Source organism: Vibrio sp. 10N.261.55.F4 (assembly GCF_041470465.1).
Lineage (GTDB): Bacteria > Pseudomonadota > Gammaproteobacteria > Enterobacterales > Vibrionaceae > Vibrio > Vibrio crassostreae_C.
Genome location: NZ_JBFRMM010000022.1, coordinates 30190 through 80683 on the forward strand (window position 1 = coordinate 30190; position 50494 = coordinate 80683).

The window sequence follows — 50494 nt, forward strand, 5'->3', positions numbered from 1 at the left end:
GTAAGCCAGTAAGCCAGTAATATTGAGACCAAAGATGCTGAAAGAAAAAGCTCTTTTTACTGGTGAGGATAATTAAGCTTGTGCTTCAAGTAAAACAGCACGCAGTACTTCCGCCGTTTTCTCAATTTCGTTCTGCGTTAAGGTTGGGTGCACTAAAAACATTAAGCTAGTTTCACCTAGCGCAACCGCATTCTTTAACGGTGTTTCTGGCCTGAAGCTTGTGCCATCAAATGCTTTTTCCAGATACACTTCAGAACAACTGCCTTGGTATGCAGGCACACCGTGTTCAACAATCGCATCGACAATTTTATCGCGAGTCCAACCCGGTTTTAGATGTTCAGGGCGAATAAACATATAATGCTTATATTCAGCATGTTCAATGTATTCAGGAATATCCACACTGCGAACAATGGGAAGATCAGCAATAGCGGCTTCAATCACAGCGGCGTTTGCTTGACGCTTTTGCGTCCAATCAGCCATGCGTTGAATTTGAATACGACCAATAACCGCTTGCATTTCTGTCATGCGCCAGTTGGTACCAAAGCTTTCATGGAGCCAACGGAAGCCCGGTGGGTGCTCGCGGTTGTAAATAGCATCATAGCTTTTCCCATGGTCTTTATAAGACCACATAAACGACCATAGATCTTTGTCGTTAGTGGTGACCATCCCACCTTCACCACCTGTGGTCATGATCTTGTCTTGGCAGAAAGACCAAGCACCAATATGACCAATCGTACCGACACTGCGGCCTTTGTATTTCGCACCGTGCGCCTGAGCACAATCTTCAATTACCTTAAAGCCATGCTTTTCGGAAAGCGCCATAATTGCATCCATCTCGGCTGGCATGCCCGCAAGGTGAACCACGATCACAACTTTGGTTTTTGGCGTAAGTACCGCTTGTATCGATTCAGCAGTAATGTTTTGGCTGTTCAGATCAACATCTGCAAAAACAGGCGTCGCACCTGCAGTGACAATTGAGGAAGCCGATGCTAAGAAAGTACGAGATGTGGTAATCACTTCATCACCTTGACCAACCCCAAATGCTTTCAGTGCAACATCTAACGCTAGCGTACCGTTACCCAGAGCCACTGCATATTCACAGCCAACCCAAGCCGCAAACTCTTTTTCGAATTCACGACCTTCTTGACCCGTCCAATAATTAACTTTATTCGAAAGTACAACCTTACTTACGGCGTCCGCTTCTTCTTGAGTAAACGAAGGCCATGGAGAAAAAGGAGTATTTAACATTTTATATCTCTCTAAGGAACATAAAGCTCTGCAACACCGTCGATAACGGTCTTACTTTTCACTTTACAAACAGTATCAAAAAAGACTCGACGTTTTTTATCGTCAATTTTCGTAACCGTTGCTGTTGCTGTAACAGTATCACCTAAATAAACAGCGCGTTTAAAATTAAAAGACTGAGCAACATACACACAACCAGGACCAGGAAGTTTAGTACCAAATAACGCAGAAAAAAAACTACCTGAAATCAATCCATGGGCAATTCTCTTTTTAAATCGTGAGCCTTCTGCAAATTGCTCATCCACATGAACAGGATTATGATCCCCAGATAAGCCGGCAAACCCTTTTACATCAGCATCTGTTATTGTTTGTGAATAACTAACAAACATACCTACTTCAATATCTTCAAATAGGACACCAGAAACAACTTCTTTCACGACTTTCCCCTTTTTAAAGATTTAGCAGGGTTACCAAATACGATATCACCCGCCTTAACACTCTTGGTTACAACAGCACCCATACCGACTACTGCACCTTCACCAATAACAATTGGGCGTTTAGGTGTACCTTGTTTGATAACTGCACCAGTTCCAATGTATGCAAAATCCTCGACGACGACATTCCCATTACATTTAACAGACGGCGCAAAAGTAACATAATCACCAATGACACAATCATGCGCAACATAACTGTACAAATTAGCATGGAAGAAATCACCAATTTGAACATTTGAAGTAATAGTTGTAAAAGGACATAAAATACTCCCTTTACCGATTTTGTTACTGTCTAAAAGCACTGAATTTTTAGAGTGGATATCTAAATGTTCAATTCCATCTGAAGTTAATTTTTCTGCTAATGCTTTTCTAACATTAGCATCTGCAATAGCTATAACTGCATACTTTTTGCAATGATTAGTATTTATGAACTCTTCATACTTAAAGACTTTATAATCATTTAAATTGAGGCCATCAAAATTATCGTCAATAAACACCAAATCATAATCAGAACCATATACAGATTTCACTAATGGAATCACTTCCTTTCCAAAACCACTAGCTCCATAGACTGCAATAACATTTTCATTTTTCATTAGAGTTACCTTTAAAAGCTGGCATAGTAGCTTCACCTTCAGCTGAAATACCTTCTTTAATAAAAACCTTTTTAACAGTTAAAAATAGTATTTTCATATCTAATAAGAAGGTTTGATTATCAACATACCAGACATCTAGTGCGAATTTATCTTCCCAACTGATCGCATTGCGCCCGTTAATTTGCGCCCACCCCGTGATTCCAGGACGAACATCATGGCGACGAGATTGCTCTTTGTTATAAAGGGGAAGATATTGCACTAATAAAGGACGAGGGCCGACTAAACTCATGTCGCCCCTCAAAACGTTCCAGAGGCCTAGTAACTCATCTAAGCTACTTGAACGTAACTTGTCACTAAATGGAGTCATACGCTCATCGTCTGGCAATGGGTGACCATTGGCATCAACCGCATCTTTCATACTGCGAAACTTCACCATTTCAAATGGCTTTCCATTCAATCCAGGGCGAGTTTGACGAAACAGAACTGGAGAGCCAAGGTTTTTACGAATCTTCCAAGCCACTAAAGCAATAACAGGAGCTAACAAGATAAGTGCAATAAGAGATGCGAGAAAATCAAACAGTCTTTTCATCGGAAAGCCCCATAATTTTTAGGATTTCAGCATTCACTTTATGAACATCGAATTTCCCATTGGCCATAGCGTGACTTTTCTCACCCATCACTGACCATTGCTCTTGGTTTTCTATAAACCAAATCATGCGCTCAGCAAGTTGCTCTACGTTTGCCTTTTCGACTAGCCAACCATTTTCTCCATTGACAATAGTTTCCCGACAGCCAGGAACATCCGTAGTTAGAATTGGTCGCCCCATAGCCATTGCCTCTAATACTGTACGAGGCATTCCTTCATGGTAAGAAGGCAAAACGTAAATCGAACAGTTTTCAATAAAGGGGCGAACATCTGTTGTTGAGCCGCTATATTCGATAGCACCAGAAGAAACCCATTTGTTTACCTCATCTAGCTTAATCCCATCAGGAGAAGGGTCTTCCGGCCCCACGAGTTCGAAGACAGCTTCAGGGTATTGTTGTTTAACTATCTCCGCGGCTTTTGCATATTCACGAATGCCTTTATCACCAAGTAGACGCGCGATAAGTAAAAAGTGAGGCTTTGATCGTAAAGGAGATATTTGGTAATGGCTGAGATCGACGCCTGAGCCATTGACGAGAAAACACTTCTCTTGAGGTACGATTCCTTCGTCGATAAACACTTGCATGTTATCTCGGTTTTGAAAGATGACACCTTTTGATTTTTTTAAGGCAAAGCGATACAAAAATTTGACTAAAGTATTCAGGAAATACTTTGTAGTACTTCCTTTATGAAAAGCATAACCTAGGCCGGTTACCATTGCATAAAAACATTTCACGTTGGAAAACCTAGCGGCAATTCCTCCCCATATAATTGGTTTTATGGTGTATGCTAAAAAAAAAACAGGCTTATTTTTTATGAACACATTGATGAAATCTAAAAGCGTTTTAATATCATCGATAGGGTTCATTCCATTTCTTCGAATATGAACGTCAATATATTTTGATGGGAGCGATTCAATTATCTCAACTTCTTTCTCGCTAGCTCCAGAAGCAACTGAAATTACTTGTAACCCTGAACAACTAATAGATTTTATCAATTCACCCCTGAAGTTATAAAGTGATGAGGGCAACGCTCCAATTAACATAAAACTCATAATTTATTCTCTAATACTTCTTCGATACGACTCCAATATGATGCAATGTCTCTTGAAGTGCTATAACTCTCATATGTTATTGAATTATCAACCGGGGTTGAAAATTTCTCATTTATAATTTTAACCATTTCCTCAACACCAAATCCTGTTGTGATAGTTATAGCTGGGATTAACTCTAAATCCCCTGTACAAGGAGTGATGATAATATCTTTTGTTCCCGCTGCCATCATTTCAATCAAAACATTAGGAAAGCCTTCAGAGAAAGAAGATATAATACCTAAATCTGCGCCTTTCATAAATTTATATGGATTGCTAACATTACCAACAAACTCAAATTTAGTTTTTGAATTTAAGCCTTCTGCCAATTCATATAAATCTTTTTTTAGAGGGCCATCACCTACAATCACTAAATTCAAATCTAACTTAGTTCTAGACAACGCTTCTATAACTAACTTATGATTTTTAATTTCGACCAATCTACCTACCATAACCACATTGAAACGCTTGGAGTCTAATTCATAGTAAGACACTTTCGAATTACTCTGTATTTTTTCCAAATCAATTGGGTTTGATATAACAATACTATTTTTGGATATTCTTCGACCTCTATGTTCTATTAATTTTTGTTTCATCAACTGTGTTTGACAAATTAATAAATCTTGAACTCCATAAGGTAAATAGCAAATGTTTATTAACCATTTCTTTATTCCACCAAACCTTGTGCTTAAAATTGAGGACTCTCTCAAAATCAAGTTTTCACACTGTAAAGTTTTGACACGTCGAAGAATACATAACACCATATTCACATGAGTGTGTGTCGAATATATATAATTTATATTTCCATCAATTTTATGTAACACTTTCAAGAAATTAATGAAGCCGACTTTAACCGAAGATGCAAAGCTATATGTAATATGCACCGTTGGTTTATTCTTAAATTCATGCCAACATTTACTATCATCCATTGATAAAAAATGAACATAAATTAGGTTTTTCTCATTTTTTGCTAGAAACCTCACTAGATTCATAGCAACTCTCTCTGCACCACCAAGACGATCTGTAGGTAAAACCAATAGAAATACCATTTCATAATCCAAATAAATAAAAACAGTTGTAGAACAATAGTTCTATATATTAAGCCAGGGAATAGTTAATATATTCTGCAAAAAACACGATAATACTGGATATTAATCCTTTGTAGTATTACGCATTATATTGCTATCCTTAGTTAATAAACCATGCATCTTAACTAAGATATAAGCTCTAAATGATAAAATATAAGGATCTACTTTATAACTCTTTTGAATCTCGTTCTTCTTAATGACAGTCTTCAATTTGTTAGGCATGCTTTTTTTGATCAAATCTATAATATTTGATTTATATACCGATGTTTTACTTCTTCCGACAATATTAGAAACTATATCTAATCGAAATTTTTTTGGCAGTACTTCTTCCGGAAAGTCATTCATTAAAGTCGTTCTAATTTCACTTACCACATCAGAACGGGAAAATATATTAGCTAAGCCTGCATTTGCACCAAATTTTGCATATTCTATATCAGGACTAATGTCGTCAACAATTTTTCTAAATAAAAATTTTTCCTCGCGAAGATTATCCGGCATGGATCTAACTATATTTATAATATTGTCATAAAGTAGGGGGTTAGATTGCTCTACATAAGAAAGTTTTATATCTGAGAGTGCAGCTAGTACGGTAGGTATTCTAAAGCCGTGATAAATGCGATCACGCCAAACTTCTAATGATTCACTCTCACTTTTTTTTAAACTACACGGTATATTTTGAGGCTCTAAGTTATAAATTTCGTGCAGATTCTTTAGGTTTTCATAATCACTGCATAGGCCTATTCCATTAAATATGCGAACTTGTTTTTCAGAACTAACAGACACCCAGCCAAACCCTTCATCGCCACGAATTATACCTTTTATACCAGAAGCATGTAAATCACTCCATATTTTCATACCATCAGCATAACCACTAAAATGGTCGATTCGTCCTTCAGAACAATGCAAATAACGTTCTAAAACCTTTTCAATAGATTCATCACCAGTATTTGTTAACACATACTTGTGTTTTACGCCCAAATTGTCGGCAAGTCTTTTTGCTATATCTGCATCCCCATACTTTCTATTTTCCTCTTCTTGAACCCCCCAAGTTATTGTATCTATGGAGTCATCTTGATTGAGTAGCATATGGCAAAGTATCCCACGGCTATCATAACCACCGGATAATGGTAAAACCCATCCATTAATAGATTTACCTTGTACGTTAATTGCATTTTTTATTTCATCACGTAGGCACTTTTCGATATCATCCCCATCATCAGCAACATTGAATAAACATTCATTGTTCTCAATAATTTCTTCCCATAGCTTTATATTTAATAGAACAGATGAGGAAGGTTGGAGTCTTTTTATTCGTGAATCCCAGGAATCGCTAGGACCAATTGTACCTGTAGATAAAACCCAAGGTATAACTTTTTTATTAAATTTGAACTCACCAATGTACATGATGATAGCGCGTTGAGAAGTCGATGCTATAAAGTAATCATGATCTTTGAAGTACCATACAGTTCTCGAACCAACAGTGTTTGCAGATAATTCAAAAAAGTCATTGTTAATACGGAAAACTGCATAGTCACCAGGAGGTAAATCGCTACCGACGCTATCCCACCCTTCACTTAAAATTGCAGTTCCACACAGTACTCCATTATCTGTAGTAGGAAAGACACCTGAATCATTAATCACTGTATATGCAAAGTTTCCATCTACGTAAAGTCTATTCTTGACATCATTTGACGATATATTATCTGGAATCAAATTCTCTGAAATTAGATCCAATTTCCTAATGTCTAGCTCATTTATAGCTGCATTATTTTTCAAAACATATAATATTTTTGACATTTAAATATTCGACCATATGGGACTAAATAATTAATAAACATTTAAACACTATTAGCTAACTTCAAAAACTAGCATTTAATTAAAATTTATTTACTTGACTCTTCTTTATATCTCAACCCAAAGAGTAATACTACAAACAAATAAGAAACTACAATAGTATGCTTATGAAAGAACGGCTCTTTTGCTTCAACAAAAAACAAACAAAACATCAAACCAACCAATAAAAATTTAGATAATTTACTATTGTTCATAATTGAAGTTATAAACAAAACAAATAGAGAACTGTAATATAGTATAAACCCTACCAAGCCAAAATCATTTAAAACTCTCAAATAACCAATATCGGTGTGTTTATCATAACTCGAAAGAAAGTCAGGGTTACCTATTAGAAAATCGGGCCAAATTGTATTTATAAGCAAATGATTTTCTAATAGGAAATTTATGGTTGACGTATCGGAATCAGACTCCTCTAAAACCCACTTAGTAACAACAGATAGCTTATCTTCTCCCCAAACAGTTGTTGCACCTCCGGAGAAAACAATTCCATAAGTTACATAAAACAAATAAAATACTAGTGGTAAGACGATAATCAAAACGAACATTCGCTTTATGAAATCTCTATTAATCAGAGTAAAACCATTTTCTATTAGAAAAAATATGAAAAAGGTAATAACCAACACTAAAAAAACCAAAAACCCAGTCCTACCACTTAAGAACATGGCAATCAACAATAATCCGATACCAATAAAGCTATAGGAAATTAAATTTCTACTTTTTGCCGTACCTATCAAATATAGAAAATAAAAGAAACCAAAAGACAAATAAACGGATACTGTTGCCCCACTAGCGCTAATTCCTCTAGATCTAAAACTGATCAGAAAATCAATATTTGAAGCATCAACAAAGTTATTTAAGATAAAATCTTTAAACAAAGGGCTTAAAAAAAACAAGATCACTGTAATTGCCTGTGCAAAATATACAGTACTCATCATAATAACAATACTTTGAAAAGAAAATTTGTTTAGTAAAAATTTAACAACAAAAAAAGCAGATATGTATATAATAATCAATGTGATGTATGAAAATGACTCATCTAATGATACGCCACTGCGGAGGTAAGCAAACAATATCCATAATAAAAATACCGCATACAGTGATAAAAATGTGACATATCCTTTATTTAAACGAATAGTAAAATTATTCCTAGTCAAGAATATAGATACAGAAAATATCGCGATTAAAAACCAAATATATCTTGAAATTGTACCTATACCAATAACATTCAAATTTGAAATAAAAATAAACAAAAAAATAGCAGTGGGAAAATAACGTATCATTGTTAAGACTAGCCGTTATATATTAAGATTAACAAATCAGTGACTTAAAAATTTCATTTGCTCAAAATTATCGATTAATAAGATGTCTTAAAAAAAACTTTAAACCTAAGGCAATCAAAATTATACGTATATCAAACCTAGCAATTTTTGCAAAAAATGTATTAATATATGGCTTATATGAATCAAAGAATTTTTTATAATCATTATTAAACTCCATAACATTTGATTTATCTACAAATTTAAACAAACTAACAAAATACCATTCCAATAACTTACTTCCTTCATTATTTAATTTATCTTCATATAATGGGTTTAGTTTTGATAGTTCAAAAACTCTTTTAACCAAGAGAAGTCTATTCTCTATTTTTACCTTCGTTATTGGACTACGAGACAACGAGTTATCGACTAAATATTGGCTGTGCAATAGATTACCAATAAAAACTTGTTTATTAGAATGCATCATTACGGTGTACATGAACAACATATCTTCATTATAATTCATGTCTTCCGAGAACGAGATATTATTATTAACTATTAAATCTCGACTAATTAAGTGTAACCATACGCACAACGCTCCAATTTGTGAATTGTCTATAAATTCATTAAAGCCATCTGTAACTCTGGTTCTACCATGTTCTAGAGTTTGTCTATACGAAATCACTTCTTGATATTGGATTCGCCTAGAGGCAAATTGAATTACATCTACTCCTAAATTAAAGCAATTAGAGCATTCCTTTAAAGCATTATTATCTAACGTGTCATCGCTGTCTAGAAAGTACACCCAATGTCCCGTAGCTCGTTTTAATCCCTTGTTTCTAGCAGAGCTAACGCCTTTATTACTTTGTGTTAAAACTAATACTCTATCATCACTTTTAGCAAAGTTTTCACAGATTTCCAAAGATGAATCAATTGAACCATCATCAACTAAAATAAGTTCAAAATTTTCATATGATTGTGACAGCACACTTTTAATAGTTCGTTCCAAATACTCTTTAGCATTATAAATTGGAATAATTACTGATACTTTAGTCATATTTAATCTCGTATTTATATTGTAAGTTTAGTTAGTATTTATTGTTTCTCACTCTTAATGACTTTAATATCACCCATAATTCTTTATGGAGAAAAAACACCACAGAAAAGTATACCAAATTCAACAGTGTAAAAAAAAACAATAATACCAACAAGTCAGAGTAGATATAAACGTCGATAGATTTTTTCAGGTAGAAAAAAAACACGTAAACCAAAATGCCAATAAGAAATAAACTTTTGATGTCTGAAACTTGCTCCTGTACCGAGTAAGAAATCAACTTTCCGCTATAATGCATGTCTATTACAACTGTAATTAAAAAGTGAATAACTGATGCGACCACCAGTCCTTTTATTCCGAAGTAAATACCTATACCTATAGCTATCACACCTAGAATTTTTTTCACGATTTCTAATTTTAAAAATAAATCACTTCTTCCTTTGGCTCTTACAATATTCAAGTTATACGTACTAATTGGACGAAATATAGATGCTATCGCCAATACTTGGAAAAATGGTACCGCTGGAGCCCAGTGTTCACCAAAAACAACTTTAAAACCCTCTTCTGCCACCAATATTAAAGACAACATCAGAGGGATTACAATAATCAAGACAAGCCTGACAGATGTCAAATAAGCATCTTTAAGTCTACTATCATTATCTCTCATAGTTGCAAATAAGGGATATGAAACCTTCCCAACTACATAATTAATTTGATGTACGGGAAAGAGCCTCATGGTTTCAGCAAGATTGTAGAACCCTAACATTGCTGGTGAATACAATTTACCAATAATAATTCTGTATGAATTATCATAAACTGTATTAATAATACTAGATAACGTTAACTTGTACCCAAAATTAAAATGTTCTTGAAAACTATTCTTTGAAAATCGAACCTTGGGATTCCAACCACCAAAGGTCCAATTGAAAATAGCTGAAAATGTGGCTTGCGAGAGAGTTAGCCATACAAGACTCCAAACCCCAAACCCCATATAGGCCAAATATACAGCAAGGAAACCCGATAAAATTGTTGAAGGTAACTGTAGCCTCATTTGAAGTTTAAAGTTCATTTCCTTCGTCAATTTAGCTATATGAACTGCAAACAATGACCTAATTATAAAAGACAATGACAGCAATCTTATAATATTAGTCAAAACGTCTTGGTTATAGAATTCTGCAATCACCGGGGCAATAGAATATACAGTCACATATATTACTGTACTGATAAAAAAATTAGTTACAAATACTGTCGAGTAATCTACTTCGGTTGGAGATTTGCTCCGTATTAATGAACTAGTCATTCCGCTTTCGCTTAGTGTTTGCCCAATTGAAGTAAATATAACAACCATAGCAATAAGGCCAAACTCTTCTGGCACCAAAACTCTGGCCAAGATAATTTGTACAACGAAGTTGATTAATTGAACACTTACCTGTTGAAGGAATGTCCACTTGACTCCGGCTATAGCTTGCTTCTTTAAGGTCATTGTTATTTTTTATCAGCTAAAAATAGCTTGTACCAAGGCATTGCTTTAATGATACCGTCTTTAATTCTAAATTTCGGACCGTAGCCCAATTTAGTTTTCGCTTTGGATATATCCGCTTGAGAGTGTCTTACGTCGCCTGGTCGAAAATCACGATAAATAGGGTTGGCATTAACCACAATATCATGGTCATTCAACGTATTTTTAATCGCATAGTATAGGTCATTCAAAGTCGTTCTATCACCTACTGCTACATTGTAAACCTCGTCTTTTGCTTCAGGTTTTGCCGTAGCTGCTAATAAGTTTATTTGCACCACGTTATCGATATAACAAAAATCACGACTTGTTTCACCGTCTCCATTAATGAATATGTCTTCACCATTGATCATGGCCGCTGTCCATTTTGGAATTACAGCAGCATAAGCGCCATTTGGGTCTTGTCTTCGGCCGAACACGTTGAAATAACGTAAGCCAATGGTCTTGAATCCGTAAGTGCGCGCAAATACATTCGCGTAAAGCTCATTTACGTACTTAGTTACTGCGTAAGGCGAAAGTGGGTTGCCGATGTTCTCTTCCACTTTTGGCAATGCAGGATGGTCACCGTATGTAGAGCTGCTCGCTGCATAAGTAAAGCTGCTTACCCCTTCTTCTTTTGCAGCGTCTAGCATGTTTAGAAAACCGGTGATGTTCGCAGCATTCGTGGTCAGTGGATCTGCGATAGAACGAGGTACAGAACCGAGGGCTGCTTGGTGCAACACATAGTCAACGCCTTGAACGGCTTGCTGGCAGGCTTTGGGTTCACGGATGTCCCCTTCCATAAAATTAAAGCGAGACCATTGCTCTTCTGATACTAAGCTTTTTACTTCATCTAAATTGTGTTGGTGACCAGTTGCAAAGTTGTCTAACCCCACCACGGTTTGATTGAGTTTGAGTAGCTTCTCTAATAGGTTTGAGCCGATGAAGCCAGCGACACCAGTTACTAACCACGTTTTTGGTGATTCCAGTAACTCTTGTTGGATTTGTTCGTATTTGGTCATTGCATTTTCCGTTTGGGGAAGTCGTTAAGGTTGGGGAGAGGGGGCTGTAAGATTCTGAATCACGCTCATTCCTCACTGTTAAGAATAACGAGACTTAAGCTTTACAATTGTGAGGTAACTTTCACTACTCATGAAAAAATCAGGAGCCCTCATATCAGACTCCTGAATTTTAAGTTTGAGGCTAGAGACGCATGTCCACGCTTTCTTTGTCTAGAACGTATTTCAAATCGTATAGCACATGCTCTGGCTTACCAAACTCACGAATCTTCTCTACGCCCATTACTTTAAACTCGTCGTGAGATACAGCCATGATGATTGCATCGTAATCACCTTGTTTTGGCTCTTCACATAAAGTCAAACCATACTCATGTTGAGCTTCATCATTCGAACACCATGGATCCACAATGTCTACGTTGATGTTGTACTCTTTAAGTTCAGCAACAATATCAACCACTTTAGTATTACGTAAGTCTGGGCAGTTCTCTTTAAAAGTAAGGCCCATCACGAGTACGTTTGCACCCTCAACGTGGATGCGTTTCTTCATCATAGTCTTCACAAGCTGAGACACAACATATTGGCCCATACCGTCGTTGAGTCGACGACCCGCTAAGATCATCTCCGGATGGTAACCGACTGTTTGAGCTTTGTGCGTTAGGTAGTATGGGTCTACGCCGATACAGTGACCACCAACCAAACCCGGGCGGAATGGAAGGAAGTTCCACTTGGTGCCAGCAGCTTCAAGAACTTCGAGAGTATCAATACCCAATTTATTGAAGATGATTGAAAGCTCGTTGATCAGTGCAATATTGACGTCACGCTGTGTGTTTTCAATCACTTTAGCCGCTTCTGCTACTTTAATTGACGATGCTTTGTGTGTACCAGCTGTGATGATACTCTTGTAAAGTTGGTCTACGTATTCCGCTACTTCTGCAGTAGAACCACTGGTTACTTTTAAGATATTAGTAACGCGGTGTTCTTTATCACCTGGGTTAATACGTTCTGGTGAGTAGCCAGCGAAGAAATCTTGGTTAAACTTAAGGCCAGAAACGCGCTCGACTACTGGGATACAATCTTCTTCCGTTGCACCTGGGTATACTGTTGATTCGTAAATGATCACATCACCTTCAGAGACCACTGTGCCCAATGCCTCAGAAGCTTTGATCAGCGGTGTTAGATCCGGCTGTTTATGCTCATCAATCGGTGTTGGAACCGTTACAATATAAACATTACACTCTTTCAAGTCTTGAAGAGAGGTGGTGTAAGAAAGGTGAGCTGCTTCCGCAAGTTCATTGTCACTGCACTCTAGTGTGCTATCACGGCCCTTCGCCAGTTCATCAATACGTACTTGATTGATATCAAAGCCAATCGTTGGCGACTTTTTACCGAACTCTACAGCCAAAGGTAACCCAACGTAACCTAAGCCAATGATTGCAATTCTTGCATTTTCTACTGACATATTCATAAGTAATAAAACCTAATTATTAATAATTATTTTATCGAGGCTCCGGCCTAACACTTGGTTCCGTTTAACCTAGTGTTAGGAAAGCCTCAAAATGCCTCAGCACGCTTTTGGTTACTCAGGCATGTTTAATTTCGTTTAAGAAGATATATTTGACGCGCAGACTAAGCTGGTCACTCGCATTTGAGTACGCTACCGCCCTTAGGTTTGGCTCCTACAGGCAATGAATCACAAATTTTCACTGTGTTTCAGGTTTATGCGTTTTTCATACGGTTTTAATTTGCTGCGTATTCTAGCAAATCAAATGCATATTGACCAGTTTGCAATTTACCTCATTCTGACAAGTGCCTCACAAAGCATTGACCCAGCGAGAGCATTGTACGTCTTGCAGATACTGAGTCCCTATGTGGTAGCGGTTTTCTTGTGCTGCGTCGCAGTAGCGTTTTTCTATATCAATAAAAATATTGCCGTTGCGGTACAGCGAGACGAAGCTTGGGTTATTGTTTACCGCCAATAACGCTTTAATTTCAGTGCGTGTTAACCCTTGTGGGTAGTAGCTAACCAGCAGTTTCAAGAACTCGCCAATGCGCCCTTCCACTCGCGCTATCTCTTTTTCTAAAATGGTGACTTTTTCTTCCGTTGTCAGTTTTTTTAGGCTGATATCGTCCATTTGCCCTCTCCCTAATTCTACTTTTGTTTCTTGACGTTTTTTGTCTGTATTCGCGCTTGGTCTGCCCTAGCCTTTGGTTTTCCTAAGCTTTTCGCTTCCTAAATTATTGGTTTTCAATAGCTTTGGCTGTGTGAACAAGCGCTTCGTCTGTGAATAATCGAATGGTCACTTTTTAGAATCCGTGCAGGGCGATTTGGATTGAACGAGGGCCTTGATACGTGCTTCGAACGGATTGGTGGTGCTTTTGGCTTGGTAATCCGCTAGGGCCTGAGAGACGGGCGTGGGTTGTTTGTGAACCATGGGCTTGGCCGCCGGTTGGGTTTTAGCTTCCTTGGTCGATGTAGAAGCAGAAGCCCTTGCTGGTTTAGCCGTTCTTGTTTGCTTAGCCGCTCTAGCCTGCTTAAAGACTGGCGATGAGTCTCGCTTCGCTTTGGCTTGGGCGCTTCTTCTTAGCCAGCCATTCACAAAGTGACCAATGTGCTCAAAGGGTTTGCGCTTATCGGGGTTGATGTACAGCCAGGCTTGCATGGCATGCAGTTCTTGCAATACATCTAACTTGGGGTAGGTGCGTTCTAATATGGTGGTGAACTCATGATAAATCGGTGCGCTGCCCTCTTTGGTGAGCAGGTGAATTACAGCTTCATTCTGTTGGCTTATTGATTTGGTGGTGGCTTGAGGTATCGATATCTCATGTTGTTCAGAACCGCTTGGGGGATCAAGAACATCGGTGTCATCCAAGATGCCATTTTCCAAGCTCAACTCTGTTTTATGTTCTTTATGAAAGATTATGTGTGCCGGATGATCACTCTCCGTGTTGGATCTTGAGTCACCCAGGGGAGTGTCTGAATGGTCGGTTTTCTGCGCATGTTCTGTCTTCTGGGGATATTCCGACGAAGCTGACGGTAAACCGGTTTGTTCTGCATTGGCGTTCTCTTGATTCGCTTGGCCTAGATCGGTCTGCTGAATGTGGCTGTCGCTGGGAAGGCGCAGCTGATAGATGTTGCTGCGCTGGCGTCCTGAATCATCAAAGCGCTTTATCCGCTTCACAAAGCCTTGTTTTTCGAGCTCGTTAACGTGTCGTTTCACGGTTCTTACCGACACTTCGCAATATTGCGCCAAGTAATTGAGGGAAGGAAAACACACGCCGCGCGCGTCTGCGTTATCGGCTAATTTCAATAGCACTAACTTGCTTATTGGCGAGCCAGTTTTTAATGGGATGAAAGAAAGAATTAGAGAAACACACATGGTTAACGCTCCTTGTTAATTAGTCATTCGTATAGAAATCCATTGATATACAGAGCATTAACAACACTTTTTGGCGCTTTAGGGGCAAAAGGCCTATGAGATAAGTTGTAAGAAAAGATGTTTGGTTAATCACCTCGGATAGATATGCAACACCAACCTTATAAGGCAGTAACTTTTCGAAGCACCTCTCACTTTTTTGCGTTCCTCTGTTTTCGTGTTATTCCCGCCAACCCCAATCAAGAATGTTGAAGTACATTGCCCTCCCCATGCAGCAATAAGGTGCTTAATGAAGGCGATAGTTTCTCTTTTTATTTCAGCGTATCAACCCGGAATGGCGAGCATCGAGTGCCGTGCTAACTCCCTCACTCAATCACGTCAGCCGTTATTTTTTAGTGATAGTGATGGGTTTGGCCAAGTACTGAGCTATGAAGTTAACGGTTATAAAGAAAGCCATTTAGAAGGTTGTTATTTTAATGAGGATGAATGCGGTGCCCCCCCCCAGCTATGACGATATTTGTTGGATGATCAGCCGAGCACGGCGTAAGCAGCCTCTGGGTTATTACGTGATGTATTTACGTTATGTCAGCCACCACCCCGGCTATGAAAAAACCGTAGCCACCAGTCTGCGACAACACATCGCATTGCACCCTGATTTAAAAGAATCGCTATCAACGTCTTTAATCGTCTATTTACAACAACACGAGGATTTATTTTGTCAAACACTCCACCAGCAACTGATCGAGTTCCAAATCAGCCGTTAGAAGCGTCTGTTTTACAAGAGCGGGCTGACACCAAAGAACGAATTGATTCGGAAGAGCAGGCTAGCAAGATGGAGCTTATCCCTTCGTTAGAGCCTTGTTTACCTTCAGCATCCTATTCATTCAGCCTGGTTTCGGTTTTACTCCGCTTACCTCATTGCCCGCCATATTCCTTTATTACTGTGCATTGCAGCGCCACGCCGCCACAGCAAGATGTAGGCGTAGCCGAGATTCGCCAATGGCATAAAAAGAGAGGCTGGCGCGATGTGGGGTATCACTTTGTTATTCGTCGCAATGGGGATGTCCAATTGGGCAGGCCGCTGTCGCAAACTGGCGCGCATGTGAAAGGACACAACAAGGGCAATATTGGGGTTTGTTTGGTTGGCGGTTGTAATGCCGAGCTGCAACCAGAAGACAACTTCACACTTGCGCAGCGCAAGGCACTGTTTGGTTTGATGGCTGCACTGCAAGAGCAGTTCTTGATTTCAGATGAGAATGTTAAGGGGCATAAAGATTGGGGCGTGAATAAGGCGTGTCCTGTTTTGAAGATAAAAGCTTAAGAGCAGATGCGGGATTCGAGTATCGAGATGCGAAGAACTTGAAGAGCGGATGCGGGTAGCGAGTAACGGGATGCGAAAGGCTCAAGAGCGGATGCGAGTGACGGGTAAACGGGATGCGAAAAGCTAGAGGAGCAGATGAGGGTGGCGCGAGAACGAGTAGCGAAGAGACTAAAAGCAGATTCCTGATACTTCGTTCCTCGCCTCTAAAGCAACAGAATGGCGGAATGACGAGAAAGGCGAGAAAGGCGGTATATAACCATCAATCAACCAAGGAGCAGTATGACATTGTTCGGAAGAATATTCGGGAGCCAGTCTTCGATTAGCAAGGGGTTAGATGCACTCACCAACACAGGAGATGCGATGTTTTTTACTGATGAAGAAAAAGCGAAGCACAAGCTGGCACTGCTTAAAGCGTATGAACCTTTTAAGTTGGTACAACGCTACATTGTGTTGTTGTTCACCATTCCTTATGTGGCACTGCATGTGATGGTGATTCTGGGCTGCATGCACGGCTACGATTGGAAACCGTTGGGGGAAATGACCAATGAAGCGTTTGGCTATCCAGTGTTAGCGGCGATTGGATTGTACTTAACGGGAGGAGTTATAAAGAAGTAGATTCGGGTGACGGGTAAACGGGATGAGAAGAGCTTAAAAAGCAGATGCAGGATTCGAGTAAGCGAGATGCGAAGAGCGGAAAAGCAGAGATGGATACTAGATAACGTCTGAACTCGCCCCTATGAGACTCCGTCATTCCAGAATTGAGGGACGAAATATCTGGAATCTCTATGTCACGCTCAATTTACATGTTTAGTACCCACGACGAAAAGAGATTCCCTATCACGCTCGTGCCTCGCTGTAGGGAATGACGCCGTTATTTTTTACTATTAGGTGAAGAGATAAGATACAAGTAAACGGGATGCGAAAGGCTTAAGAGCAGATGCGGGTGACTGGTAAACGAGTAACAAAGAGATGAATAGATGAAGAGCAGATTCGAGTGGCGCTTTTCGTATCTCGCCACTCGAATCTCGTTACTGCTCTTTACTTCTTGTCGCTCGAATATGCGTAGTTGTAATAACCGTAGCCGTATGAGCTTGATGCTTTCTTCTCGATGGCGTTGAAGATAACGCCTTTCACTTCGATACCTGATTGTTCGAAACGGTTACGAGCCACTTCTATCTCTTTAATGGTGTTTTGACCGTAACGCGCGACCATTAATGTGGTGCCAGCGAAGGCGCCGACAATGCTTGGGTCGGTTACCGCAAGTACGGGCGGGGTATCAACAATCACCAAATCATACTCTTTCGATGCCCATTCCATTAGTTCTGCAAAGCGTGGGTGCATCAGCAGCTCTGATGGGTTCGGTGGCACTTGGCCGCGAGTAATAATATCTAGGTTCTCTACCGGTGTGGTTTTCACTGATTGAGCGAACTCTTGCTTGCCGCTCAGCACATCAGAAAGGCCGTTGTCCCATTTCACACCAAAGCTTTGTTGTAGGTAACCTTTACGCATATCGGCATCAATCAACAATACTTTCTGGCCTGTTTTTGCGGCTACTGCGGCAAAGTTAGTCGAGATGAATGATTTACCAATGCCTGGCGCAGGGCCAGAAATCATCAAGATGTTGTTTTTCGCTTCTAGCATTGCGAAGTGTAAGCTGGTACGAAGGCCACGCAGTGCTTCAACCGAAAGATCGGCAGGGTTCGATTCAGCAAGTAGTGCTTGGGTACCCTTGGTTTGCTGTTTTTTCGATTTAAAGCGGTTGGTTAGCTCAATCTGTAAATCAGATTTTGGTACCGCTGCGTAAACAGGCAGGCCGATTTGTTCAATTTGGTCTGGGCTTTCCACACCACGGTGGAACGCTGCTTTTACTAACACAAACGCGACACTTAGCATGCCACCCAATAGCGTTGCTAACACAACAATCAGCGGCTTCTTCGGTTTAACGGCGCGAGCATACGCTTGCGCGTCATCTAAGATACGAACGTTACCGACCGTACCGGCTTTAATAATGCTCAGTTCTTGAACCTTGTTTAAAAGCTGAATGTAGATTTGTTGGTTTACTTCAACATCCCGTGTCATACGTAGTACTTCACGTTGTGTTTTCGGCAGCTTTTGCACTTGCTTGTTCAGGCGCTCTCGCTCGCCCAACAACGTTTTACGCTTATCAATCAGTGACTTATATGCCGGGTGATCTTTAGTGAAACGCTGACTGATATCACTCTCTTTAAACGTCAGTTCATTCAATTGCGCTTCAAGCTCGACCATTACCTTCAAGGTTGATTGTGCTTCTAAGCCCAAGTCGATCGATTCGTTCTTTTGGCGATAATTGTTCAGTACGTCTTCATAGCCAGTTAGCTCAGATTTAATGCCCGGAAGGTGGCTTTCTAAGAACTCTAGGCTCTTCTCTGCTTCTGCTGAATTGCGCTTCACGTTTTGTAAGAAGTAGATCTGGCTAATGTGATTGAGGATTTCAGAAATCTGCTGTTTGTTTTCGCCTTCAAAGCTTAGCTTCAGAATACCGGTTTGCTTACCTTGCTCAGACAAAGACAAAGAAGCTTTCAACCATTCGATCGCTTCTAGTCGGCTACGTTGACTAATAGAGAATTCAAAATCGTTATGTGATTCAAAACCTGCCACAAACAAGCTGTAGTCGTCTGCTGTTGCTAGCTCACCCACTTTGCCTTTTAGGATAACGCGCTCATCGTCGCGAACTAATTGGTAAGTGCCCTGCTCGGCATCTAGGATCTGGATCGTGTGCCCGTAGTCGCTCGCATAGCTTGGCATGTTGAAACGGCTAACCGCAATGTGGTTGATGTCGCCAGTTAAGCGTGCAAAGCCTTTGCCGACGATTGGCGCATAGTTAGGTGAGGTCACAGTCGTTAAGTTAAACTTATCAACCGTTTCACCCAAAATCATACGAGATTTGATGATCTCGACTTCGGTGGTTGCCGATGACTCTTGAGAGAACAATTCACCCATATCACCAACCATAGAAGAGATGCCACCAGAGCTTTTCTCTTCAATTTGAATCAGTGCATCCGCTTTGTATATCGGCGTCGAAAGCAAAGCAAACGCAATACCAAACACAGCAAAAACGAATGTGGTGAGCATGATTAGCCATTTAGCATCTAATAAGATGCCAAGCAGTTTTCCTAAATCTATCTCATCAGAGTTATCTGTATGCGATTGCTGAGAGGGTTGTGTTGTCATTTGTTTGCTACTTCCTAAAGTATTGCTATTTAAGAGACTATATACGCTCCGCGTACTTCTCTTTTATATTATTCCGTTGGTGGCTTTGCCATGCCTACATTTAGAGCATGACATTTAAAAAGCTGTCTATTTAAAACCTACTGCATCTAAAATCTATTGCATTTAAACCTACAGTTTTTTTGCCCAAGCTTGCGCCGCTTCGTCAATCAGCTTATAAGCGTGTTCAAACGCCTCACGACTTTGACGATAAGGGTCAGGAATGTCTTTCTGGCCAATCCACTGACCAAACAGCATCGTTTTTCCGCGAGCCTCCGGCGATATTTGAGTAAGCGCTTCTAAATGGCCCTTCTCCATCACCAAGATCAAGTCATACTGAGCACAAAGCTGTGGCGTAACTTGCTGAGACTGATGGTTTTCAACATCAACCCCATTTTCAGCGGCGATTAAAATGGCAGTGTCGTCTGCAGGCTTGCCAATTAAACGGCTTTTCTCAGCAGCGATACCGGCAGAGGCCACTTCTTTGTTGGGCAGCAAGTTTTGTAAAACTCGCTCTCCAGTCGGGGAACGACAAATGTTGCCCACGCATACGACTAAAATTTTATTAAACATAATGGTCTCTAATTGTATTGGGCTTATAAGCTGGGTTTACTTTTAGATGTAAAAATCAGGTTACACGTACAATGCAACCTGATGATTAATTAGGGTTTATTACAAACCAGGGCTTATTACCAATTACGAACGCGCAACATACCTTCGGTTAGGTCGTTGAAGCCTGAAATGGTTGGTACAAGCTGACCGATTACACGGTTCCAGCGGCTGATTGGCGCTGCCGTTACGTAAACAATATCATAAGGCTTTAAATCAAACTCGGTGCCAATCACTAAAGCTGATGCATCTTCCATATTGAGTTGGTAGATGTCTGCCATGCGTTCTGATTTATCATCAGAAGTTCGGATCACAAACACACCCGTTGCATCTGCCGTCAGCTGGTTAATACCACCTACGTTGCTGAGTGCTTCGGTTAGGCTCATCCCAACGCGATCAATCTTAAGTAGTTGAGGATCGTTCACTTCACCCATCACGAACACTTTCTGGTTGTCATTACGCGGTACGTGAACAATATCACCGGCTTGCAGTAAGCGGTTTTGGGTTAGGTCACCACGTTGCATTAAACCGTAAAGTGAAAGGTTCTCTTCCACGCCATTGCGGGTTAATGAAACATTACGCCAATCAGCATCTTCAGACAAACCGCCAGAACGGTTCACGGCATCCAGTAACGTTAAAGGGATATTAGTGATTGGCTGCTGGCCAGGTTTAGATACTTCACCGGTAATGTAGGTTTTCTTAGATCGGAAAGCCGCTACGTTTACATCAACTTGAGGGCTTTCGATGTATTTCGCCAAACGTTCCGCTATATCAGAACGAATTTCACGAACCGTTTTTCCTGCAACTTCTACTGTACCAATGTACGGGTAGAAGATGGTGCCGTCAGCATGAACCCAGTTACCGGCTTCGGTACTACTACGGTAAGAACCGGCAGGAATCGTCAGTTCAGGGTGATCCCAGATCGTGATATTTAAGATATCGCCCACACCGACTTTGTATTCATACTTTGCGATATCGACATCCAGTTCAGGGTTGGCTTGTGACACCGACAATGTACCCGTTTGGTAAGTCGATACTAGCTGCGCCGTCAGCGGATACACATTCACTACTTCAGAAATATCAGACTCTTGCTGTTCCTCAGAAGGCTGAATCACATTCTTACCACCGGTAGACAGGTGAGTACCTGGAGTCGTACACCCTACAAGCAATGCAGGTATAAGCGCGAAAAGGAGACGATTTTTATTGATCTTCATGTTAACCAAGTAATAGAGGTGGAATGTGTTGTGATACCCAAAAGGACACCAAAGGAAGTTAAGCGCGTAATTTTATCAGCTATGCAGCTTAAAATAGTGCTTACGTGAACAAATAATAAGATCTAACTCTCATTTATCATCGAAAAATCAAGATGCTACCGCCCCTTGATAGTCCGCGACACCACACTGCGTAGTTGATACCAAACGCAGCAAAAACGATGCCTGCATCCGGTCATTTTAATCCGTAAACATTATCCACAATTTGTGTTTATTATCAACCTAGTTGAATGGTTTAGGAGCAGATACGGGATACGGGTAAACGAGATGCGAAGAGCTAAAGAGCAAGAGCAAGAGCAAGAGCAAAAAAAGAGCCAACACATGAGGTGTTGGCTCTTTATTTTAGATGTTACGCTGAATTATTTTACTGCCTCTAAGTATTTTAGGTAAGCATTGCGTAAGCGCTGTCGGTTTTCATAGTAGTAACTTGCGCCGATGCGGTTACGGTTGAAGTACTGCCTTTCAATATTGTGTTGTAAGCCTGTATCAACACCTGAGCCTTCACCTAAACTGTTGCGACTTTCACCAACACGGGTTTGAAGCGCGTATACAAACTGGTCGATACCACGTAATTGAACGTAGTCAGGGCTCATATCACGCCATAGTGTCAGCGGAATCGCGATAGAAAGCGTCACAAAATCTTCGGCTTCACTGCTGCCTACTGCTTTTGTGGTCTGGTATGACGCATCAACTCTTACATCACCCAACCAGTGGCTGGTTGTCACACGTACCCCTTCATCGCCTTTCCAAAATTGACCTGCTTGCACTTTACCTTGCCAGTTCCAGTCCGGTCTTGAATAGGTGTAGTGACCAATCATAGGTGTCGCATCTAAGATAGCTTTCCCTCTTGAGTCATACTTATCTTGAGCAGAAAAGTTGGCGTATTCAGCTCCTAGAATGTGACGACCACTATTGCTCGCATACTGCGTTTCATTCAAAAAGCCCAAAAAGTTTCCGTAAACTTGTCCGAATGAGAATTGAGTGGTGAGGTTGTAAGGCAGTTGGAATGCTTGGTGGAAAAGAACCCTATCGACTTCATTTTCAAAGGCATTATCACCCCAAATTTCGCCCTCTTCAAAGTCGTCACTCTCTGCCAGTGGCATTACGTGTCGAACATCCAACGCGGCGCCCTTCCAAAGAGGCGTATATAAGTTAGTGGCAAGTGCTAAAGAGTAGTCAAATACACCGTATTCTGTCGCAGTATTGTGATACAAAGCTGGAGAAACAATCACCTGCGTACGGCCAAAGCCTGAACGCGCCACCTCTTTATCAAAGTTTGCTTTTGCATAACTCTTTTTCACATCTGAGGTGCGAACAAGAAGGGTTTTGCAAGGTTCACCCGTTTTTACAAATTCACGGTAACATGGTGCGCTCGTGATCACTTCCATCATCGGAATGTCATTCACCAAGTTAAACAGGCGAATGTTTTGTTGTTGGTAGTTTTTAACCCCGAGGTCTTGAAGCATACCTTCTCCGACATAGGAAGAGATAATACCCAAGGCAACACCAACACCATCGACTTGGTTACGGTTATAACGTCGGTTTTCCAGTGCTACGTTTAAACCAATATCATCAGCCGAAATTCTAACGTTAAGAAAGCCTTCATCAACCAGTGCTTTTTTAAGTTGAACCATACCGGCAAATTTATGATGTGCTTGTTCTACTGCGATCTTATCTTCTAGGGTTAACTCATTCACTCGGCGAGACTCAGAGAAGCCCATTAAAGGAGTCGATGCAGCTACCGACCAAATATCGATATCGGCATTACCACTGGTATAAAATTGGTATTGAAAAGATAATTGCGTATCCAGTGGCAGGTAGTGTTCAGGTGTAAACACCTTAAGGCCAGCGTTAAATTGGTGAGAGTCGTGCTCTGCAATAAGCTGAACAAAATCCAACGGCTGATATTCTAAGCTGGCAAAAGGCCCGTTCAGAACGCCATGGCTCACTTCTGATTTACCATAACCGGCACTAAACCTTGCAGGGACAAAGTCAGGCTCAAAATCGGCTACTGCATAGTAGGTTTCAAAGTTGCTGGCCGCGCCACCAAAGTCTTGAACACCTATGGCTAAATCGAATCCTGTCCAATCTTTAACGAAAGGAAGTTGGTATTTAAACGATGCCGACAAATCACGAATACCGTTACCACAATTAGGATTGTAGTTCGGTACATTTGGATAAAGGTGGCAATCGTACGTTTTTGTGACAATTCGACCCGCCGCTTCAAAACCATCGAATAAACCAACGCTGAATAATATGTTATCTAGCTCACTGGTTTTCCCTCTATATGGTACGCCTTGACCATAGAGGTAAGAGATGTCGCCAGTGTCCATCACTTGAGCATTGGGCACAATGATTGCGCCGGTATAACTTTGAGACGACATCAAGTTATCGACGGCGTAAGCATTGGAAGCGATCGCTAATGCGCTAAGAGATGCTATGAAAGATGCGTTTTTAGAATAACTGAGTATTTTCATTGGGATACAATAGGTTTTAACCGTATGTGACAGTGACTATGTTAGATAGTGGCCGTGTTTATTAGTAACAGTGCTTGAAAGTGACTATGTTTAATAGCGACAGAGTTTAATGGTGACAGTGCTCGATATTAATAGCATGCAAAAAAGGCACCGAGTGGTGCCTTTTATTAATGATGCTTAAATTAGCCGCCAGTACCACCGCCGTTACCGCCACCGCCAGTACCGCCAGTACCGCCAGTACCACCAGTACCACCAGTACCGCCAGTTGGTGGCTTAGTGCCTTCATCTGGGTCTGGTACAGGTTCTGAATCTTTTGGCGGTGGAAGAGTACCTACATCATTAGGGTCTTTCACTGCATCTTCAATTAACGTTGGGTCTTCAGTCAGATCTAGATAAATCTCACCACCACCCGGCGCTATAGGGTAATCAGGGTAGCTTATAAGAACTTTTTCAGTGATTGCAACCGCTGCGTCAGACAACTCTGTTGCTGATGCATTCGGGCTTACTACAAGTACGTCTGATAGTACCGCTGCTGTTGCCGAAACTAGGCTTGCTTCAGATGCAGGAAGGTCTTCAATAATTTCTTGTGTACGACGTAGGAAGTCAGCCACACTAGTAGCACGACCATTGTTTACTAGGTAGCCCAAGCCAAGATCGTTAAGAATCTGTTCACCAATCGACTCATCATAAGATTGACCATCTAGCTCTTTCTCAATCAGTGTTGAGATTGGAGAAGATGTCACAAGGTCGTCGTAGTTCGCTAGGCCTTTAGGGAACTTGTAGCTCACCTTACTCATGTCTTTGCCGTTAGACACATCAACCGCACCAGCCGTTGCATTGTAAGCAAACGAACAAGTTTCAGGGTAGTTAAGAACCGTAAGCTCTGTGACTTCAGAAACACCGTAGTAGTTTGTTTCCTCTAGAGAACCCTTTGTGCCATCATCACAGCTGAATGTACCTTTCATACCCATTACTGCAGGGTCGAATGCCATAATATTACGGTACGCTTGCTCAGGCGGCACGCTGTTGTTGTTGTCACTGCCACAACCACCAAGGATTGCACCAACGACTGATAACGCTAAAATTTTATATTTCACAATTTATCCCTACAAATGATTAAAAGCTATGAGACAAGGCAACATTAAACGAGTCGATATCGACACCACCAATATCTTGATATAGCTGGTATTCAATACCAACCTTCATCGCTGATGTAATCGAGTATTCAGTACCAAAAGCAATCGTTGGAGTCACACCAGAATCGTCAGACTCAACACCTGGACCGTTTGCTTTCCAGTCATAAATGGCGATGCCACCTTTTGCGTATAACGCTAAGCTGTCCGTTACATTTCCAGAGGCTTTAAGAACCACATCAAAGCTGCTTGCTTCGTAGCTGCCACCTGCAATGTCTTTAAGATCATACTCGCCAAGGTAGTTATAACCACCTTCGATGGCCAGTGTATCTACGATATGATAACCAACAAACAGACCGTAAGATGTGTCTGAGTCATCAATAGCCGTGCGGCTTTCGACTAATGGTGCAAAGTTATCGGCCGTTACATTACCAACTTTAGCGCCCACGTATAAATTTTCAGATCCAACAGCTGTTGCTGATAGCAACAACAAAGGAGAAACCCTAGCTAACCACTGCATTTTCATATAATTATATCTTCCATATTTCAAACTGAACTGAGGCTGATTTTCCTAGCAAATCTAAGCGATAGTCTAATCAGTTTTTGTATGAAAGCCCCAAAAGCAGACACTCATACACGCCATTCCATACCAAAGCTACTGACACAATTGAACAATATTGCATGCTGAAGCTAGAAGCTAGAAGCAACTCAATACTGTACTTTTGAATTTCGCCAGATTTATCAATGTTGTTTAACAAGCACAAAGAACTTGAGAGTAGCTTGCTTAAGCTATTACAAGCGAGCAGTTAGCATAATTTTTTCGTATGACACTACAAAAATGGTACTCACAAGGAATCAACACAAAAAGATTACTGCGTTGCTTTCAATATCCAACTAAGACCACCTAATCAATGATAGATAGCCTAAAAAGGAATTACTCTGATTAAACAACTAATTGAACAACATGATAGGTAATAACCGCTATCAAGTAAATGTATAATTAGTAAACGCACCACAACGATTCAAAAAAACGTCAGGATTGCGTCAGAAAGGGGTAAAAAGATGAGTGGAGAGAAATTGAACGCAGTTGCCCGCACTTTTGCTTAATACTGGTTTAGTGATGTACGGAGGTCGGTCTGGCATTCTATGTGTTAAGGAGAAGCAACCTTAATTTGCCAAACGTTAGGTATCAGTGATTTGGATTGAGTTACGATAGCCATTCGTTACGCAGGCCGTGGCTCTCTCTCATCGAGAAGTTTTTGTTGGTTGAATAAGCATGGCAAGCTCTGCTTCTTAGTACCCTTGTTGCAGCTGTCCTATATAAAAATGAATCAATTAGATATAAAAACCACTTTATGTTTTCACATAAAATGGCTTTAAACGCCTGCTCAAAAGTTATCGAGTAGTTGTTGCGCCGCTTTCGTTAGAAGCAACTGCTACTGCTGTAGCTATACCAGTTGCAGCACCTGAGAAGCTAACTGTTAACGCAGCTGCTAGAGCCATTTTTTCATAATGATTTCCATTGATACAAACGTTTATATACAGAAGATGATTTTTACACCCTCACTCAGTTGCTCAGCTTAAACAACTGATTGATCATAATAAATAATAACCACAATCAAGCAAATGGATAAATCATAAGCAATACCTTATAATGCATTATTTAGGAAATAGCGTCACATAAAAATGCTCTTCGAGGCTATGTGTAGTACTACAACGCTATATTGTTACAAGGCAAAAACTAGTGAAAGCAGAACACCAATACCAAACTGAGAGCATAATCTCATTGTTAAGCTTAGAAGATAAACTGCAGCTAACTATTCGCTATTAGTTATTAGTGGCGTTGTTGCCTAAATTAGTTGAACCTTTTCCAAGTCCTGTGATCTGATCATTTGAAACGATTGGAATGGTGGTGATATGGGTAAAGCAAACAAGAAGATAACTAACTGGACGGAGTACAATAAGGCTCTTTGTAAACGTGGTTCGGTCACATTCTGGATAGATGATTCAGCCGTAGATGCATGGCGATGCAAAACTCATCATGGTAAGCGTGGGAGAGGCTTTCAGTACTCTGATACAGCGATTGAAACCGCCTTGATGATTAAGGGCATCTTCTCTCTTCCTTTACGTGCTCTTCAAGGCTTTATCGACTCTATCTTTGAGCTATTAGATGTTCCACTAACGTCCCCTGACTACACCTGTATCAGTAAACGCTCGAAGACAGTTCAGGTCAAATATCGCAATAAATCGAGAGGGGCTATTCGCCATATAGCCATTGATTCTACTGGCCTCAAAGTCTTTGGTGAGGGGGAGTGGAAAGTGAAAAAGCATGGTACAGAAAAACGTAGGACATGGCGCAAACTGCACTTAGCTGTGGATGTGGATACTCACGAAGCGGTTAGTGCGGAAGTCAGTCTTGTAAATGTAGGCGATAGTGAAGTGTTACCGACGTTACTCAACCCACTACGTAGAAAGGTCGCTGCCGTATCCGCCGATGGAGCATATGACACAAAAAATTGCCACGAGACTCTGAAAAATAAAGGCTGTACTCCGTTAATACCGCCTCGAAAGAATGCAGCTCTTTGGGAAGACGGTCATCCCAGAAACAAAGCGGTAATGGCTCTGAGAGATGGAACAATATCGGAATGGAAAACAGAGTCTGGTTATCACTATCGTTCAATATCTGAGACTGCTATGTCCCGATATAAAGGACTAACAAGCGATAAATTGAGCTTGAGATGTTACAACGCTCAAGTGGGCGAAATCATGGCGAATGTCAAAGCGATTAACAAAGTCATAGGACTAGGTATGCCCGTTAGAAGCTAACGGCTAGCTACATATGGTGTCGTTGATCTTCAAGCTGATTTGATCATATATGGACACTTCCTATTGGCAAGTAGTAAATCTGAAAGTTTTAGGTAAAAGATTGCAGACATATATCCGAGTTCAAGGACTCTTAATGATTTCCGCTGAGCATGCTCTTATCAACAACACGAACTTGAAAGTCCTAAGATCAAATCAGAGTTCCATACTCACGGTCTTACCTGTTTTCTCATTTCCACTTCATGCGCAATTTTAGATAGATAGTAATTCAGGATTATAGTGTTGCTGATTAGCCAATAAAGCCCATGCAATTCGAGCATTCCGATTAGCTAGTGCGACTATTGCAACATTCTTGTGTTTTCGTTTCAGTAAGTCATTCAACCAGCGGTGAGTATAAGTGGTTGGCTGTTGCTTTAAGTGCCCAAGAACAGCTCTTGCACCATGCACTAGTAGTCTTCGTAAATAGCCATCCCCCCGCTTGCTTATACCAAGCAATACTTGTTTGCCACCCGTTGAAAACTGCTTAGGTACAAGTCCAATCCATGCAGATACCTGCCGTCCATTATTAAAAGATGCGGGGTCACCTATACTTGCAACAAGTGCGGTGGCAGTTATAGGGCCAATTCCAGGGATCTCTGCGATTCTTTTAGAATCAACATTCGTACTGTGCCATTGTTCAATTTCTTTTGTTAACGCACTAATTCGTGAAGAAAGCTCATCAATTAGTTCTTTTAAATGAGTAACCACGCAGCGAATCGGTGGCGTCAAATTATTTTCAGCATCCTCTAAAACCAGAGGGAGCTGCTTGTTAAGTGATGCACTTCCTTTAGGAAAGACAAGACCAAACTCAGCCAGCAACCCACGTAATTGATTAGTTTGGCCAGTTTTCATTGAAACTAACCTTTCTCTAGCTTTGTGAACAGAAAGGATTGATTGCTGTTCAATCGATTTTATAGGTACGAAACGCATGTTAGGGCGAGTTACCGCTTCACAGATTGCTTCAGCATCAGCGGTATCGTTCTTATTTGATTTCACATAGGGCTTAACAAACTGCGGAGGCATAAGTTTAACGTCATGACCAAATTGCTTGAATACTCTTGCCCAATAATGAGCACTGGAGCAAGCTTCCATACCAACAAGACAAGGAGGCATATTGGTCAACGTTTCGGACAACTTCTTTCTGCTGATATTTTTCTTCAAAAGAACTTTGCCTGATGAATCTACTCCGTGAAGAGCAAAAGAAGATTTAGCTAAGTCGATACCTAAAGTTGCAATGGTCATGGTCTCTTCCTCATTTATGTTACCGACTATAAGTTTAGACGGTGGGTGGAAGTGTCCATATCATTAACAACGCCGTTATTAGTTATCAACTACACCCTGTCGCCAGAGCCTTTGCCTAACACGGTTTGAATGATGTTCTAAGGTCGTCTGGCGATCTATGTGTAAAAGGGAAGCAACCCTAACCCACCACACTTTAGGTATCGGTATTTGGTTGGAATTACGATGGCCATTCATTGTGCAGTCTTGGCTCAAGAGGTAGTACGTAAGGAGGAATAAAAAATGGCGAGTGATTAACCACTCGCCATTAAAGGTATTAATCTTCTTTCCTAAACGCAAAACGTATAAGCACAATCACAACACCCAACACTCCACCAAGTAATGTTCCGAGAACGACAATAAGGGAACGCTTGGGCTTATCTCGAGTAATAGGTTGTTCAACGTTTTCTATATAACGAAATGTTTGAAACTCAACAGTACGGTCAATTTCAAGATGACCCAACATCTCTAGTTTTGCATTTAATTGTTGAAGGCGAGGCTCTATAACACTCAGATTTTTAACCGATTCTAAAGCCCTAATTTTTGCATCTAAACCCTTAGCACCCAAATCAATACTAAACAGTTCTTTTTCATTACCTGTTTGGATTGGTCTATCGACGCCTGCAGACTTAGCAATTTGGGCAGCGTATTTTGCTCGCTCAGTTTCGACCAATAATTGATTGCTTGCCTGGCTTTCTAAGATTCTTTTTTGTTGAATCAACTCGTTCCTTTTACCACTAACAACTGCATTCAAGTTATTGAATGCATCTTGATGAACTTTCGACTCAGTCGCCAAAATGTAAGCTGTTAATAAGTTAAAGCTGCTCTCTTTAGTCTCTGTTTGAAAACTGACAATCTGTGGTGAATTACGATCATTTTTATCAACTTTAGACGCGGAAATTTTATTGAACCACGCACTATATCGGACTCTGGTATCACCCACTTCCATATCAGAACTATTGCTAAGCATAGAAGATTGATACTCCTGGAACTCAGCACTATTATCTAAAAAGTTTCTCTTATTATTAGTTGAATTAAAGGTATTCACAAAACGTTGGAACAACACATCTGAATCGACTAAACTATCCAAATCTTTACTGACAAGGACAGTGCCATCATCTTGATAAATATCAAAAACTGGTTGATACTGTTTCACCTGCTGCTGATATGCCGCAATCTCATATGGTTGAGCTTTTGTAACTTTAGCATTGGAAGACCACCATTCTTGAGATAACAAAGCAAAGACAACGCTACTGGCCGTAAATACAGCAACAATCAATATTATTACTAACTTACCATCCCACAATGCCTTGAGAAGCTCTCGCAGATTAATTACATCATTCGAGCTCTGCATCGGTGGATTTTCTGGGGAGTACGACTGTGGTTGGCTCTGTTGCTTCACTATAAATCTCTCAAAGTCTAAATTAATAACTGCTGAATGCTATCACACTGTATGTTGTTAGTATTGTGCAACTTGTTAGCTTTATTAAAGCACTCTTCGGACAACTAACTGTTCATTGTATTCTAGTCGTATTTTAGTTCAACCTGCGTTTTACATGCAAGACAAACACGGGCGATTAACTGCATCACTATGAGGTTGGTATCGGCCTTTCGACGTGTATTGGGCGTTTACTTGGTTAAGGCTGCGCCCAAAATGAGGCAAGATTTACCTGCCACGGATTATTGCTCACACTACTTCTAGTATGTTGCGCTTCCGCCGTTGGCATTGTTACACTCGAAGACTTATTTACCTTTTTGGGTGCCGAGGCTGAGTTACTTCCTTTGATATTTGATTAAATACTGAACTGGCATGTCACCATACCCCTATTAGCTTCCCCAATGGCAGGTTACAGTGCCATTCGTGCCAGTGGCGATACAAAGACGACCGCTAAAATCATGATGCTTGCAAGGCTAATCGACGTCATTCTCAAGCCTTTACTTGAACTAGGCACTCACGGCGCGCAATAGCCAACGGTTTCAGTTTGTTTGGTGATTTGTGTTTTTCGTAGCCAGAATGCTCATCCATCTCTGTATTGAGTGCGACCTCAACCGCAATCTTCTTCAGCATTTGGTTTAATACCTTTGGTCGCCCTCTTGGCGAACGCTTCGAGCTCTTTCTTGTCCATAGTGCCTATCCTCAGCCTTTAAGGCTTAGTTTAGGCATTGAGACAGTCTCCTCACATAGATGACTATCCTTTCTTTCAACTCGATGTCAAATGCTCTAAAATACTCTAAAATACATTATTAGGCTGAATCGTGCTCATTTCATTTATTGACCTCCTTTTCCTGTTTTTCTTTTCTCTTGCGACTACTTTTACCATGCGTAAATTTGCAAAAAAAATAGGATTAGTTGACAAGCCAAATGCTCGTAAATTACATAGCGGTGCCATACCTTTAGTTGGTGGTGTGTCGATTTGTATCTCTATTCTCTATTTCTTATTCAATAACCCACACACTTTGCCTAATACACCACTCTATGCAGCATGTATTCTAATACTTGTTGGTATCGGAGTTTTAGATGATAAATACGACATCAGCTTTAAACTAAGATTTGCAGTACAAGCGGGGCTATCTGTTATCATGATGGTTGTGGGCGGTATTGAGCTTAATACAATAGGTGATGTCTTTGGTAGCGGTGATGTTATTACACTAGGCTGGTTTGGTTACTTTGTAACCACACTTGCAGTGGTGGGAGCGATCAATGCATTTAATATGGTCGACGGAATTGATGGCCTACTGGGCGGGTTATCTATCGTAACTTTTGGTGGGCTCGGCATCATGCTTAACCATGACGGGCAATCGAATTTAGCCTACATTTGTTTAGTCTTAGTCGTTGTGATCATTCCGTACATCCTGCTAAACCTCGGTGCCTTTGGCCGAAAAAGAAAGGTATTTATGGGGGATGCAGGGAGTATGTTGATTGGTTTTACCGTGATCTGGCTATTGCTGCTATCTAGTCAAAATGGAAGCTCTCCACCACTGCGTCCAGTTACTGCGCTATGGTTAATTGCTGTACCTTTGATGGACATGGCTGCTATCATGATTCGTAGAATAAGAAGAGGGGACTCTCCTTTTAAGCCTGACCGTGAACACTTACATCACATTTCCCAGCGTTTGGGGTTAAGCTCAACACAAACACTTATCATTATTTGTAGTATTGCAACTCTCTACGCGGTGATAGGTATTTCCGGTGAAATACTAAACATCCCAGAATATGTCATGTTTTATGCTTTTTTCATCTGCTTTGCTGTTTACCTTGTGATATTAAGTAACATTTGGAAGATCACTTCTTATATCAGAAAAGTATACCCTAAATAGCAAAATGCAGAAGTACAACTAAACTAAGACTGTACATAACTTACATACGTGATCATTTAAAGAGAAAAATATCCAATTTCAAAATATGAAATTGGATATTTTCAATATGCAGTTAATTATTTAAAAAAAACTAACCAATATACTTTGTAAAAATAGATTCCATATCCGCCGCCATAATATCTCGGCTAAACTTTGGTGCGGCTTCTGTACTATTGTAACGTATTCGCTGATATAACTTTTTGTCCTCATGCAATTGCAAAATTGCAGCCGCGATTTGATCAACACTCTCACTTTCAACCACTAATCCTGAATCTGTGTCACGGATAATCTCTGTAGCTTCACCCTCTGGCACGCTCATTATCGTTGGTATCCCCATACCCATACATTCAAATATTTTGGAGGGAATAACAGTTCTAAAGAGATCGCTATTAACTAAGGGAACCAATGAAACGTCACACAGAGACCATAGTTTGGGCATCATCTCCTTTGGCTGCCTATCAATCAAGACTACGTTTTTAAGCTGTTTTTTCTGTACAAGATCAACGACTTTTTTCCTTGCAGCACCACCACCTGCAAATACGACTCGGATATCATCATTGTCTTGCAAGCGCTCGGCTACATCTACAATATGTTCTAGGCCATGCGCCATACCGTGAGTACCAATGTAACCGGCTACAAACTTACCTTCCAGGTTATATTGTTTCGCTAAATCAGCATCTTTAAATACAGAAGGCTCATACTTAGTCAGATCGACACCATTTAAAACAACCTCTATTTTTTTTCCATCCACTCCACGTTCAATCAATTCCTTTTTAAAAGCGTGGGTTACTGAAACAATGGAATCGGCTCTTCGATATAAAAACATTTCTATTTTTTCTAACATGCGAATTGCAAAACTGTCCTTCATAGCACCAACAGCCGTGATAGACGCGGGCCATATATCACGTAGCTCAAATACAAACGGTTTTCGACGAACGGCTGACAACGCCCAACCGGCGCAAGCACAGAAGAACTGAGGTGAAGTCGCTACGATGACATCCGGTTTTTTCTGAAACAGCCCTGCGATAAAGCCCGTTACCATGAATGACATGTAATCCAGAATACGTTTTACAAAACCTTCATTAGCAGTGATGAACGTTTTTACACGAACGACATTTATGCCATCGAGATCATGAGTTTGATACCAGCGGTTTTTAAACCCATCAAATACCTTACCTTCAGGAAAGTTTGGTGCGCACGTAATCACTGTCACTTTATGCCCCGCTTTCACCCAACGGATAGCATGTTCATAAGTTCTGGTTGCTGGCGCATTGCCTTCTGGCGGAAAGTTATCAGTAAGAAAAAGAATATGCATTGCTACGCTCGCTTTAGAACAAAGTTCACTTCATTCTGTTTAAAATTTAATACCAGCTTATTATTGGCTATCGATAAGCCAAATTCAGGATGCCATGTCGTCTCAAGTATCTTAATGGCAGCACCTTCAGCGTTAATCGTGTATTGAGTACCGTTCGGCAAGTGGAGTCTGACTTGACTGGCGTTATTTAACCCTTCAACCTTAACATCAGGATGGAGGTGATAATGGGCTTCTGCGTGGTTATACGTACCCGTTAGGTTGTCACTAATAAATAAGTCACCTTCCGTTAATGTCCACTTTCGAGTGTGCATCACTTTACCAGGTAAACGCATGTAACCATCATGAGAACATTCAACACTAATGTCGCTCTCATTATCCGTAATGAACGGTTGACTAGGGTATGCACGTCTTGCTACGCGAAATCCACTCCAGACTTCAGATGAATCCATGTCATCAACCACTACCGTATTATGAGTTTCGGTTTTGCGCTGCCTTAGTCTTTCTTCGCCTAAGCCATAAACCGATGTCCCACTGTTTACAAATACTCGGTGACCATCAATACTCAATTCAAATGAAAGAGTATCTGCATGAGCATGACCGGGGATGTAATCAGGCCCTACTTTTGCGACATCAATCATGAGTTTATTCACATTGTCCTGAACAACTACATAACCACTTTCTTTTAGTTCCGTGACTTTGGCTTTATTAGCGGCAGGAACCGTAACATTGAGCACTTCTGCATAGCGTTGCAAATTAGCCAGCTTGGGAGCAATACCCATTGCTGAGTCATTAAAAAAGGATACGTCACCATCGGGATGTTGCATGTGTTCAGCCCATGACAACATTTTTCCAATGAGTTCACACCAGTATTGACTGATAGCTTTCGGAACCTTATATGGGTAGACAAGGCTTAACTGATACAAATCAAGCATATCGGCAAGGATGGTGTTGTGATACATAGGCGTTAGTTCAAAATTACCGCCATCAGCAAGAATTTGCTCTGGGATTTCTTCATTTAAAATAGCCAGACCACGCTTTAACCATACGTCTGCTAACTCACCCTTGAAATAACAACCAGCAAATAACAAAGCTTTTGCGTTTGCAAATAAGTGATTACCCAATAAATGATATTCTAATTGCTGATCTAAAGCTTGAACCTGCAATGATAAGCTAGCCAACCATTCTTCTTTTGGTTCATTACCCGATAAAAACCACTTGATCCAGTTTACCGAGCGAAGTGAAATAGTATAAGGCTCCCATCCATTTCCTATCATCTTCGGGTTTTGTTCTATCCAAGTATTGACCAAATTATGATGAATTTCAGTTCTGTCTTGCCACCCAAACTGGTTTAAATCATCGAAGTAATGCAAATTATAAAGCCAAAGTTTAGCTTTTGTTGCGTCATTCCAATCACTAACCGTATCTACGACATTCAAAAATCTAAACTGACCATTGCCTTGATAACATGAATTTAATACCGAAAATGTTTGCCAATTTGTTGTTGATATTTCATTTACGGTTGTTTCTGGTGTTGTAAATGTCACCTTAGTGAATCGTCTTGAAATTCGGTTACTAAATTGAATGGGCTTTAAGTACTTGAGGGTGTGGTACATCTTTAAAATTTTATTCATATCTAAAAAAGGGGCCATAGCCCCTTATTACCCTTTACTGGTATTTTACTTTCTAAGTTGCTCTGCCACTTGGCATGAAACCCTCGCAACTTCAATGATTTCATCAAAGCTAATTGGTGATGCAGAGCCTTCTTTGATACTATCAACAAACGCCTTAGAACAATCATTTTGCCCTTTATCTTGGCTCGACAATTTCATTTTACTAAATCCTTTCCAACCAAAACCGACCAGTTTTCTGAAGTTATCGAGTTGTAGAACTGCATCATTAGCGAACACTTCAATACGTTCTTTCGGGAAATCTTTACCGCCATTAGCAAAGTAATGAATAGTACCGATTGAACCATCTTCAAATGACAGTGTGATACTAGCTTTGTCTTCACGAATAGCAACACCAGGTGAATCCCCCATACACATCGCATTAAAGCCTGTAATTTTACACCCGGCTAAATGACGCATTAGGTCAATATAATGACATGCTTCACCGATAATTCGTCCACCACCTACTGTGGGATCTTGGGTCCAATGATCAGAAGGGATATCACCAGCGTTCATTGTCATGATGAACGTTTTAGGCCCTTTAACAGAAGATAAGAGCTCTTTCATTTTCACAACATGTGGTGCAAAACGTCGATTATAGCCAACCATGACTTTAGGTTTAGTTTGGCTTTCATTAAAGGCGTTTTCAATAAGGTCGACTTCAGACTCAGCAAGCGCTAAAGGCTTTTCAACAAATACATGCTTTTCGGCGGCAATAGCATCAAGAGTTTGTTGAGCATGCAGGTTGTGCTGCGTCGCAATAACAACTGTATCTATAGCTTTATCAGCTAACACATCAGCATAGTCTGTTGACGCTTTAGCAAAGCCTTGCTTTTTACCGTGGTGCACTGCACTCATACCAGCACTAGTTACAACAGTATTTAAGCTTGCACCTGCATTTTTAAAAGCGGGCATCAAAACACGTGACGCATAATTCCCTGCACCGACGAATGCGCAAGACGCAGAAGATGGCGCTGAAGCAATTTCAGAATTTAAAGTTATAGAACGAGCGGTTAAAACTGCAGTGTCGTTATTTGGATAATCGAGAACAATACCTAACGATGATTTATCGTCTAGGCATTTGTATGCTTCTAAAGCATCGTCAATCGCATAACGATGAGTAACAAGTGGCTTAACATCCAGCGCTCCGGAAGCCATCATATCTAATACTGCTTCAAAATTTCGCTGCTCTGTCCATCGAACAAACCCAACTGGGTAATCATTACCTTTCTCTTCGTATTCAGTGTCATAACGACCTGGACCATAAGAGCAAGAAACCTGGAAAGTTAACTCTTTAGCAAAAAAGTCCGCACGTGAGATCTCTTGTCCAATAACTCCGACTAAAACAATACGTCCACGTTGACGACACATTGTTGCAGCTTGACTTAGTGGTTCGCTACTTTTAGTTGAAGCGGTAATGATAACTCCATCAACACCACGACCTCGTGAAAATGCCTCAGCCGCTTTAATCGCATCTTCGCCTTTGGATAAATCTACTGTCTCAGCACCAAGTTGTCGTGCTAATTCACATTTGGACGAATCAAAATCAATGCCTAGTACACGACAGCCGTTTGCTCTAAGTAATTGAACTGTAATCAGTCCAATTAACCCCAGACCGGTGACAACTACGCATTCACCCAATGTAGGATTAATAAGACGAACGCCTTGAAGGCCAATAGCACCTAAAACCGTAAACGCTGCAGATTCGTCGTCGACATTATCTGGCACCTTAGCACATAAGTTTTTAGGAACTCTTACCACTTCAGCATGATTGCCGTTGGAAACTACACGAGTGCCTACGTCAAAATTTGTACCACCGTTATCCAGAACTGTACCTACATTGCAATAGCCGAGTGGAAGAGGCTGATCAAGCTTAGAGCGCACGGCATCAACAGTAGGCATCAAGCCATCTGTTTTGATTTTGCCGAGTACCATCTTTACTTTGTCGGGTTGCTGGCGTGCTTTGTCGATGAAGTTAGCTTTTCCAAAATCAATTAGCATTCGCTCTGTACCTGCGGAAACCAAACTTTTCCTTGTCGCAATGAGTACATTGCTGTGTTTGATTTGTGGGCACGGTACTTCCACTAAACTCGTTTCGCCGTTCGAGATGTTTTGTAATATTTGTTTCATTAGGACCTTGTTTTTATAAGTTTTGCAGGTACTCCTGCAACAATAGAAAACGGCGCCACATCCTTTGTCACAATGCTACCAGCCGCGACTACAGAACCTGTACCGATGGTTACTCCAGGCATAATTGTGCAGTTAGCTCCAATCCAACAGTCCTGCTCAATTGTTACTTTCTGATACTCATGACCAGAGCCGAATATTTGACCTTTATTGGCAGGAATTCGATGATTACCGCTTATAATCTGAGTGCGATACCCAACGAGAGTTCTGTCACCAATATGAACCCCACCCGATGTTGTAATTAATACATCTAATGCAAGGTCGACATCAGATCCAATAACCAAATTCTTCCCTGGTTGAATCCAAACCCCAGGATAAAAAATAACTCTTTTATCAATTTTGGCACCCATAATTGATAAAAACCATGATTTAAATCTATTAAAAAGTCTATATCTAGGTAAAGAGAAAATTAATCTTGATAAAAATTCATATGACACAACTAGAAAGTATTTCACTATTAACTCGACCTTTCAATTATAGAGTAATAACTCTGATTTTTTTCATCAGGTGTTGGATGAGACAGAAGTAATTTACTTCCCGATTCAATATAATGATCTTTGCTATTAATTCCCTTTAATATTTCGACACTAGATTGAATAATATTATTTGGTTCAATATAAACTGCAGAACCTCCACAACAACCTCTTGACCAACTAGCATCAGCAACAATTAATAATTTTTTCATAGCCCAAGCTTCAATGAAATTATTTGAGAAGCTCTCTAACCTCGCAATATTAACCACTCCATCAATATAACTAACAACATTTTTTACTGACTGAGGCTGTATAGTTTTCAAGTTTATGATCTTACTTGACACGTTTAAACCCTGAGCCTTAACCATAATTTGATTGAGATAGCTACACTCATTCATTGTAAGTATGATTTTAAAGTCACCGTATTTATTTAGCTCATGAAGAATATCAATAAACTCATATACTCGTTTATTTGGTTGTTCGCCACATAAAAATAAAAATTTATACCCGGAAACATCAGCTAAATTAAATTCGTCATGAGCGTCGGTAACGCCACTAACTAGCCTGCTCACTGCCATTTTGACAACATGAAGTTGACAGTCTTTAAACTCGCTCATCAATGTAGCGCGATTTCGAAGTTCTTCGGTTTCAAAAATAACCTCGTCACTTCTAGACGTAAAATAAAGCCTATATTTATCTATTAAATGCTTTTGGAATCTCTTATATTTTGGTAAGTAACCCCAAAAATCTATATCCTTATAAAACAAATTGGAATACGCACAACCAGAGATATTGTACAAATAGTTCAAACTTCCAATCATTGGTGGTCCAAAAAAGGTAAAGCAAACATCGTCTCTTTTTACATGTAATTTAAATCCTTTTAATTCAAATTTTAACCGCGATAAAAAACCGGAATTAACAGGAACATAAGAAATATCGTTATTTTTACAATAATTCTCGATACTACTTTCAGAGCGACAAAAGACAAGATACTTTGATTTATCTTCGAGTCCGTGTAGAAAACTTAATACGTTTTGTAAACCACCACCGGTTTTTATTGGAATGAAATTTAAAATATACAAGCTGTGCTCACTTTATTAATTATTATGAATTTTTAATGATACTCTTTCGAAAAATCTAAACGCCAATAAAAACAAAAGTAACAATATACTATTCTTCAATAACTGTAACGGTACCACTGAGAACTGTAAAAATAACATAGCATATGTCAGTGATAAGTAATAAGTAATTAATTTACTCCTGGTTAAATTAGCATAAATCACTTCAAAAACAGAAAATGAAACATACAGAAAAACTATTGACATTGAATATAATATATAATTTCCAGAAGAAAGAAAGAAACCCATAAAGCCAGGAAAAGGATAATAAAGAAATAGATCTCTATCATAACTTAAATAACTCAGTTCTCCAGTTACCTGAGAATAGACAGTATATGAACCAGGTAACGTTTTTTCTGTGAGTAGAGATAAAAAAAGGTCAATCGAATTAGATTTATTACCAATAAAGACCATCAAACCTTCAAGTCCGACAAACCTTGAAGTGATCAAATAGAGAAGTTGTTCAACTCCTTTGGGCAATACAGTTGATAAATCTAAAAGATAAGATGTATTAATTTCAAATTCATTTTGTCTTGCTATAGTTACAATACCTAGAATGTAAACCAGAAAAACAAAGCTAATTAAGGAAACATTAAAGAACAACGATGCATTCATTATTTTCCTATTCAATGAATACATTAAAATAGGTATGAATATAAAAACAAAAACTGAACGACTAACAAGAGCTATCGAACTGACTATAGATACACACAAAATAATAAAAAACAGTATCGATGCCTTTTCTTTTAAAGCTAACTTGTATTCAATAAACTTAAACGTCAATATTATAATTCCATAGGAACCCATAAATGAAATTACAAGCGGAAACGGCCACGGTAGCGAAAGTGTTGAGCCAATCGCTGAGTTATTTTTTATCATAGCACCAAACACAATGATGGCAACTACTGTAAGAGTGATTATCGAGACTCGTTGATTGTTAGAAAACCACAAAGGTGGATGGTTTAGATGTTCACGTTCTAAAAAGTATTGGTGTAATAAACACTGAATAAATCTACCAATAGTTAACGATAACAGACCAATTGAAATCAAGTTGATCATTTCACTATAACTGACTAAATCGTAATTAAAGTAACCAATAGGTTCGGTCATCGAGCTATCGAAAAGAAGTAACCTAACCAACTTTAAATGGTAACCCAAAAATATCATTATTGTAACGAAAAAGTATAATGGGCTAAACGAACCAAAAGTATTTGAAGATATAAAAATGGTACTGACTATAAATAATATAATCAATTCCAATTTCAAATCAGGATAGTCAACACCTAAAACAACACATATTGAAAGCGTTAACAGTGTCATTACAATCAAAACGTAATTTTTCATATTAATAATTTTTAGCCAACTTAACCTTAATAAAGATCAATACCATTTTGGGTCTAAAAAATAGAAACTTAATTAATTCTAAATATTTAGAACTTCGCTTAAGAAAAATAGCAGTTTGAAACTCTAAGGCTGATGTAGGCAAGACCTTACCCTTATCGATGAATGACTTTATAATCTGACATTTTTTTTGGTAAATAAAATCTCGATTCGAGCTCGTATTATTATCATGTATCCTATACTTCCCAAGCACTTCAGGAAGACAATATACTGACCCATAAACTAATGACTGAGCTAAAAGCATATGATAATCTTCTAAACCTATATCCTCTTTCATTTCTGATGCAATTAATTTGAAGCGCTGAGCACTCCACATCAGATTTAAGGCTGGCATAAAATAATTTCCATATATGATATCATTTGAAGAATACTCGATAAACATTGGCACTTTGAACTTTTTGCCACTAGGTATTTCCTCATAACCTGCGGAAATGCAATCGACTTTTGCATTCACCATAGTGTGGACCTGAAGCTCTACTTTTTCATTGAGCCATTGATCATCAGAAGCTAAAATACAAACATAATCACCTTCAATATAATTCAAGGAGCGTTTAATTGTTCTAATTAGTCCGATATTTTTATCATTCCTCAAAAATGTCCAATCTAAACAACGTTCGTTAATAAAATCATGAATAATCTGATAACCAGCGTCCGATGAGCAGTCATCAATTATAATAACTTGAATATTTTTGTATGATTGACTATATATAGATTTTAGAGCGTCTATAACATAATCTTGATGATTATAATATGGTACTACAACTGTAACTAATGGTTCCATAATTACTATTTTACCTTCTTAACTCTTGCAACCATTAAGATAAATTTGATGAAAATTAACTTTGATAACTGTTTTGTCTTTTTGTCTGACTTCATAATAATTCTTCGCATCTCTTGTCCGTTTATAACGTTCAGCAATGAATTTATCATATCTTCCCATTGATATTTATTCGTTAACTTGAAGTACCACTTGACATATCTCAACAACAAGCCGCTCGCAGTCGAAAAGATATATTGCTTAGCTTGAAATTCCAATTCTATACAATTGTTTCTGATGAACGTTAGTAAATTGAGAGGGGTATTACCTATACGATAAAACTGCTCATGAAACCTTCTTGTTGTTGACGTTAGGTTTTCGATATAAAAATACTTTCCTTGACTTTTATCTATATACCTTGCGAAATAGAAACATAACTTTGAAAACAACTCGTCGTCATTTATGTTATTACCTTTTATATAGCAATCTTTTTCCAATTCTTCATAAACTTTTAACAGTAAAGATTTTCTCGCAATAAAAAACCCATGAAGCCCCCACTTTTCAATACATTGTGAGAAACCTACTTTGCCCTCTATTGGCCATATGTTATTAGAATAAATAAATGGGCGTTCATTAACAGAATTTTTAAAAATCAATTGATGACAGACCAAATCAACTTTACCACTGAATTTTTGCATACATGTTAAAATCGCATCTTCGGATAAAAAATCATCACAATCAAGAATGGTAATAAAATCTTTTTGAGTCGCTTTTACTCCCAACTTCCTTGCTAAAAATGCACCTTGATTTTCTTTTTCAATTAACTTGATCTCTATGTTTTTTACTTTAGGTAAATTATTTATTATTTCAGAACTTCTATCAGTAGAACCATCATTTATAATAACCCACTCTATATCTTTCCATTCAATTCTTTTAATGGCTTCATAGCATTTTAATATGTTTTTTTCTTCATTATATATTGGTGTTATTATTGCCACACTCATAATTTAAACCTGCCTTAATTTCTTGCAATGATAGTTAAAAAAAGCGACCGAGAAAACGAAATACAAAATATAGTTGAACGTATATACATAGTTTACAGTTTTAAGTCCTATATCACCCATAAAAACTGAGGTCCCAACCACTAATGATACATTCATTAACACTTCAGCTGCTATATTTGTTTTAAAATATCCTTTTGCTAAAAGTATGGATGCGGGAATAAAGGCTGCAATTCTAAAAAAGTCGCCAATTAAACGGGACTTCAAAAGTTCAGTAGCTTCTAAAAAAACACTTGTAAATAAAATGTTTATTATAAAATCTCTAAATACATATATAATCAACAAGCCAACAAAGGAAACAGGAATAAGAAGTGAAAGTACTTTAAAAGTTGTTGACTTCAACTCAGAATCATTATTAATAGATGCGGCCTTTGGAAAGAAATACATGCCTACCCCTAAAGTGCATATACTAACATAAGCATCTGATATTCTCACCGTTGACTGCCATATACCAGCATCCCCCATTGAATACACGTCTATAATAATGTTTCTAACGAAAATTACTGATGTAGGACCAGTTATAGCCCCAATAACTCCAACTAGGACATAACCCATTAGTTTTTTCCGTTTATTATAATCTACCTTCCCATACCAGTACTTAACTTTAAACCAGGGTTCATTCTTTACTCTAATAAGTACAATCACACCAGAAATAGCACTAGTTACAGAAACTATAACTAGTCCACCAATTACCCCATATAAATACAGGGCCAAAGCAGTTACTACAAGAGTAACAATTATCGATATCATGCTGGTCGTGATATTTTTTTTGTTATCACCAAAGCCGTTCAATACACTTAGACTAAAAGAGTTTGCAGCTGAGAGAGGGAGTACTAAACAAGCAGTTACGATAACCCATCCATATTCATCATTATCAAACAGCCATGCGGATAAAGATGCGTTAAAAATGAGAGTAACTGGGACAATTGTCGATACCATTAGTACAACAATTGAAACAGCAGCTTTCCACCACTCCGCACATGCAACTAAGCCCAAGCGTTGGTTCTCTGCTGAGTATCTAACAACGCCTTGAGATAACTGGTTTACGACCAAACCATTCAAGATACCAACAAAGCTTTGCAACTGTCCCAACATAGCCATGCCTACGGGGCCAGCATAGACAGCTACAAATTTAGAAACTAAAAAGCCTGCCATCATCCTTATAAAAGTTAAAGCTGCACCTAAAAAGGCTACTGATGCCAGTTTCATTTGGAATAGCTATTTATAGTTTCAATTATGAATGAAATATCTTCTCGAGACATAACTTGAGAAATTGGAATGCTAACGATTTCATTGTGAAGACTTCCATCACTCGTTGTACCTTCAAATATCTCATCTTCATAACAAATCTGTTTAGATATAGCGGTTGGATAATGTACCAATGTATCTACACCAGATTTTTTCATATACTCAATAAAATGTTCTCTTTCACATACTCGCACAACAAATAAGTGCCATACATGCCTATTTTGATCATCTAAATGAGGTAGACCAATAAGAGGGTTATCGATTTCAGTCAAATATCTATTTGCTACCTCTCTCCTTATTTTAATATCTTCATCTAAACTCTTCAATTTCACACATAACATCGCAGCTTGAATTTCATCCATACGACTGTTAACACCTCTGTAAGCATGTTCGTATCTTTTAAAAGAACCATACTGCCCTATAGCTTTGACAGTCTTGGCCAATTCAAGATCATTCGTGATTATCGCACCTGCATCTCCTAAAGCACCTAAGTTTTTACCAGGGTAAAAACTAAATGCTCCTGCGTTACCCCAGCTACCAGATTTCTTTCCAGCGATATTAGCACCGTGAGATTGTGCACAGTCTTCTAGAACTAATATATTGTATTCATTAGCTATTTGGATAATTTCAGACATTGGAGAAATATTACCGTATAGATGTACCGGTAAAATTAATCGGGTTTTTTCGGTAATAGCAGCTTGAATAGAAGAAGGTGTCAAATTATACGTAAATTGGTCTGGTTCTACTAAAACTGGAATTAAATTATTTTCCGTTATAGCTAAAACTGAAGCAATAAAAGTATTTGACTGTACAATAACCTCATCACCATCTTTAAGCTTACCCAGCTCCTTCCAAGCTCTTATTGTTATAGTTAGAGCATCGAGGCCATTGGCTAACCCAACACAATATTTGGTACCACAATAATGTGAAAAATCATTCTCGAAGTGCTCGAGCTCTTTTCCCATCAAATACCAACCTGAATCTATTACACGAGAACACGCCTTTTTCAACTCTTTCGCATGCAATTCATTGATTTTTTTCAAATCTAAAAATGGGATCATTTATTTATCTCTTTTGCAGGGTTACCAACGACTGTACTAAACGGCGCAACACTTCTCGTTACAACTGAACCGGCACCAACCATAGCGCCTTCGCCAATAATAATTCCAGGGAGTATTGTGCTATTAGCACCGATCGAGGCACCTTTTTGAATAATGGTTTTAAGAAAATGCTCTGGGTAATTTTTAGAACGCGGTGTTTTATCATTTGTAAATGTAACATTAGGACCAATAAATACGTTATCTTCTATCGTAATGCCATCCCAAACTTGCACTCCACTTTTTATAGTAACGTTATTGGCAATTGAAACATCATTTTCAATCAAGCAGTGAGAGCATATATTGCAATTAGAACCGATTGATGCGTTTGGTAAAACCACGCAAAATTGCCAAATGTTGGTATTCATACCAATATTTTTAGCTTGAACATCAGAGAGTTGGTGAATCACTATTAACTACCTTAATAAATTCCTCATAGTCCCTTATATAGTCTGATTCATCAAATATAGAATCAGCTAGAACCATTAAAACGCAATCATCACTGAAATCAAACATTTCACGCCAAATAAATGAGTCGATAAATAAGCCTTGAGCAGGGTTATCTAAAAACAATTCAACTTTCTCTTTACCATTATCCAACAAAAACCGACAAGAGCCTTTTAACACAATTGCTAATTGTTTTAGCTTTTTATGCGCATGAAATCCACGCCTGGTTTCTTCTTTAGTATTAAAAATATAATAAACACGTTGTATATCAAAAGGGATATGTTCACATTGTTCAAGACTAACCAACGCCCCTCTATCATCACCGTGGCTTTGAAATTGTATAATCTTAATATCCATAGAAATATTACTCTTTAATTATATTTATCAGATACTTACCATAGTCATTTTTTAACATTGGTTTGGCTAAATTAGTCAGTTCCTCATTTGTTAGCCAACCATTTCTCCATGCTACCTCTTCCAAGCAAGCAATTTTAAAGCCTTGAACATGCTGAACAGTTTCTACAAAGCTTGATGCTTCGTGTAGACTTTCATGAGTACCAGTATCCAACCAAGCAAATCCGCGGCCTAACAACTGAACATTTAAATGACCTTCTTCCAAGTACATTTGGTTTATGCTGGTGATCTCTAGCTCACCACGCTCAGAGGGCTTAACTTGTTTAGCCTTTTTAATAACACTATTATCATAAAAGTAAAGCCCTGTTACAGCATGATTTGACCTAGGTTTTAAAGGCTTTTCTTCTATTGAAATGGCTTTCATTTGTTTATCAAACTCTACTACACCAAACCTTTCAGGATCCTTTACTTGATAGCCAAAGACATAAGCGGATTCACTTCTAGATGACATTTTTGAAGCGTATTGTAAAGAATCAGAAAAACCTTGACCGTAGAAAATGTTATCTCCTAAAACAAGACAAACTGAATCCTCGCCAATAAAATCTTCACCAATAATAAAAGCCTGAGCAAGACCATCTGGATTTTCTTGTACTTTATATTCCAGGTTAATACCAAAATCAACGCCATTACCTAACAGACGTTTAAATCCATTTTGCTCTTCAGGAGTTGTAATAATTAGTATATCTCGTATACCAGCTAGCATAAGGGTTGAGATTGGATAATAAATCATTGGTTTATCATAGACAGGTAGCATCTGCTTTGATGTTCCGCGAGTCAGGGGGTAAAGACGAGTACCAGATCCACCAGCTAATACAATACCTTTCATTACTTCATATCTCCTGTTACTACACCTAGGCGCTCGCGTTGGTAACTACCATCTTGCACATTTTGACACCACTTAGAGTTATCTAAATACCATTGCACTGTCTTACGAAGGCCCGTTTCGAAAGTCTCATCCGGTGTCCAACCTAATTCTCGTTGCATCTTAGATGAGTCAATAGCATAGCGACGATCATGACCTGGGCGATCTTGTACATATGTTATCTGCTCGGCATACTTAGTGTTTTTTGGAACTAATGTGTCAAGGATGTCACAAATAGTGTTTACAACTTCAAGATTCTGCTTTTCATTATGACCACCAATATTGTAGGTCTCTCCTACTTTACCTTCGGACACTACTTTATAGAGCGCTCTAGCATGGTCTTCAACGAACAACCAGTCACGAATTTGGTCACCCTTTCCGTATAGAGGAAGATCTTTTCCTTCCAACGCATTGAGAATAACCAGTGGGATCAATTTTTCAGGGAAATGATACGGGCCGTAGTTATTTGAACAGTTAGTGACGATAGTTGGCAGGCCGTAAGTACGCAGCCATGCACGAACTAAATGGTCACTTGATGCTTTTGAGGCAGAATAAGGGCTAGATGGTTCATAAGATGTCGTCTCCAAGAACATTGGGAGCTCTGTCCCCTCAGGAACTTCATCAGGGTGAGGAAGGTCGCCATAAACTTCATCTGTAGATATATGATGGAAGCGAAACTCTGCTTTTGCTTGATCTTCAAGTTTATTCCAGTACTCGCGTGTAGCTTCCAATAACGTATATGTCCCAACTACATTCGTTTCAATAAATGCAGCAGGACCAGTGATAGAACGATCAACATGCGACTCAGCAGCTAAGTGCATTACCGCATCCGGTTTATGCTCAGCAAAAACACGGTCAAGTTCTGAACGATTACAGATATCGACTTGTTCGAATGCATAACGTTCATTTGAATCAACATCGACAAGTGACTCTAAGTTACCCGCATAAGTGAGCTTATCAACGTTTATAACGCTGTTCGATGTATTACTGATAACATGTCGGATAACTGCTGAGCCAATAAAGCCTGCACCACCAGTAACTAAAATTTTCATTATGCCCATACTCCCTTTGTATCCACAATAACGAGGTTCTCTGGTAGCTTTTGTAATTTTTTAAACTCTGAGTGATCAACTAACAAGACAGCTATATCCGTTTTATTAATTGCTTCATCTAATTCAACTAGTTTTGCATTATTAGAAAATGAAGAAGAAAGCTTAGATATATTTGGTTCAATAAAACTAACTACTGAAGGGTGCTCTGCTGCAATTTTTTGAGCTATCGATAATGATGGGCTCTCACGTAAATCATCAATATCCGGTTTGAATGCAAGACCAAAACAACTAATGCGTACATCTGCAGCTGTTTTAGTCGGGTTTGCCTGTAGAAAGTCTGCAACAGCTAATTTTACTTTATTAATGACCCATTCAGGCTTTGCATCGTTCACTTTTCGCGCTGTATGTATAATTTGCGCTTCAGCTGGTGTTTTTGAAACAATAAACCAAGGATCAACTGCGATACAATGACCACCGACACCTGGCCCTGGTTGTAAGATATTGATTCGAGGATGACGATTTGCTAAAGAGATTAATTCCCACACATCAATATCTAACTTATCGCAAATAACTGACAATTCATTCGCAAAAGCAATTTGCACATCGCGACAACTATTTTCGGTTAGTTTGGCCATTTCTGCAGTACGTGCATTAGTAATAACACAGTCGCCCACAACAAAGTTTTTATATAGCTCCACTGAACGCTCTGAACAACGTTTTGAAATACCACCAATTACTCGATCATTTTCAACTAGTTCACGAACAACATGACCAGGTAGAACACGCTCAGGACAATGTGCAATATTTACATCCGCATGTTCACCAGCGCGTTGTGGAAAACTTAGATCAGCACGAGCTTCGGCCAGCCAATCAGCCATCTGCTCAGTCGCACCAACAGGAGATGTTGATTCTAAAATAACTAAATCACCTTTTTTTAGAACAGGTGCAATTGCTTTGCTCGCAGCCTCAATATAACGAAGATCTGGCTCAGGAACTTCTCCTTTAGCACATCCTTTGAAAGGAGTAGGTACAGCAATTAAAAATGCATCTGCAGGCTCAGGTTTTGTAACCGCTTTTAGGTAGCCTTCAGTTACGGCTGCCTGCACTAACATATCAAGATCAGGTTCAACAATGTGTATTTTACCTTGGTTAATAGTGTCCACTGCATGTTGGCTAACATCTACCCCAATCACTCTTAACTTTCTTGATGCAAACATTGCTGCTGTCGGTAGCCCGATGTAACCTAAGCCTACAACTGAAATTGTTTCAAAAGACATTATGCTTCCCTAAAGTTTTATTTTGCTAATTCGTTCAAAATTATTTTGCAAGCCTGCCCATCCCCGTATGGGTTGTGTGCAAAACTCATTGCTTGATATGCAGCTTTATCAGTCAATAAAATCTGTAAGTTCGCTGTAATCATATTTACGTCAGTTCCAACTAATTTAACCGTACCCGCACCAACCGCTTCTGGTCGCTCGGTCGTATCGCGCATTACCAATACCGGCTTACCTAGAGAAGGCGCTTCTTCTTGAATACCACCCGAGTCGGTTAAAATAATATGCGCGCGACTCATTAAATAAATAAATGGCAGATACTGTTGAGGTTCAATAAGATGAATATTATCGATACCCGCTAATATACGATTGACGGGTTCGCGGACATTAGGATTTAAATGCATCGGATATAGGATTTGCGTGTCCGGGTACGCTTTAGCGGTGATTGCAAGAGATTCACAGATGCGCTCAAAACCGCCACCAAAACTTTCACGGCGATGGCCGGTAACCAAAATTAACTTTTTGTTTTCATCTAAGAACGGGAATTGAGCAGAAAGCGTGGCGTTCAAATTTCTATCAGAATCAATTTTGCTCTTTACCATTAACAAAGCGTCAATTACGGTATTCCCCGTTACTAAAATATCTTCTTGATTAAAGTTCTCTTTTAAAAGATTTTCTTTTGATGTTTGAGTTGGTGCAAAGTGATATTTGGTTAACGCGCCCGTTAATCGGCGATTACCTTCTTCTGGCCACGGTGAGTAAATGTTGCCGGTACGAAGACCAGCTTCCACATGACCTACTGCGATTTGCTCGTAGTAAGCAGCTAGGCTAGCGGCAAACGTCGTTGCAGTATCACCATGCACTAAAACCACATCAGGTTTAAAATCTTCTAGTACTGGTTTAAGCTCTAACAAAATACGCGCGGTGACTTCGTTAAGCGTTTGACCGACTTTCATTAAGTTCAAATCATAGTCTGGCGTGATTTCAAACAACTCTAAAACTTGGTCAAGCATTTCACGGTGTTGAGCGGTTACACAGCACTTTGCTTCAAAGCGATCATCTGCCGCTAGAGCATGAACAAGAGGTGCCATTTTGATGGCTTCTGGACGTGTGCCAAAAACCGTAAGGATTTTTTTCTTAGTCATCTTATGAAGTTTCCAACCGGCAGGTTAAATTAAATAATTGATTTTTATAGCGTTTATTATCGGTCAATTTTAAGACACTGAAACACTTTTTATTCATTCTAAGACAGTCGACTTTCGCCCATCCCTTATAAAGTCTAAATTTTGCTTACTTTAAAAAACCGCCCAATAGGCCGCAAAACGGCTCTTGTCCAACCCAGGGCAAGATTACGAAGCC

The 50494-nt window shown here is 39.4% G+C and carries 42 protein-coding genes and 2 pseudogenes; 6 read left to right on the forward strand and 38 right to left on the reverse strand.

Annotated elements, in window-relative coordinates:
* Nucleotides 1-72: 72 nt before the first annotated feature.
* The 14 genes from AB4249_RS12610 to AB4249_RS12675 all read right to left on the reverse strand — a co-directional run bounded on the left by AB4249_RS12610 (nucleotide 73) and on the right by AB4249_RS12675 (nucleotide 15211).
* Nucleotides 73-1248, reverse strand: coding sequence for a DegT/DnrJ/EryC1/StrS family aminotransferase (locus AB4249_RS12610; RefSeq protein ID WP_372103420.1), 1176 nt, complete (start codon nucleotides 1246-1248; stop codon nucleotides 73-75).
* 11 nt (nucleotides 1249-1259) lie between these two features.
* Nucleotides 1260-1682: a MaoC family dehydratase gene (locus tag AB4249_RS12615; protein ID WP_372103423.1), complete on the reverse strand. Its 423-nt coding sequence runs from the start codon at nucleotides 1680-1682 to the stop codon at nucleotides 1260-1262.
* Nucleotides 1679-2335 carry an acetyltransferase gene (locus tag AB4249_RS12620; protein WP_372103426.1) on the reverse strand — a complete coding sequence of 219 codons (657 nt, stop codon included), beginning with the start codon at nucleotides 2333-2335 and terminating at the stop codon, nucleotides 1679-1681. Before AB4249_RS12620 ends, AB4249_RS12615 begins: the two co-directional genes overlap by 4 nt.
* Nucleotides 2325-2924 (reverse strand): sugar transferase, encoded by a 600-nt coding sequence (locus tag AB4249_RS12625; protein ID WP_372103428.1) that lies wholly within the window; start codon nucleotides 2922-2924, stop codon nucleotides 2325-2327. Before AB4249_RS12625 ends, AB4249_RS12620 begins: the two co-directional genes overlap by 11 nt.
* Nucleotides 2908-4032: a glycosyltransferase family 4 protein gene (locus AB4249_RS12630; protein ID WP_372103431.1), complete on the reverse strand. Its 1125-nt coding sequence runs from the start codon at nucleotides 4030-4032 to the stop codon at nucleotides 2908-2910. The genes AB4249_RS12625 and AB4249_RS12630 overlap by 17 nt, the downstream gene beginning before the upstream one ends.
* Nucleotides 4029-5117 carry a glycosyltransferase gene (locus AB4249_RS12635; protein WP_372103434.1) on the reverse strand — a complete coding sequence of 363 codons (1089 nt, stop codon included), beginning with the start codon at nucleotides 5115-5117 and terminating at the stop codon, nucleotides 4029-4031. Before AB4249_RS12635 ends, AB4249_RS12630 begins: the two co-directional genes overlap by 4 nt.
* 102 nt (nucleotides 5118-5219) lie before the next feature.
* Nucleotides 5220-6953, reverse strand: coding sequence for an asparagine synthase-related protein (locus tag AB4249_RS12640; protein WP_372103437.1), 1734 nt, complete (start codon nucleotides 6951-6953; stop codon nucleotides 5220-5222).
* Between the two features lie 86 nt (nucleotides 6954-7039).
* On the reverse strand, nucleotides 7040-7945 hold the full coding sequence (locus AB4249_RS12645) for a hypothetical protein (RefSeq protein ID WP_372103440.1): 906 nt from the start codon (nucleotides 7943-7945) through the stop codon (nucleotides 7040-7042).
* A 412-nt stretch (nucleotides 7946-8357) separates the two neighbouring features.
* Nucleotides 8358-9323: a glycosyltransferase family 2 protein gene (locus tag AB4249_RS12650; RefSeq protein WP_372103443.1), complete on the reverse strand. Its 966-nt coding sequence runs from the start codon at nucleotides 9321-9323 to the stop codon at nucleotides 8358-8360.
* 31 nt (nucleotides 9324-9354) lie between these two features.
* Nucleotides 9355-10803, reverse strand: coding sequence for a lipopolysaccharide biosynthesis protein (locus AB4249_RS12655; protein ID WP_372103446.1), 1449 nt, complete (start codon nucleotides 10801-10803; stop codon nucleotides 9355-9357).
* A gap of 2 nt (nucleotides 10804-10805) precedes the next feature.
* On the reverse strand, nucleotides 10806-11837 hold the full coding sequence (locus AB4249_RS12660) for an NAD-dependent epimerase/dehydratase family protein (protein WP_372103448.1): 1032 nt from the start codon (nucleotides 11835-11837) through the stop codon (nucleotides 10806-10808).
* A gap of 181 nt (nucleotides 11838-12018) precedes the next feature.
* On the reverse strand, nucleotides 12019-13299 hold the full coding sequence (gene tviB / locus AB4249_RS12665) for a Vi polysaccharide biosynthesis UDP-N-acetylglucosamine C-6 dehydrogenase TviB (RefSeq protein WP_372103451.1): 1281 nt from the start codon (nucleotides 13297-13299) through the stop codon (nucleotides 12019-12021).
* Between the two features lie 346 nt (nucleotides 13300-13645).
* Nucleotides 13646-13966: a hypothetical protein gene (locus AB4249_RS12670; protein WP_372103453.1), complete on the reverse strand. Its 321-nt coding sequence runs from the start codon at nucleotides 13964-13966 to the stop codon at nucleotides 13646-13648.
* Nucleotides 13967-14131: 165 nt separating this feature from the next.
* A complete protein-coding gene (locus AB4249_RS12675; protein ID WP_372103456.1) occupies nucleotides 14132-15211 on the reverse strand; it encodes a helix-turn-helix domain-containing protein in 1080 nt (359 codons plus the stop codon).
* Between the two features lie 286 nt (nucleotides 15212-15497).
* Between AB4249_RS12675 and AB4249_RS12680 the strand changes: the two are divergent.
* From AB4249_RS12680 to AB4249_RS12690, 3 genes and pseudogenes are all read left to right on the forward strand, one after another.
* Nucleotides 15498-15972: pseudogene (locus AB4249_RS12680) on the forward strand (hypothetical protein).
* On the forward strand, nucleotides 15924-16529 hold the full coding sequence (locus AB4249_RS12685; protein WP_371981992.1) for an N-acetylmuramoyl-L-alanine amidase: 606 nt from the start codon (nucleotides 15924-15926) through the stop codon (nucleotides 16527-16529). Before AB4249_RS12680 ends, AB4249_RS12685 begins: the two are co-directional and overlap by 49 nt.
* A 279-nt stretch (nucleotides 16530-16808) precedes the next feature.
* Nucleotides 16809-17144 (forward strand): hypothetical protein, encoded by a 336-nt coding sequence (locus AB4249_RS12690; RefSeq protein ID WP_029224976.1) that lies wholly within the window; start codon nucleotides 16809-16811, stop codon nucleotides 17142-17144.
* Nucleotides 17145-17567: 423 nt separating this feature from the next.
* Here AB4249_RS12690 and AB4249_RS12695 read toward each other — a convergent pair whose 3' ends face one another.
* From AB4249_RS12695 to AB4249_RS12720, 6 genes are all read right to left on the reverse strand, one after another.
* Nucleotides 17568-19739 (reverse strand): polysaccharide biosynthesis tyrosine autokinase, encoded by a 2172-nt coding sequence (locus tag AB4249_RS12695; protein WP_372103460.1) that lies wholly within the window; start codon nucleotides 19737-19739, stop codon nucleotides 17568-17570.
* A 168-nt stretch (nucleotides 19740-19907) separates the two neighbouring features.
* Nucleotides 19908-20348: a low molecular weight protein-tyrosine-phosphatase gene (locus tag AB4249_RS12700; RefSeq protein WP_017069276.1), complete on the reverse strand. Its 441-nt coding sequence runs from the start codon at nucleotides 20346-20348 to the stop codon at nucleotides 19908-19910.
* 116 nt (nucleotides 20349-20464) lie between these two features.
* The gene (locus AB4249_RS12705) at nucleotides 20465-21598 is read right to left on the reverse strand and encodes a polysaccharide export protein (RefSeq protein ID WP_019821513.1); all 1134 of its coding nucleotides are present in this window, start codon (nucleotides 21596-21598) and stop codon (nucleotides 20465-20467) included.
* Between the two features lie 416 nt (nucleotides 21599-22014).
* A complete protein-coding gene (locus tag AB4249_RS12710) occupies nucleotides 22015-24132 on the reverse strand; it encodes a YjbH domain-containing protein (RefSeq protein ID WP_372103463.1) in 2118 nt (705 codons plus the stop codon).
* A gap of 182 nt (nucleotides 24133-24314) precedes the next feature.
* Nucleotides 24315-25229: a serine/threonine protein kinase gene (locus tag AB4249_RS12715; protein WP_372103465.1), complete on the reverse strand. Its 915-nt coding sequence runs from the start codon at nucleotides 25227-25229 to the stop codon at nucleotides 24315-24317.
* Nucleotides 25230-25248: 19 nt separating this feature from the next.
* Entirely contained in the window at nucleotides 25249-25791 is a 543-nt protein-coding gene (locus AB4249_RS12720; RefSeq protein ID WP_372103468.1) for an outer membrane beta-barrel protein, read from the reverse strand.
* Between the two features lie 1391 nt (nucleotides 25792-27182).
* Here AB4249_RS12720 and AB4249_RS12725 point away from each other — a divergent pair.
* A complete protein-coding gene (locus tag AB4249_RS12725) occupies nucleotides 27183-28091 on the forward strand; it encodes an IS5 family transposase (RefSeq protein WP_372103471.1) in 909 nt (302 codons plus the stop codon).
* 249 nt (nucleotides 28092-28340) lie between these two features.
* Here AB4249_RS12725 and AB4249_RS12730 read toward each other — a convergent pair whose 3' ends face one another.
* Both AB4249_RS12730 and AB4249_RS12735 read right to left on the reverse strand, forming a co-directional pair.
* On the reverse strand, nucleotides 28341-29369 hold the full coding sequence (locus AB4249_RS12730) for an IS110 family transposase (protein WP_017065108.1): 1029 nt from the start codon (nucleotides 29367-29369) through the stop codon (nucleotides 28341-28343).
* Between the two features lie 313 nt (nucleotides 29370-29682).
* Complete coding sequence (locus AB4249_RS12735) at nucleotides 29683-30807, reverse strand: LPS O-antigen chain length determinant protein WzzB (protein ID WP_229648319.1); 1125 nt, start codon at nucleotides 30805-30807, stop codon at nucleotides 29683-29685.
* A 165-nt stretch (nucleotides 30808-30972) separates the two neighbouring features.
* Between AB4249_RS12735 and AB4249_RS12740 the strand changes: the two are divergent.
* Together AB4249_RS12740 and wecA are read left to right on the forward strand one after the other, a co-directional pair.
* A pseudogene (locus tag AB4249_RS12740) lies at nucleotides 30973-31411 on the forward strand (MATE family efflux transporter); the annotation flags it as partial.
* 250 nt (nucleotides 31412-31661) lie between these two features.
* Nucleotides 31662-32723 (forward strand): UDP-N-acetylglucosamine--undecaprenyl-phosphate N-acetylglucosaminephosphotransferase, encoded by a 1062-nt coding sequence (gene wecA / locus AB4249_RS12745; RefSeq protein WP_229648318.1) that lies wholly within the window; start codon nucleotides 31662-31664, stop codon nucleotides 32721-32723.
* Between the two features lie 130 nt (nucleotides 32724-32853).
* On the opposite strand, the gene AB4249_RS12750 is transcribed toward wecA, so the two are convergent.
* From AB4249_RS12750 to wecB, 16 genes are all read right to left on the reverse strand, one after another.
* The gene (locus AB4249_RS12750; RefSeq protein ID WP_229648317.1) at nucleotides 32854-34077 is read right to left on the reverse strand and encodes a glycosyltransferase family 4 protein; all 1224 of its coding nucleotides are present in this window, start codon (nucleotides 34075-34077) and stop codon (nucleotides 32854-32856) included.
* A 2-nt stretch (nucleotides 34078-34079) separates the two neighbouring features.
* On the reverse strand, nucleotides 34080-35708 hold the full coding sequence (locus AB4249_RS12755) for a heparinase II/III family protein (RefSeq protein WP_372103499.1): 1629 nt from the start codon (nucleotides 35706-35708) through the stop codon (nucleotides 34080-34082).
* A gap of 45 nt (nucleotides 35709-35753) precedes the next feature.
* A complete protein-coding gene (locus AB4249_RS12760) occupies nucleotides 35754-37874 on the reverse strand; it encodes a bi-domain-containing oxidoreductase (protein WP_229648315.1) in 2121 nt (706 codons plus the stop codon).
* Nucleotides 37874-38386: a DapH/DapD/GlmU-related protein gene (locus AB4249_RS12765; protein WP_229648314.1), complete on the reverse strand. Its 513-nt coding sequence runs from the start codon at nucleotides 38384-38386 to the stop codon at nucleotides 37874-37876. Before AB4249_RS12765 ends, AB4249_RS12760 begins: the two co-directional genes overlap by 1 nt.
* A gap of 2 nt (nucleotides 38387-38388) precedes the next feature.
* Nucleotides 38389-39486 carry a hypothetical protein gene (locus AB4249_RS12770; protein ID WP_372103477.1) on the reverse strand — a complete coding sequence of 366 codons (1098 nt, stop codon included), beginning with the start codon at nucleotides 39484-39486 and terminating at the stop codon, nucleotides 38389-38391.
* Nucleotides 39487-39501: 15 nt separating this feature from the next.
* Complete coding sequence (locus AB4249_RS12775) at nucleotides 39502-40632, reverse strand: hypothetical protein (RefSeq protein ID WP_372103480.1); 1131 nt, start codon at nucleotides 40630-40632, stop codon at nucleotides 39502-39504.
* 235 nt (nucleotides 40633-40867) lie between these two features.
* Nucleotides 40868-41704, reverse strand: coding sequence for a glycosyltransferase (locus AB4249_RS12780; RefSeq protein ID WP_372103483.1), 837 nt, complete (start codon nucleotides 41702-41704; stop codon nucleotides 40868-40870).
* Between the two features lie 5 nt (nucleotides 41705-41709).
* Nucleotides 41710-42684, reverse strand: coding sequence for a glycosyltransferase family 2 protein (locus tag AB4249_RS12785; protein WP_372103486.1), 975 nt, complete (start codon nucleotides 42682-42684; stop codon nucleotides 41710-41712).
* A 3-nt stretch (nucleotides 42685-42687) separates the two neighbouring features.
* A complete protein-coding gene (locus AB4249_RS12790) occupies nucleotides 42688-43950 on the reverse strand; it encodes an O-antigen translocase (protein WP_229648309.1) in 1263 nt (420 codons plus the stop codon).
* Nucleotides 43947-45050, reverse strand: coding sequence for a DegT/DnrJ/EryC1/StrS aminotransferase family protein (locus AB4249_RS12795; RefSeq protein WP_229648308.1), 1104 nt, complete (start codon nucleotides 45048-45050; stop codon nucleotides 43947-43949). The genes AB4249_RS12790 and AB4249_RS12795 overlap by 4 nt, the downstream gene beginning before the upstream one ends.
* Nucleotides 45047-45496 (reverse strand): acyltransferase, encoded by a 450-nt coding sequence (locus AB4249_RS12800; RefSeq protein ID WP_229648307.1) that lies wholly within the window; start codon nucleotides 45494-45496, stop codon nucleotides 45047-45049. Before AB4249_RS12800 ends, AB4249_RS12795 begins: the two co-directional genes overlap by 4 nt.
* Nucleotides 45477-45890 carry an FdtA/QdtA family cupin domain-containing protein gene (locus tag AB4249_RS12805; RefSeq protein WP_372103490.1) on the reverse strand — a complete coding sequence of 138 codons (414 nt, stop codon included), beginning with the start codon at nucleotides 45888-45890 and terminating at the stop codon, nucleotides 45477-45479. Before AB4249_RS12805 ends, AB4249_RS12800 begins: the two co-directional genes overlap by 20 nt.
* A 7-nt stretch (nucleotides 45891-45897) precedes the next feature.
* Nucleotides 45898-46773, reverse strand: coding sequence for a glucose-1-phosphate thymidylyltransferase RfbA (gene rfbA, locus AB4249_RS12810; protein ID WP_229648305.1), 876 nt, complete (start codon nucleotides 46771-46773; stop codon nucleotides 45898-45900).
* The gene (gene rfbB, locus AB4249_RS12815) at nucleotides 46773-47861 is read right to left on the reverse strand and encodes a dTDP-glucose 4,6-dehydratase (protein WP_372103495.1); all 1089 of its coding nucleotides are present in this window, start codon (nucleotides 47859-47861) and stop codon (nucleotides 46773-46775) included. The genes rfbA and rfbB overlap by 1 nt, the downstream gene beginning before the upstream one ends.
* Nucleotides 47861-49138 (reverse strand): UDP-N-acetyl-D-mannosamine dehydrogenase, encoded by a 1278-nt coding sequence (gene wecC, locus AB4249_RS12820; RefSeq protein WP_229648303.1) that lies wholly within the window; start codon nucleotides 49136-49138, stop codon nucleotides 47861-47863. The genes rfbB and wecC overlap by 1 nt, the downstream gene beginning before the upstream one ends.
* A gap of 17 nt (nucleotides 49139-49155) precedes the next feature.
* Nucleotides 49156-50280, reverse strand: coding sequence for a non-hydrolyzing UDP-N-acetylglucosamine 2-epimerase (gene wecB / locus AB4249_RS12825; protein ID WP_229648302.1), 1125 nt, complete (start codon nucleotides 50278-50280; stop codon nucleotides 49156-49158).
* Nucleotides 50281-50494: the final 214 nt, after the last annotated feature.

Excerpts from the sequence above, each read along its gene's own strand:
- AB4249_RS12635 (WP_372103434.1), bottom strand. The coding sequence starts at position 5,117 with ATGGTATTTCTATTGGTTTTACCTACAGATCGTCTTGGTGGTGCAGAG.
- AB4249_RS12640 (WP_372103437.1), bottom strand. The coding sequence starts at position 6,953 with ATGTCAAAAATATTATATGTTTTGAAAAATAATGCAGCTATAAATGAG.
- AB4249_RS12660 (WP_372103448.1), bottom strand. The coding sequence starts at position 11,837 with ATGACCAAATACGAACAAATCCAACAAGAGTTACTGGAATCACCAAAA.
- AB4249_RS12755 (WP_372103499.1), bottom strand. The coding sequence starts at position 35,708 with ATGAATAAAATTTTAAAGATGTACCACACCCTCAAGTACTTAAAGCCC.
- AB4249_RS12695 (WP_372103460.1), bottom strand. The coding sequence starts at position 19,739 with ATGACAACACAACCCTCTCAGCAATCGCATACAGATAACTCTGATGAG.
- AB4249_RS12645 (WP_372103440.1), bottom strand. The coding sequence starts at position 7,945 with ATGATGAGTACTGTATATTTTGCACAGGCAATTACAGTGATCTTGTTT.
- AB4249_RS12780 (WP_372103483.1), bottom strand. The coding sequence starts at position 41,704 with ATGGAACCATTAGTTACAGTTGTAGTACCATATTATAATCATCAAGAT.
- AB4249_RS12620 (WP_372103426.1), bottom strand. The coding sequence starts at position 2,335 with ATGAAAAATGAAAATGTTATTGCAGTCTATGGAGCTAGTGGTTTTGGA.
- AB4249_RS12725 (WP_372103471.1), top strand. The coding sequence starts at position 27,183 with ATGGGTAAAGCAAACAAGAAGATAACTAACTGGACGGAGTACAATAAG.
- wecC (WP_229648303.1), bottom strand. The coding sequence starts at position 49,138 with ATGTCTTTTGAAACAATTTCAGTTGTAGGCTTAGGTTACATCGGGCTA.
- AB4249_RS12750 (WP_229648317.1), bottom strand. The coding sequence starts at position 34,077 with ATGCATATTCTTTTTCTTACTGATAACTTTCCGCCAGAAGGCAATGCG.
- AB4249_RS12625 (WP_372103428.1), bottom strand. The coding sequence starts at position 2,924 with ATGAAAAGACTGTTTGATTTTCTCGCATCTCTTATTGCACTTATCTTG.
- tviB (WP_372103451.1), bottom strand. The coding sequence starts at position 13,299 with ATGAATATGTCAGTAGAAAATGCAAGAATTGCAATCATTGGCTTAGGT.
- AB4249_RS12655 (WP_372103446.1), bottom strand. The coding sequence starts at position 10,803 with ATGACCTTAAAGAAGCAAGCTATAGCCGGAGTCAAGTGGACATTCCTT.
- AB4249_RS12650 (WP_372103443.1), bottom strand. The coding sequence starts at position 9,323 with ATGACTAAAGTATCAGTAATTATTCCAATTTATAATGCTAAAGAGTAT.
- wecB (WP_229648302.1), bottom strand. The coding sequence starts at position 50,280 with ATGACTAAGAAAAAAATCCTTACGGTTTTTGGCACACGTCCAGAAGCC.
- AB4249_RS12760 (WP_229648315.1), bottom strand. The coding sequence starts at position 37,874 with ATGAAACAAATATTACAAAACATCTCGAACGGCGAAACGAGTTTAGTG.
- AB4249_RS12720 (WP_372103468.1), bottom strand. The coding sequence starts at position 25,791 with ATGAAAATGCAGTGGTTAGCTAGGGTTTCTCCTTTGTTGTTGCTATCA.
- AB4249_RS12785 (WP_372103486.1), bottom strand. The coding sequence starts at position 42,684 with ATGAGTGTGGCAATAATAACACCAATATATAATGAAGAAAAAAACATA.
- AB4249_RS12805 (WP_372103490.1), bottom strand. The coding sequence starts at position 45,890 with ATGGATATTAAGATTATACAATTTCAAAGCCACGGTGATGATAGAGGG.
- rfbA (WP_229648305.1), bottom strand. The coding sequence starts at position 46,773 with ATGAAAGGTATTGTATTAGCTGGTGGATCTGGTACTCGTCTTTACCCC.
- AB4249_RS12795 (WP_229648308.1), bottom strand. The coding sequence starts at position 45,050 with ATGATCCCATTTTTAGATTTGAAAAAAATCAATGAATTGCATGCGAAA.
- rfbB (WP_372103495.1), bottom strand. The coding sequence starts at position 47,861 with ATGAAAATTTTAGTTACTGGTGGTGCAGGCTTTATTGGCTCAGCAGTT.
- AB4249_RS12630 (WP_372103431.1), bottom strand. The coding sequence starts at position 4,032 with ATGAGTTTTATGTTAATTGGAGCGTTGCCCTCATCACTTTATAACTTC.
- AB4249_RS12775 (WP_372103480.1), bottom strand. The coding sequence starts at position 40,632 with ATGACCGAACCTATTGGTTACTTTAATTACGATTTAGTCAGTTATAGT.
- AB4249_RS12670 (WP_372103453.1), bottom strand. The coding sequence starts at position 13,966 with ATGGACGATATCAGCCTAAAAAAACTGACAACGGAAGAAAAAGTCACC.
- AB4249_RS12610 (WP_372103420.1), bottom strand. The coding sequence starts at position 1,248 with ATGTTAAATACTCCTTTTTCTCCATGGCCTTCGTTTACTCAAGAAGAA.
- AB4249_RS12675 (WP_372103456.1), bottom strand. The coding sequence starts at position 15,211 with ATGTGTGTTTCTCTAATTCTTTCTTTCATCCCATTAAAAACTGGCTCG.
- AB4249_RS12730 (WP_017065108.1), bottom strand. The coding sequence starts at position 29,369 with ATGACCATTGCAACTTTAGGTATCGACTTAGCTAAATCTTCTTTTGCT.
- AB4249_RS12705 (WP_019821513.1), bottom strand. The coding sequence starts at position 21,598 with ATGAAGATCAATAAAAATCGTCTCCTTTTCGCGCTTATACCTGCATTG.
- AB4249_RS12710 (WP_372103463.1), bottom strand. The coding sequence starts at position 24,132 with ATGAAAATACTCAGTTATTCTAAAAACGCATCTTTCATAGCATCTCTT.
- AB4249_RS12790 (WP_229648309.1), bottom strand. The coding sequence starts at position 43,950 with ATGAAACTGGCATCAGTAGCCTTTTTAGGTGCAGCTTTAACTTTTATA.
- AB4249_RS12700 (WP_017069276.1), bottom strand. The coding sequence starts at position 20,348 with ATGTTTAATAAAATTTTAGTCGTATGCGTGGGCAACATTTGTCGTTCC.
- AB4249_RS12690 (WP_029224976.1), top strand. The coding sequence starts at position 16,809 with ATGACATTGTTCGGAAGAATATTCGGGAGCCAGTCTTCGATTAGCAAG.